This is a genomic window from Corynebacterium glyciniphilum AJ 3170 (assembly GCF_007673095.1).
GTDB lineage: Bacteria > Actinomycetota > Actinomycetes > Mycobacteriales > Mycobacteriaceae > Corynebacterium.
The window spans coordinates 172,147-221,293 of the sequence record NZ_VDYZ01000005.1 but is presented as its reverse complement, the minus strand read 5'-3'; the positions used below and the strand labels follow the sequence as shown (position 1 = coordinate 221,293).

General features: G+C 66.2%; 46 protein-coding genes, 3 tRNA genes, 1 other RNA gene, 1 pseudogene and 1 riboswitch (1 of these 52 cut by a window edge). Of the genes and pseudogenes, 16 read left to right on the top strand and 35 right to left on the bottom strand.

From position 1 onward, the window contains the following. Nucleotides 1-145: 145 nt before the first annotated feature. Both FS507_RS06865 and FS507_RS06860 read right to left on the bottom strand, forming a co-directional pair. A complete protein-coding gene (locus FS507_RS06865; RefSeq protein ID WP_145942039.1) occupies nucleotides 146-1,300 on the bottom strand; it encodes an acyl-CoA dehydrogenase family protein in 1,155 nt (384 codons plus the stop codon). A 12-nt stretch (nucleotides 1,301-1,312) separates the two neighbouring features. Further along, the gene (locus FS507_RS06860; RefSeq protein WP_145942038.1) at nucleotides 1,313-2,470 is read right to left on the bottom strand and encodes an acyl-CoA dehydrogenase family protein; all 1,158 of its coding nucleotides are present in this window, start codon (nucleotides 2,468-2,470) and stop codon (nucleotides 1,313-1,315) included. 183 nt (nucleotides 2,471-2,653) lie between these two features. Between FS507_RS06860 and FS507_RS06855 the strand changes: the two genes are divergently transcribed. After that, nucleotides 2,654-3,316: an NAD(P)H-binding protein gene (locus FS507_RS06855; RefSeq protein WP_145942037.1), complete on the top strand. Its 663-nt coding sequence runs from the start codon at nucleotides 2,654-2,656 to the stop codon at nucleotides 3,314-3,316. Here the strand turns inward: FS507_RS06855 and thiE are convergent. Next, the gene (thiE, locus tag FS507_RS06850; protein ID WP_145942036.1) at nucleotides 3,303-4,043 is read right to left on the bottom strand and encodes a thiamine phosphate synthase; all 741 of its coding nucleotides are present in this window, start codon (nucleotides 4,041-4,043) and stop codon (nucleotides 3,303-3,305) included. The genes FS507_RS06855 and thiE overlap by 14 nt on opposite strands. Nucleotides 4,044-4,062: 19 nt before the next feature. After that, nucleotides 4,063-4,175, top strand: a riboswitch (TPP riboswitch). Between thiE and thiO the strand changes: the two genes are divergently transcribed. The 4 genes from thiO to moeB all read left to right on the top strand — a co-directional run bounded on the left by thiO (nucleotide 4,168) and on the right by moeB (nucleotide 7,560). Further along, nucleotides 4,168-5,325, top strand: coding sequence for a glycine oxidase ThiO (gene thiO, locus FS507_RS06845; RefSeq protein WP_145942035.1), 1,158 nt, complete (start codon nucleotides 4,168-4,170; stop codon nucleotides 5,323-5,325). (Overlaps the previous riboswitch by 8 nt.) A gap of 2 nt (nucleotides 5,326-5,327) precedes the next feature. Beyond that, nucleotides 5,328-5,564, top strand: a complete 237-nt coding sequence (thiS, locus tag FS507_RS06840; protein WP_145942034.1) for a sulfur carrier protein ThiS — start codon at nucleotides 5,328-5,330, stop codon at nucleotides 5,562-5,564. Nucleotides 5,565-5,569: 5 nt separating this feature from the next. After that, entirely contained in the window at nucleotides 5,570-6,391 is an 822-nt protein-coding gene (locus FS507_RS06835; RefSeq protein ID WP_145942033.1) for a thiazole synthase, read from the top strand. Then, entirely contained in the window at nucleotides 6,388-7,560 is a 1,173-nt protein-coding gene (gene moeB / locus FS507_RS06830; protein WP_145942032.1) for a molybdopterin-synthase adenylyltransferase MoeB, read from the top strand. The genes FS507_RS06835 and moeB overlap by 4 nt, the downstream gene beginning before the upstream one ends. Here the strand turns inward: moeB and FS507_RS06825 are convergent. From FS507_RS06825 to FS507_RS06815, 3 genes are read right to left on the bottom strand one after another with little or no spacing between them, the layout of a single operon-like run. Beyond that, on the bottom strand, nucleotides 7,546-7,815 hold the full coding sequence (locus FS507_RS06825; RefSeq protein WP_145942031.1) for a hypothetical protein: 270 nt from the start codon (nucleotides 7,813-7,815) through the stop codon (nucleotides 7,546-7,548). The genes moeB and FS507_RS06825 overlap by 15 nt on opposite strands. A 14-nt stretch (nucleotides 7,816-7,829) precedes the next feature. Continuing rightward, nucleotides 7,830-9,134, bottom strand: coding sequence for an MFS transporter (locus tag FS507_RS06820; RefSeq protein WP_313958073.1), 1,305 nt, complete (start codon nucleotides 9,132-9,134; stop codon nucleotides 7,830-7,832). 49 nt (nucleotides 9,135-9,183) lie between these two features. After that, complete coding sequence (locus FS507_RS06815) at nucleotides 9,184-9,927, bottom strand: sulfite exporter TauE/SafE family protein (RefSeq protein ID WP_145942030.1); 744 nt, start codon at nucleotides 9,925-9,927, stop codon at nucleotides 9,184-9,186. 84 nt (nucleotides 9,928-10,011) lie between these two features. On the opposite strand from FS507_RS06815, the gene FS507_RS06810 reads away from it, so the two are divergent. Further along, nucleotides 10,012-11,325 (top strand): glycosyltransferase 87 family protein, encoded by a 1,314-nt coding sequence (locus FS507_RS06810; RefSeq protein WP_260853201.1) that lies wholly within the window; start codon nucleotides 10,012-10,014, stop codon nucleotides 11,323-11,325. Here the strand turns inward: FS507_RS06810 and FS507_RS06805 are convergent. The 9 genes from FS507_RS06805 to FS507_RS06765 all read right to left on the bottom strand — a co-directional run bounded on the left by FS507_RS06805 (nucleotide 11,264) and on the right by FS507_RS06765 (nucleotide 22,425). After that, nucleotides 11,264-12,706 carry a PH domain-containing protein gene (locus tag FS507_RS06805; RefSeq protein WP_260853200.1) on the bottom strand — a complete coding sequence of 481 codons (1,443 nt, stop codon included), beginning with the start codon at nucleotides 12,704-12,706 and terminating at the stop codon, nucleotides 11,264-11,266. The two genes, FS507_RS06810 and FS507_RS06805, sit on opposite strands and share 62 nt — an antisense overlap. Further along, nucleotides 12,703-13,212 carry a PH domain-containing protein gene (locus FS507_RS06800; RefSeq protein ID WP_440130340.1) on the bottom strand — a complete coding sequence of 170 codons (510 nt, stop codon included), beginning with the start codon at nucleotides 13,210-13,212 and terminating at the stop codon, nucleotides 12,703-12,705. Before FS507_RS06800 ends, FS507_RS06805 begins: the two co-directional genes overlap by 4 nt. Nucleotides 13,213-13,232: 20 nt before the next feature. Next, entirely contained in the window at nucleotides 13,233-14,423 is a 1,191-nt protein-coding gene (locus FS507_RS06795) for a fructosamine kinase family protein (RefSeq protein ID WP_145942028.1), read from the bottom strand. 2 nt (nucleotides 14,424-14,425) lie between these two features. After that, complete coding sequence (locus FS507_RS06790) at nucleotides 14,426-15,130, bottom strand: hypothetical protein (protein ID WP_145942027.1); 705 nt, start codon at nucleotides 15,128-15,130, stop codon at nucleotides 14,426-14,428. Nucleotides 15,131-15,198: 68 nt separating this feature from the next. Continuing rightward, entirely contained in the window at nucleotides 15,199-15,861 is a 663-nt protein-coding gene (locus FS507_RS06785; RefSeq protein ID WP_145942058.1) for a heme oxygenase (biliverdin-producing), read from the bottom strand. 102 nt (nucleotides 15,862-15,963) lie between these two features. Next, nucleotides 15,964-16,782 (bottom strand): heme ABC transporter ATP-binding protein, encoded by an 819-nt coding sequence (locus FS507_RS06780; protein WP_145942026.1) that lies wholly within the window; start codon nucleotides 16,780-16,782, stop codon nucleotides 15,964-15,966. Then, entirely contained in the window at nucleotides 16,779-17,837 is a 1,059-nt protein-coding gene (locus FS507_RS06775) for a FecCD family ABC transporter permease (RefSeq protein ID WP_145942025.1), read from the bottom strand. The genes FS507_RS06780 and FS507_RS06775 overlap by 4 nt, the downstream gene beginning before the upstream one ends. A 4-nt stretch (nucleotides 17,838-17,841) precedes the next feature. Continuing rightward, nucleotides 17,842-20,979 (bottom strand): bifunctional [glutamine synthetase] adenylyltransferase/[glutamine synthetase]-adenylyl-L-tyrosine phosphorylase, encoded by a 3,138-nt coding sequence (locus FS507_RS06770; protein ID WP_145942024.1) that lies wholly within the window; start codon nucleotides 20,977-20,979, stop codon nucleotides 17,842-17,844. A gap of 99 nt (nucleotides 20,980-21,078) precedes the next feature. After that, the gene (locus FS507_RS06765) at nucleotides 21,079-22,425 is read right to left on the bottom strand and encodes a glutamine synthetase family protein (RefSeq protein WP_145942023.1); all 1,347 of its coding nucleotides are present in this window, start codon (nucleotides 22,423-22,425) and stop codon (nucleotides 21,079-21,081) included. Nucleotides 22,426-22,536: 111 nt separating this feature from the next. On the opposite strand from FS507_RS06765, the gene panB reads away from it, so the two are divergent. Continuing rightward, nucleotides 22,537-23,373 (top strand): 3-methyl-2-oxobutanoate hydroxymethyltransferase, encoded by an 837-nt coding sequence (gene panB / locus FS507_RS06760; protein ID WP_145942022.1) that lies wholly within the window; start codon nucleotides 22,537-22,539, stop codon nucleotides 23,371-23,373. Nucleotides 23,374-23,384: 11 nt separating this feature from the next. On the opposite strand, the gene FS507_RS06755 is transcribed toward panB, so the two are convergent. From FS507_RS06755 to FS507_RS06735, 5 genes are all read right to left on the bottom strand, one after another. Continuing rightward, nucleotides 23,385-23,555 (bottom strand): SPOR domain-containing protein, encoded by a 171-nt coding sequence (locus FS507_RS06755; RefSeq protein ID WP_145942021.1) that lies wholly within the window; start codon nucleotides 23,553-23,555, stop codon nucleotides 23,385-23,387. A gap of 62 nt (nucleotides 23,556-23,617) precedes the next feature. After that, nucleotides 23,618-24,079: RNase P RNA component class A (gene rnpB / locus FS507_RS06750), an RNA gene on the bottom strand. Between the two features lie 37 nt (nucleotides 24,080-24,116). Further along, nucleotides 24,117-24,722, bottom strand: a complete 606-nt coding sequence (locus FS507_RS06745) for a histidine phosphatase family protein (RefSeq protein WP_260853198.1) — start codon at nucleotides 24,720-24,722, stop codon at nucleotides 24,117-24,119. Nucleotides 24,723-24,775: 53 nt separating this feature from the next. Further along, nucleotides 24,776-25,573, bottom strand: coding sequence for a zinc ribbon domain-containing protein (locus FS507_RS06740; protein WP_145942020.1), 798 nt, complete (start codon nucleotides 25,571-25,573; stop codon nucleotides 24,776-24,778). Next, a complete protein-coding gene (locus FS507_RS06735; RefSeq protein WP_145942019.1) occupies nucleotides 25,566-26,810 on the bottom strand; it encodes a Nif3-like dinuclear metal center hexameric protein in 1,245 nt (414 codons plus the stop codon). Before FS507_RS06735 ends, FS507_RS06740 begins: the two co-directional genes overlap by 8 nt. Before the next feature lie 119 nt (nucleotides 26,811-26,929). On the opposite strand from FS507_RS06735, the gene FS507_RS06730 reads away from it, so the two are divergent. Then, on the top strand, nucleotides 26,930-28,117 hold the full coding sequence (locus FS507_RS06730; protein WP_145942018.1) for an arsenate reductase/protein-tyrosine-phosphatase family protein: 1,188 nt from the start codon (nucleotides 26,930-26,932) through the stop codon (nucleotides 28,115-28,117). A 14-nt stretch (nucleotides 28,118-28,131) separates the two neighbouring features. Here the strand turns inward: FS507_RS06730 and bsaP are convergent, their stop codons facing one another. The 5 genes from bsaP to map form a co-directional block, all read right to left on the bottom strand. After that, complete coding sequence (gene bsaP, locus FS507_RS06725) at nucleotides 28,132-28,353, bottom strand: biotin synthase auxiliary protein BsaP (protein ID WP_145942017.1); 222 nt, start codon at nucleotides 28,351-28,353, stop codon at nucleotides 28,132-28,134. Continuing rightward, nucleotides 28,346-29,344, bottom strand: a complete 999-nt coding sequence (gene bioB / locus FS507_RS06720) for a biotin synthase BioB (RefSeq protein WP_145942016.1) — start codon at nucleotides 29,342-29,344, stop codon at nucleotides 28,346-28,348. The genes bsaP and bioB overlap by 8 nt, the downstream gene beginning before the upstream one ends. A gap of 87 nt (nucleotides 29,345-29,431) precedes the next feature. Further along, nucleotides 29,432-30,466, bottom strand: coding sequence for an SURF1 family cytochrome oxidase biogenesis protein (locus FS507_RS06715; RefSeq protein WP_145942015.1), 1,035 nt, complete (start codon nucleotides 30,464-30,466; stop codon nucleotides 29,432-29,434). Nucleotides 30,467-30,532: 66 nt separating this feature from the next. Next, nucleotides 30,533-31,540: an HtaA domain-containing protein gene (locus tag FS507_RS06710; RefSeq protein WP_186314589.1), complete on the bottom strand. Its 1,008-nt coding sequence runs from the start codon at nucleotides 31,538-31,540 to the stop codon at nucleotides 30,533-30,535. Nucleotides 31,541-31,657: 117 nt separating this feature from the next. Continuing rightward, entirely contained in the window at nucleotides 31,658-32,419 is a 762-nt protein-coding gene (gene map, locus FS507_RS06705; RefSeq protein WP_145942013.1) for a type I methionyl aminopeptidase, read from the bottom strand. 40 nt (nucleotides 32,420-32,459) lie between these two features. Here map and FS507_RS06700 point away from each other — a divergent pair, with 40 nt between their 5' ends. Continuing rightward, on the top strand, nucleotides 32,460-32,735 hold the full coding sequence (locus FS507_RS06700) for a helix-turn-helix domain-containing protein (protein WP_145942012.1): 276 nt from the start codon (nucleotides 32,460-32,462) through the stop codon (nucleotides 32,733-32,735). Between the two features lie 114 nt (nucleotides 32,736-32,849). Here FS507_RS06700 and FS507_RS06695 read toward each other — a convergent pair. After that, nucleotides 32,850-32,922, bottom strand: a tRNA-Val gene (locus FS507_RS06695). Nucleotides 32,923-32,973: 51 nt separating this feature from the next. Further along, a complete protein-coding gene (locus FS507_RS06690) occupies nucleotides 32,974-33,402 on the bottom strand; it encodes a DUF3052 domain-containing protein (protein ID WP_186314588.1) in 429 nt (142 codons plus the stop codon). A gap of 352 nt (nucleotides 33,403-33,754) precedes the next feature. Between FS507_RS06690 and aceE the strand changes: the two genes are divergently transcribed. From aceE to FS507_RS06675, 3 genes are all read left to right on the top strand, one after another. Then, nucleotides 33,755-36,568: a pyruvate dehydrogenase (acetyl-transferring), homodimeric type gene (aceE, locus tag FS507_RS06685; protein WP_145942010.1), complete on the top strand. Its 2,814-nt coding sequence runs from the start codon at nucleotides 33,755-33,757 to the stop codon at nucleotides 36,566-36,568. A gap of 78 nt (nucleotides 36,569-36,646) precedes the next feature. Then, nucleotides 36,647-37,024, top strand: a complete 378-nt coding sequence (locus tag FS507_RS06680; protein ID WP_186314587.1) for an acyl carrier protein — start codon at nucleotides 36,647-36,649, stop codon at nucleotides 37,022-37,024. Nucleotides 37,025-37,028: 4 nt separating this feature from the next. Continuing rightward, nucleotides 37,029-37,892 (top strand): serine hydrolase domain-containing protein, encoded by an 864-nt coding sequence (locus FS507_RS06675; RefSeq protein WP_145942008.1) that lies wholly within the window; start codon nucleotides 37,029-37,031, stop codon nucleotides 37,890-37,892. Here the strand turns inward: FS507_RS06675 and FS507_RS06670 are convergent. Both FS507_RS06670 and FS507_RS06665 read right to left on the bottom strand, forming a co-directional pair. Further along, a complete protein-coding gene (locus FS507_RS06670; protein ID WP_145942007.1) occupies nucleotides 37,877-38,878 on the bottom strand; it encodes an SRPBCC family protein in 1,002 nt (333 codons plus the stop codon). The two genes, FS507_RS06675 and FS507_RS06670, sit on opposite strands and share 16 nt — an antisense overlap. A 528-nt stretch (nucleotides 38,879-39,406) precedes the next feature. Beyond that, a tRNA-Asn gene (locus FS507_RS06665) sits at nucleotides 39,407-39,478 on the bottom strand. A gap of 207 nt (nucleotides 39,479-39,685) precedes the next feature. Here FS507_RS06665 and FS507_RS06660 point away from each other — a divergent pair. After that, nucleotides 39,686-39,762, top strand: a tRNA-Ile gene (locus FS507_RS06660). Between the two features lie 164 nt (nucleotides 39,763-39,926). Here the strand turns inward: FS507_RS06660 and FS507_RS06655 are convergent. Together FS507_RS06655 and FS507_RS06650 are read right to left on the bottom strand one after the other, a co-directional pair. Further along, entirely contained in the window at nucleotides 39,927-40,271 is a 345-nt protein-coding gene (locus tag FS507_RS06655; protein WP_145942006.1) for a hypothetical protein, read from the bottom strand. A gap of 504 nt (nucleotides 40,272-40,775) precedes the next feature. Then, nucleotides 40,776-41,072, bottom strand: a complete 297-nt coding sequence (locus FS507_RS06650; RefSeq protein ID WP_145942005.1) for a hypothetical protein — start codon at nucleotides 41,070-41,072, stop codon at nucleotides 40,776-40,778. Nucleotides 41,073-41,499: 427 nt separating this feature from the next. Between FS507_RS06650 and FS507_RS17565 the strand changes: the two genes are divergently transcribed. Further along, nucleotides 41,500-42,429: a hypothetical protein gene (locus FS507_RS17565; RefSeq protein WP_186314586.1), complete on the top strand. Its 930-nt coding sequence runs from the start codon at nucleotides 41,500-41,502 to the stop codon at nucleotides 42,427-42,429. A 16-nt stretch (nucleotides 42,430-42,445) separates the two neighbouring features. Here FS507_RS17565 and FS507_RS06640 read toward each other — a convergent pair whose 3' ends face one another. The 3 genes from FS507_RS06640 to FS507_RS06630 all read right to left on the bottom strand — a co-directional run bounded on the left by FS507_RS06640 (nucleotide 42,446) and on the right by FS507_RS06630 (nucleotide 44,656). Then, on the bottom strand, nucleotides 42,446-42,817 hold the full coding sequence (locus FS507_RS06640; protein WP_260853197.1) for a metal-sensitive transcriptional regulator: 372 nt from the start codon (nucleotides 42,815-42,817) through the stop codon (nucleotides 42,446-42,448). Nucleotides 42,818-42,878: 61 nt separating this feature from the next. Continuing rightward, the gene (locus tag FS507_RS06635) at nucleotides 42,879-43,526 is read right to left on the bottom strand and encodes an MBL fold metallo-hydrolase (protein WP_145942056.1); all 648 of its coding nucleotides are present in this window, start codon (nucleotides 43,524-43,526) and stop codon (nucleotides 42,879-42,881) included. 11 nt (nucleotides 43,527-43,537) lie between these two features. After that, complete coding sequence (locus FS507_RS06630) at nucleotides 43,538-44,656, bottom strand: S-(hydroxymethyl)mycothiol dehydrogenase (RefSeq protein WP_145942003.1); 1,119 nt, start codon at nucleotides 44,654-44,656, stop codon at nucleotides 43,538-43,540. A gap of 165 nt (nucleotides 44,657-44,821) precedes the next feature. On the opposite strand from FS507_RS06630, the pseudogene FS507_RS18440 reads away from it, so the two are divergent. Then, nucleotides 44,822-45,064: pseudogene (locus FS507_RS18440) on the top strand (hypothetical protein); the annotation flags it as partial. A 165-nt stretch (nucleotides 45,065-45,229) separates the two neighbouring features. On the opposite strand, the gene dnaG reads toward FS507_RS18440, so the two are convergent. Continuing rightward, entirely contained in the window at nucleotides 45,230-47,215 is a 1,986-nt protein-coding gene (gene dnaG, locus FS507_RS06620) for a DNA primase (RefSeq protein WP_186314585.1), read from the bottom strand. 165 nt (nucleotides 47,216-47,380) lie between these two features. Here dnaG and FS507_RS06615 point away from each other — a divergent pair, with 165 nt between their 5' ends. Next, nucleotides 47,381-49,147 carry the 5' portion of an FAD-dependent oxidoreductase gene (locus FS507_RS06615; RefSeq protein ID WP_145942055.1) on the top strand. Its footprint extends 48 nt past the window's final position, so only the first 1,767 of its 1,815 coding nucleotides appear in the window; its start codon is at nucleotides 47,381-47,383; its stop codon lies off the right edge, out of view.

Genomic DNA, 49,147 nt, shown 5'->3' with positions numbered 1-49,147 from the left:
CCCACACCGCTATCGGAGGTTTGACTCCCTCAGCGCGTGTTCACAACCTCACGGGGAACTACAGCTAGTTCCCCCGCTCCGGCTCCGCCGACAGAACAACCCCCGCCTCCTCATCGGTGGCGGGGGTTGTTCGTTGCGCGGAACCTCAGCTGTAGACGTGCAGCTCGTTGTGCATCAAGGCGCTCGGGGTCTCTTCGAGAGTGCCGGACGCGACACCGGCACCCCGTGCCTCCAGCACACCTCCGTAGAGCTGTTGGAAGCCGGTCAGGGCTGCGGCGTAGTGGCTGACAGCGGTCTCGTAGGTCACGCCGATGCCCCCGTGGAGCTGGACCGACTCCTCAGCCACCACACGTGCCTGGCGGGCCAGGAACACGTAGGCGTCGAGTGACGCCGCCTCCAGCTCCTCCAGCGTCAGCTCCTCCGTCTGCGCCATCGCAGCGGCCCACAGCGCGGTGGAACGGGCGAGCTCGACATCCGCATAGAGCTGCGCGGCACGGTGATTCAGCACCTGGAAGTTGTTCAGGGTCACCCCGAACTGTTTGCGGACCTTGAGGTAGTCCACCGTCTGGTTCATGGCGGTGCCCATCAGCCCCACCGCGCGTCCACCCTGCACCACACGTGCGAGGGACACGGCGCGACGCAGCGCGCGGTCGGTGTCTTCGGCGCTCCCGCCGAGTCGCTCCGCCGGAGCCTCCTGGAAGGAGACGCGCCCGGTGGGCGCCCATTCTGCATCGCGGTGCACGGTTACCTCGACCCCGTCCCCCGGGGTGACGAGGTACACACCGGGCGCACCGTCCTCGACGGCGGTGACGAGGAAGGCGTCGACGTCGCCGGGAGCGACGACTGCGCGCTTCTCCCCTGTCAGCCGTCCACCGGTGACGGTCGTGGTGCGGGCGTCCGCCCATCCCGTGGTCGGTTCAGCATGGGCGAGCGTCACGAGACGCTCTCCCGCAGCCAGCGGCGGCAGCCAGGTGGACTTCTGGTCGTCGGACCCGAGGTCCTGGAGCAGCCACGCCGGGACGTAGGCAAGGTCAGTGACCTGTTCGGGGGCGGCGAGCTCGCCCAGGGCCTCCGCTGCGGCATAGGCTTCCCCGACCCCGGCACCGGCACCGTCATATTCTTCGTCGATGACCAGGGCGGTCACACCGAGTTCGGCGGCCTGACGCCAGAGATCACGGCGGAAGTCCAGGGCTACCTCGGGCGCGTCCGCGCCGGCGGTGGGATCTCCGTCGGCACCGGAGAAAACGCTCCGGACGGAGTCAGCGAGCATACGCTGTTCATCTGTCAGGGAAAGATCCATGTCGTGGTGCTCCTAAAGTCCGAGAATGCCCTTGGCGATGACGTTCGCCTGGACCTCATTGGTGCCTCCGTAGATGGAGACCTTGCGGTTGTTCAGGTATTCGACGACCGGGTCACCGTAGACGCCGGAGTCATCGACGGTGATCTCGACGGCATCGCTACCGAGAGCTTCCACCGCCAGTTCGTTGAGTTCCTGGAGGATCCGGCTCCCCTCGATCTTCAGCATCGAGGACAGCGGGCTCGGCTTACCGTCCGCACTGGCGGCGGTGACCCTCAGCTGTGTCGACTCGACCGCCTTCAGCCGTAGCTTGACGTCGTAGAGGCGGTTGCGGAAGATCGGGTCGTCGAGCACGCGCCGGCCACCGTGGGTGCGGGCGGCGGCCATCTCCACGAGGTCTGCGTAGTGCCGCTGGCTGGTACCGACCTGGGTGATGCCGTTGCGCTCGTTTCCCAGCAGGAACTTCGCGTAGGTCCAGCCCTTGTTCTCTTCCCCGACAAGGTTCTCGGCGGGGATCCTGACGTCGGTGAAGAAGAACTCGTTGACTTCCACCGAGCCGTCGATGAGCCGGATCGGCCGGTGTTCGATGCCGGGGGTGTCCAGGTCGACCAGCAGGAAAGAGATGCCCTGCTGCGGCTTGGGAGCGTCCGGATCGGTGCGTACCAGCAGGAACATCCACTCGCCGTACTGACCGAGTGTGGTCCAGGTCTTCTGACCGTTGACGATGTAGTGGTCGCCGTCCCGGACTGCCGTGGTCTTCAACCCCGCAAGGTCCGATCCCGCGCCCGGCTCCGAGAATCCCTGCGACCACCAGATGTCCAGGTTCGCCGTCTTGGCCAGGAAACGGTCCTTGATGGCGTCGCTTCCGAATGCCGCGATGACAGGCCCCACCATGCCGGTGTTGAACGCCAACGGCTCCGGGATGCCGGCCCGCTGCAGCTCGTTGGTGAAGATGTGCCGCTGGATGGGTGTCCAGTCCTGGCCCCCGTACTCCACCGGCCAGTGCGGGACCGCGACACCGTGCTTGTTGAGGACGCGCTGGGAATCGATGATGTCCTCGCGGGTGACGTGGCCGGCGCGCGTGCGCGCGCGAATTTCTGCAGGTACTTCAGCAAAAATACTGCGGAGTTTGTCGCGGAAGGCGACATCCTCCTCGGAAAGCTCGAGATTCACGGGCACTACTCCTCAATTATGTCTTGAATCACCGTTCAACATGGACGTGACCCACATTACTACTTCTGGCGCCACTTGGGGAGTCGGCCCGTGACGTCGCCGTCGTGTACGGGAATAGACGGAGCTGTCCACCTGTTGTGGACACCAGACAGAGCCCGAACCAATCTGCACAGGAGGAAGATCATGACGAACGTTCTCATCATCGGAGGGCACGGCAAGGTAGGTCTTCTCGCCACCCCGAAACTGGTCGACCGTGGCTTCTCGGTGACGTCCCTGATCCGCAACCCGGACCAGGTCACCGAGATCGAATCCCTGGGTGCCACCGCACTGCTCAAGGACGTCACCGAGGTAGCCGCGGACGAATGGGACAGTATCCTGGCGCGTTTCGACGTGGTCGTCTGGACGGCCGGGAACGGAGGTCGCGGCGGCCCCGAGGTGACCTACGCCGTCGACCGCGCCGCCGCTCTCGCCGTCGTCGACTCCCTGGAGAGGCTCCGCGATTCGGGGACCACGCCGCGGTACCTCAATGTGTCCTACGCCGGGGCACGGAACCACACCGTCCCCGAGACCGACAGCTTCTTCCCGTACGCGGACTCGAAGAAGACGGTGGACGACCGTCTGGTCGCGACGGAGGGTCTGGACTACGTGATTCTCGGGCCCGCGACGCTCACGGAGGATCCCGCCGAAGGAGCAGCCCCCGTCACCGACGACCTCGACAGGTCAGACGCACACACCGCGCGTGAACTCGTCGCCGACGTGATCGTCGAGTTCGCCGGCCGGGAAGACCTGTCCGGGCAGCGCACGGTCGAATTCGTGGACGGCACCTCACCCGTCAGCGACCTCTGACACGACGGACTTCCGGCACCCTTCTCGTCAGTTGCGCTTTCAGCTCTGAGGCGGCCTGGCGCGGATCGTCCGCCTCGGTGATCGCCCGTACGACGACCGCACGCCGGGCGCCGGCCGAGAGGACGTCCGGCAGGGTGCGCCGGTTGACCCCGCCGATCGCAAACCACGGCGTCGCACCGCCAGGCTCCCCTCCCCCGCCGCCGACCATCTCGGCGGTCCGGGCCACAAGCCCCAGCCCCGTCGCTGCACGACCGGGCTTCGTCGGTGTCTCCCACACCGGTCCGGTGCAGAAGTAGTCCAGGTCGGGATCACGGAACGCCGCCTCCGCCTGGCCGGATGAATGGGTGGACAGCCCGAGGACGACGTCCGGTCCCAGCAACCTACGGGCCTGGGCCACGCTCAGGTCGTCCTGCCCGACGTGCAGCACGTCAGCCCCCACCAGGGCGGCGATGTCCGCCCTGTCATTTACCGCGAACAGCGTGCCGTGTTCCGCGGCGACCTCGGCGAGGATCTCGATCGCGGCCACTTCGTCACTGGTGTCGAGCGTCTTGTCCCGCAACTGGATGACGTCGACACCCCCGTCGTAGGCGGCATGCAGGAAGTCCCGGAGATCCCCCTGCTCCCGGCGCGCCGGTGTGCAGAGGTAGAGCGACGCCTCCTGCAGGAGTTCCCTGCGTCGTCTCCCTGCCGCGGTTTCGGGGGCACCCGTGCACTGATGTAGGTCCATGTGGTGAGATGGTAGCCGTTACGCGAACTACGGGAGCCCCCGACGCCGGGGCTGAGAGGACCGGGAGCCACCGGTCGACCGTCGACACCTGATGCGGATCATGCCGCCGGAGGAAAGAACGCACATGCCTGAGACACTCGTCGTCGGCGCCGGGATCGCCGGGCTCAGTTCGGCCTGGTATCTGCGGCGGGCCGGCCATACCGTCACCGTCATCGACCCTGACCCCGGCAACGGCGCCAGCCACGCCGCTGCCGGCATGGTCGCGCCGGTCAGCGAAGTTGTCCACCAGCACGACGCCATCCGGCCACTCATGCTCGCCTCTGCCGGGGAGTACCCGCAGTTCATCGCGGACCTTGAGCGGACCGTCGGACATCCCGTCGGTTACCTGCAGACCGCGACACTGGGCGTGGGAGCCACCCCCGGTGATGTCGCGGCCTTCCGGGACCTGTCCGACGTCCAACGTGCTGCCGGCATGGCGGTGGAGCAGCTGACCGCCCGCCGGGCACGCCGGTTGGAACCGTCCCTGGCGCCCGGCGTCTCAGGCGCTTTTCTCGTTGCCGATGACCACCAGGTAAATCCACGGACGTTGCTCGAGGCCCTCGCTGAAGCGGTGTACGCCCCGTCCGGGGCAGGAGGCCCGCAAGGGCGTCTGGTCCGGGAGCGGGTGGTTGCTGTCCTGCGCGAGGGTGGCACCGCCACCGGCGTCCGCCTGGCCGACGGCAGGGAGGTGCGTGCTGAAGCGACCGTCCTGTGCCCCGGGGTGTCTTTCCCTGCTATCGACGGCCTCCCCGAGGCCCAGGCCGTCCGGCTGCGCCCGGTGCACGGGGACATCCTCCGGGCGCAGGTGAAGCCGGGCCGCCCTGCGCTGCTGGAACGCACCGTGCGCGGCCTGGTCGACGGCAGACCCGTCTATCTCGTCCCCCGTGCCGACGGCGAGATCGTCATCGGGGCGACGGAACGGGAGGACGGTTTCGACGGCGTGTCACTGGAAGGCGTCCACCAACTGCTCCGGGATGCGCAGATCCTCGTGCCGGGTGCGGCGGACCTGGAACTCACCGAGATCCTGGCGCGTGCCCGGCCCGGCACCCCGGACGATCTGCCGTACCTGGGCGGCGTCCCCGGTGTGGACGGTGTCACCGTCTCCACCGGATACTCCCGCCACGGTGTACTGCTCGCGCCGCTCTGCGCCAGGCTCGCCGCCACGCTGGCGTCAGGTAAGGCTCCTCCCATCCCGCACGACACCAGACTTCTCACCACCACCTCCCTGGAAAGGACATCGTGAACATGCCGGACAACAACACCAGCGTCGCCGTCACGGTCAACGGGACAGAGCGTTCCGTGACCTCGACAACCACCGTCGGCGACATCGTCTTCGACATCACCGGACAAGATCCGGATACCGACGCACTGGGGCTCGCCGTTGCATTGGATTCGGCCATCGTGCCCCGTAGCCGCTGGGCCTCGGCAGTGGTCCGCGACGGCGCCGAGATCGAGATCATCACCGCCATGCAGGGAGGATAGTCACCATGACCGCTCACCAGTCGCAGTCGACACAGCTCACCATCGGCAGTTCGTCCCTCACGTCCCGGTTGATCATGGGAACTGGTGGAGCGACGTCCCTGGAGGTGCTGGAACAGGCACTCGTCGCGTCGGGGACGTCACTGACCACGGTGGCGCTGCGCCGGTTCAACCCCGCTACAGGTACCTCACTGTTCGGTCTGCTCGACCGCCTCGGAATCGATGTCCTCCCGAACACCGCTGGCTGCTACACGGCCCGCGACGCGCTGCTGACCGCACGGCTGGGCCGTGAAGCGCTCGGCACGAACCGGGTGAAGCTGGAGATCCTCGCCGACGACCGGACACTGCTACCGGACGTGATCGAACTGGTCGACGCGACCGAGGAACTCACCGCAGACGGTTTCGAGGTCTTCGCCTACACCTCTGACGATCCTGCGACGGCCCGGCACCTCGAGGCCGCCGGCGCGGTGGCGGTGATGCCACTGGGGTCGCCCATCGGAACCGGCCTGGGAATCCTCAACCCCCACAACATCGAGTTGATCTGCGACAGGGCGACTGTCCCGGTGATCCTCGACGCCGGCGTCGGTACCGCCTCGGACGCGGCACAGGCGATGGAACTCGGTTGTGACGGCGTACTTCTGGCCAGTGCGGTCACCCGTGCCCAGGATCCGGCGTCCATGGCGACGGCGATGCGGCATGCCGTCGAGGCCGGACGTCTCGCGCGGGGCGCCGGACGCATCCCCCGCCGCCCCTGGACGCAGGGCGCCCTGGCGTCGTCCACTCCGGACGGCTTGATCGACAGTAGGTCGGCGAGCGGATCGGCACTGTGACCGGCCCACTCACATTCCCGCTGGTCGAACCCGGGGCGGAGCTCACCACCGAAGAGCTGTCCCGCTACGCCCGACATCTGACGCTCGACCAGGTGGGGATGACCGGTCAGCGTCGGTTGAAGAATGCCCGGGTTCTGGTCATCGGTGCCGGCGGGCTGGGGTCTCCGGCGCTCCAGTACCTCGCCGCCGCCGGGGTCGGTACGCTCGGCATCGTCGATGATGACGTGGTGGAGGTGACGAATCTGCAACGCCAGGTCGTCCACGGTGTCGATTCACTCGGTGCACGGAAGGTCGATTCCGCTGCCGCGGCCGTCGCCCGGATCAACCCTCTGGTGACTGTCGAACGCCACGCCGTGCGGCTGGACGCCGACAACGTCACCGAGATCGTCAACGACTACGACCTCGTCCTCGACGGGGCCGACAACTTCGCCACGCGCTACCTCGTCTCCGACGCCTGCACGTTGACCTCCACGCCCTGTGTCTGGGGCTCGATCCTCCGCTTTGAAGGGCGGGTCTCGGTCTTCTGCTCCGGGCCGTCCCATGACGGAGTGACCTACCGTGACCTGCATCCGGACCTCCCTCCCCCGGGATCCGTCCCCAGCTGCGCCGCCGGTGGCGTCATCGGCTCGCTACCGGGGGCCGTAGGCTCACTGATGAGTACGGAGGCGGTGAAGCTGATCACCGGGTGCGGGGAGCCGTTGTACGGGCGTCTCCTCCTCCACGACGGTCTGTCGATGAGCTTCCGCGAACTACGTGTCACCGTCGACACTGACGCTCCTCCGGTGACGGCCGTGCAGGACGTGGAGGACATGGTCCAGGTGTGCACGACCGATCCTCACCCGACGGTTTCTCCTGAGGACCTGGAGGACCGGATGCGGGCGGGCGCTGTCCTCGTGGACGTCCGTGACGCCTGGGAACGTGACGTGGTCAGCATCCCGGGTTCCGTCCCCGTCCATCTGTCTGCGGTGGAGGAACGCGGTGCCGCCGCCCTGCCGACGGCACTGCGCAACCGTGACATCATCTTCCACTGCAAGTCCGGCACCCGGTCGGCCCGTGCGGTGGACGCCGTGGCATCCCATTTCGCCCGGCGCGAGGAGAACGTCGGCCACCTGGAGGGTGGCGTCCTGGCGTGGGTCGAGCAGATGCAACCGGGGTTACCGATCTACTGACCGCGCGATGAGCTCCCGCACCGGGATATTGAGCACCGCGCCCTGGGCACCCACCGACAGGATCGAGAACGACGAGCCGACCGACGCCACGGACATGAACGACCCCAGCGACACCGCCGAGAACGACGAGCCGACGCTGGCGAAGGACGCGAAGCAGCCCGCCGAGAGTGCGGACAACGCGGAAAGTGCCGAGCGCCAGCTCAGTGCACTCAACAAGGAACGGTCAGAACGAAAACTCGGGGTAGAGGGTGCCACGGCAGTCTCCTATGTCACGGGTCGGCCCGGTTGTCCTCGACCATACGCCACCGCTGCATTTTCACCCTGCTGACCAACAGTCCGATGAACCCGAAGACCCAGACCACCCCGAGCGCGCACCACGCGACCCGGAAATCGGCCCAGGTGTAGTCGCCTCCGTCAGACACGGCGTCGAGCACGAAACCGGCCGCCTGCGCTGCGACCATCGCCGCGAGGAAACCTCCCATGTTGGACAGGCCAGTCGCCGTGGCGGTGAAGCGACGGTCGACTTCCTCACGGACGGTGTCGAATCCGTAGTTCGCGGCAGGGGCCAGCGCCGGCACGATGACATTGATGACCGCCACGGCCGCGAAACTGCGGGGATCCGGCGATATGAAGAACACCACCCAGGATGCCGCGACGATGAGCGTCGCCACCATCACGACTTCGGGACGCCGTCGGCCCGCCCGTGCCGACACGACCCCCATCAGCGGCCCGACGAGAACGCTGACGACCATGTTCACCACCAGGATCGCCGAGGCCTGCGACTCGGTGAGGCCCATTCCCAGGGTCATCAACGGCACTCCCCACAACAGTGTGAAGACCACCTGGCTCATCAGCGTGAAGTGTATGAAGAACCCCAGCCAGCAGGCCGGCTGGCGGACGACGAAGAACAACGTCGCACCGATACCGCTCCGGGGCTCCGCAGGTCTTCCGGAGGACGCCGCAGGAGTCGGGTCGGGTGAGTCGGCGACGACAATCCAGGTGAACAGTGCCACCAGGACGCTGCCCGCCCCCAACGAGATGAATGCCGTCGCCCACCCCTGGGAATGCAGCAGCATTGAGAACGGCACGGCGGACATGAACTGTCCGACGTAGCCCAGTCCCCCGGTCAGCTGGGTGAAGACCGGCGTCTTACGGATCGGTATCCAGGCGGGCAGGATACGCATGACCGACAGAAACGCCGTCGCGTCCGCCGTCCCGACAATCACCCGGGCCAGGATCGCCACGGGGAACGAGGACGTCACGCCGAGCAGTACCTGACCGGTCCCCATCATCAGTGCCCCGACGACGAGCATCCGTCGCGCACCGAACCGGTCGATGAGCATGCCCATCGGTATCTGGGCACAGGCGTAGACACCGACCTGGACGGAGGTGAAGACCGCGAGCCGCGACGCGTCGATCTGGAAATGGTCCATGGCCTCGACCCCGGCGACACCCATCGACGTCCGCCCGGTGATCGCCAGGATGTAGGCGATGACACCGGCGAACCACACCATCAACGCGCGGCGGCTGAGGCGGTCAGAAGGAGCAGGTACTTTCGCAGTGGAGTCGGGCACGTATGCCCACCTTAGACCCCGGTACCTCCTGCAATGCCTCCCGCCCCGGTCACAGGAGTGACAGAATCCCCCGCACCAGTACCGTCACTCCTCCCAGCGCTGCCATCGCCACGGCGAGCACCCGTGCCTTCTCCCGCTCAATCCGGCGGCTGAACACCATTCCCGCGGCGATGCCGATAACCATCGCCACCATCGCCGCCGGCCAGATACCCCAGGGTTCGCTGGAGATGTCGCCCGCCCCCGTGAAGTACTTGATGGCGAAACTGACCAGCCCGGAGACGATGAACAGGGGCTGCAGCGTCGCGGCGAAGGTCCGCTGGTCCCAGCGCGAGGCCTGGGCGTACACCGTGATCACCGGTCCCGCCACACCGGCCAAGGTGTTGCTGAATCCTCCGATCACACCCGACACCGCCGCCGGAAGTTTTCCCGAGACAGCGGGGATGTACCGTTTGCCGAAACTGGTGACCCCGAGGGCGATCAACAGCAGTGCCCCGACGACAATCTGCAGCACCGCAGGCGACATCACGTGGATCAGCCAGGTGCCGGGAACCGCCCCCAGCACCATCACGGAACCGATCAGGGCGAATTTCCCCCAGTCGACGTCCCTGCGCACGGTCATCGTGGACATCGCGGCGTTGATCGCCGCGAGCACGTTGATCACCATGATGCCTTCGACCGGGCCGATGGCGATGCTGAGCACCGGGCCACCGATCAGCCCGACCCCCATACCGGAGACCCGCTGCATGCAGGACCCGATGAGGATCGTGACGAAGACCAGCAGTATAAGTTCCATTCACAACAACTTATACGCCACGGGCGTGTCGCCGGACGGCCGGGGGCACCGGGGCACATGTCGTCTCCGATAGGATTCGAGTCTGTGACATCCACGAGCTCAGCGGCCGCAGCCCTTCCGACCCCCCGGCGGCGGTGGTCGACCCACCCCGCCGTCGTCGCGGTCGGCTGGCTCATCGCCCACCTGGTTCCCGTCGCATGGATTCTCTCGGCGGGGACCTCCACCGGCGACATCCGCTACTACTTCAGGGGACTCACCGGGATCGATGCCGGTGCCATGGACGAGTATCCCGAGGTCGGCACCTGGCCCGCACGTCTCGTCGAGCGGGTCTCCACACTCGGCGGACAGCGTGCCGACACCGGCACGGAGGACGCGTTCGTGGTCGGCTTCATCAGTCTGTCCGTGCTGCTCTCCGCTCTCTTCACCTGGTATCTGTGGCGGTCGGGCACGGGGGAGGACGCCTGGCCCGCCTGGTTCTGGATCCTTTTCGCCGGTCTGTCCGGGCCGATCTTCCTCACCCGCCTGGATATCTTCCCGGGCCTGCTCGTCGCCGGTTTCGCAGCGCTGCTGCTGGCCGGATCCCGCCGGTCACGCCTGGCGACGGTGCTGCTGGCCGCAGCGACGATGATGAAGCTGTGGCCCGGTGTACTCGGAGCTGCCCTGGTCGGCGGAATCCGCCGGGCGTCGACGTGGGCGCGGGTGTGCTGGTTCTTCGGTTCGCTGGCGGTGCTGTGCCTGGTCGTCGTACTCGTCGGCGGTGTCGACCGTCTCATCTCTCCACTGACCTACCAGGGGGACCGGGGCCTGCAGGTCGAATCCATCGCCGCGACACCGTGGATCCTCGCCTCGGCGCTGGCACGCGGAGACGGTGGCACGCCCTGGTCCATCAGCTACGCGGCTTCCAAGAGTTATGAGATCGCCGGGCCCGGCATCGACGTCACCCTGACGGTGATGACCCTGCTGACGGCGGCGACGATCGTCACCGCCGTGGTCTGGGCCGTGGCACGACTGTGGCGGGACGACTGGACACCGGTGCGTGCGGTGTCATTCAGTGTGGCCCTGATCATGCTGATCATCGTGACCAACAAGGTCTTCTCGCCGCAGTACCTGGCATGGGTGGCCCCGGTCGTGGCTGTCGCTCTGCTGACGTCCCGCCGACGTGTCGTCACCGTGATTGCGGTGGAGATTCTGCTCTCGGCGGTGCTGACTACGCTGGTCTACCCCGTCTTCTACGACTGGCTGATCTTCAACCCGCCGTACCTGGTCGCCGCGGTTGCACTGCTGCTGCGCAATGTGGCGGTCGTCATTCTGGCCGCCACCTGCGTCTGGTGGGCCTTCACTCCGGACGGACGGCGGGAGTCTCCGGTTCGGGAAGACGCCGGGCACGCAGCCGGGTGACGAGGTCGACCGCGTCCGCGGTCGTGAGATCGCGCCCCGACATCGACACCGGCCCCGGTACGAGGTCGAAGCGCACCCCCGCGAGACCCAGCGCTTTCTGCACCGGTCCCCGCCGGTAGCTGAGTTCCTGGATATGTGCCGGGGAGATCACGGACACGGCGCGGCGGAACAACCCGTGGTGGGAGACGACCGCCGTCAGCTGGCCGCCACCCCCGGGATCCGAGACCAGGGTGGTGCCTTGGCGTGTGCGGTCCACGGGCGACACCCAGCGGGCATTCCGTGGGCTCAGGTAGGTGTGTGCGGTCGGGAAGCCGTCGCGGGCGCGTCCCTCCGGATGCGCCACTGCGGCAATGGCCGGGCTGTCGAGCGGCGTGAGTGTCTCGAGAACATGGAGGGCAAGGGACAGGTCACCGACCGGGAGAACGGTGCTCGTCGAGCCGTCCGACGAAGACTCCGCACCGTATCCTGCCACGTCAACCCGGACTTTCCACCAGCCGAGCAGCCGCCAGGCCACGGGCTGCGACACCTCCACCGCGTGAACCCGTGCCAGAGGGACGGATTGCCGGCGTCGTTCCGTCAGGCCGAAGGTGATTCCCAGGACTTCCCCGTCCAGGGTGGCGGTGAACCGCCAACTGGTGTTCAGCACTCCCCAGACCCAGGGCACGGCACCCGCCAGGACCGGCAGGAGGACCGCCAGTCCGGCGGGGGTCGCGAGAGCGACGGCAGCGCCCGCCACCACCAGCACGGTGGCACCGGACAGCGCCGCCGCCACGAGGGAGCGGGTGATCGGGATCATGGGGACGACGGCACTGCCGTGGTCCTCCGTCGCATCATCCCCGTGGTCCGACTGTCCGGGAACGCCGTGGACCAGGCTGAGCAGGTGGGACCGCAGGTCCTCAGCATCCTGGCGCGGGAGGTACTCGACCGCGACTGAGCTCCCGGAGCCTCCGGCTGTCTCCACTTTGACCCCCGCCAGGCGGAACAGGCGGGGTGCGAGCGGCTCGACCAGGTCGACGGCGTGGACGCGGTCGAAGCGCGCGGTCCGTAGCTGTCGGGAGACCACTCCCCGTCGGACAGCGATCTCCTCCCCGTCGATCCGGTAACCGGCGGCCCTCCACCACGGCAGTGAGACGACCCAGCCGATGAGGAAGACGACCGGAATCGCCACGAGGACCGCCACGACGACCAGCCCCGTGGGCAGCGGGGAATCCTCCAGCAGGTCGCGTAGTCTCCCCAGGGTCTCCGCCTGCTGGGCGGCGATGACGGCGACGATACCGACGAGGACCGCCCACATGCGCAGCAGTGGGCTCAGCGGGTGGACACGACGCCACTGGCCGTCGGCGATGTCATCGGTCACGTCACCGGTCATGTCACCGGTCACAGCCCGCTCATCCTCTCCCGCGCGGCGACGGCCAGGCGGTCACGCAGGGCGTCGGCGTCGGCGGCAGCGAGTCCCACCACCGTCGAATCACTCGTCGAGGAGGCGGTGTGCAACTTGACCTGTTTGATCCCGAAGGCCCGTTCCACGGGGCCGGAGGTGACGTCGACATACTGGATCCTCCCGTAGGGAACCACGGTGAAGGTCCACCACAGCCGTCCTTTGGTGATCAGCAGCTCGTCCTCGGTCTCCACCCACCGCTTCCGGGAGGCCTGGGCGGGGATGAGCCAGATCTGCCAGATGAGCAGCACCATGAGTACCGCGGCCACGGCCCAGAGAATCGTGGAGACGAGACCGGGTACGAGCAGTGCGGCGACCACCGCTGCGATCACGGGGACGATGGTCCACGGCAGGTCCGACACGTAGCGGGCCGGCACGTACCTCCCGGACACCCGGTGCATCGAATCAAGCCGGGCCAGCGAAGAAACCTCGGAGGTCTGATCGGTCATGGCCCCAGTGTCGCATATCCCTAGAGTGACAGTACGTGCCGGACGGTCGAGGCAGCCTCCTCGACGTATCCCCCACCGAACACGGCCGCGTGGAGGTAGAGCACGTGGAGCCTGTGCAGGGGCAGCAGCTCACGCCATCCGGTGGGCAGTTCGGCGGCCTCCGCGTAGGCGTCGAAGATCCGGTCACGGTGCGGGGCGCCGAACATGCTGAGGAACCCGAGGTCGGTCAGCCCGTGTCCACCGTGGGACGACGGGTCGATGAGGACCGCCCCCTGAGGCGACCACATGAGGTTTCCCGACCACAGGTCGCCGTGCAGCCGGGCCGGCGGACGTCCGTCATCGAAGTCACCCGCGGCGAGTCTCTCGAGCAGTGTGTCCGTCCCCCGGATCCCGCCGGGAACACGACGTGCCAGCGGTGCCAGCACCACGTCGGCGTAGTAGGACCCCCACGTCGGGTGCGGGGCGAGCGGCAGTTCCAGCAGGCTGTCATTCGGCCCCTGGTACCCGGGCCCGCGCCAGCCGGCAGGGCCCGCCCCGAACGAGCCTGCCCCGCTCGCATGGGTCACGGCCAGCCGACGTCCGAACTCTTCGGCGGCCGGTGCGGCGGGCGGGACGGACGTGACCCGGCGTAGCAGGAAGTCTCCGTCGTCCGTCCGCGCCCGCACCCCGGCGACAGCTACGCCACCGTGTCCGGCGGCGTCCCCGAGCCAGTTCAGGCAGGACTGTTCCCAGTCGCCGGGCCGTCCCGGATTGTGCTTCGTGAACGTCGTCGCCTCGACCAGAGAGGGAAAAGTCCTGAACATCAGCGGTGCCAGCGGATGATCCGGGTCGTCAGGTGTGTGGTCCGGTGTCCCCACCGGCACCCACCGGGCATCGGCGATCTCGGCGGCGACGACCGGGGTGACGTCCGCATCGCCGGAATGGACGAAGAGGTCGGCCGTGACTTCCCTGCCCTCCTCGTTGGCGGCCGGGGCTGTGAAGGCCCCGATGAAGTCGAGAGAGGACGGCGGGACGTCGATCCCGGTTTCCTCACCGACTTCGCGGACCGCCGTGGCGCTGGCACGTTCACCGGGCTCGGGTTTCCCACCGGGGTACTGGTACAGACGGGTGCCGTGTTTGCGGACGGTCAGGACCTCACATCCGCCTACGGCATCAGGCGCGTCGCGGAGGAATGCGACAGCGCTGACCCGGATTCCGTCGTCGGCCGTCACGCTCACCGCAGGGCACGGCGAATCGTCGACACCGTCACAGCGCAGCTGCTGTCTGCATCTCTCTCCTGGTAGCCGCGGCAGACGTCCGCCCCGTGCTGCATCAGCAGCAGCAACGCCACACTGAGTTCCTCGGAGAGGAGCTCCAGGGACTCCTCGTCCCGCACCACGGCAGCGACAGCACTCTGCAACTCCTCCGGTTCACGCCCGGCGACCCCGGGTGCGGGGCAGGCCCTTGAGACAAGCAACCGCAGGTAGGTGTGAGCGACCAGACCGATCACGTCCCCGCTGTCCTGCAGCTCGGCGATATGCCGACGGAACTGCAGCATCGACGGCATGGTGACGTGCCGGTCACGCCACCGGGCGGTGGCGTGCGCCCGGTCCAGCGCCCCGGAGAACTGTTCGATGGCCCCGGACAGCGCTGAACACAGGGAGGCACGTGAGACCGCGTCCACCGCGTCGGCAGGGAGCCCGGCGGTCGACAACGCGGAATGCAGGATCCGCAACCCTTCCCAGTGCTGTTCAAGGTAGGCGGCCCGTCCGGCGAACGGCAGTGTGCCGTCCCCCATACGCCGGAATACGGTCGACCGGCGTACACAGTTCAGCGCGGAGTCCCCCGCAGCATCCAGGAGGGTGCCGACCCGGACAGCGTCGAGTGGAGGTAGCCCGTCATGGATACCGACGTGGGCACTGGAAGTCTGCTGCTGCAAGTCAATCACCGTCCTCGGGTCCCGGGTTGCACCGCTGTGTTGCCTGACATATATTTCGTGAGCCTACCCTAATGGAGCATCGTGGGCCAACGGTGCTCCAGTACCCTGCGAAGCCCCTCGAAGACCCCGGAGTTGTAGGCGAACGCGGCTCGGGCGGCCGCGAGAAGACGGTGCCGCTCCCCGTCATCGAGCTCCATCGCGTCCAGGGCACCGCGGTAGGCGTCCCGGTAGCGCTTGGGCTTGTCGATGTGCGGGAAACGGTAGAAGGCCGTGCCCGACTCCGCCACGCCGTAGTGGCGTGTCATGAGCCGGCCGATGACCTGGCCGCCCGCCAGGTCACCCAGATACCGGGTGTAGTGGTGGGCGACGAGTGCCGGGACGTCACGTTCCCGGCCGATGCGCTGCAGTTCGGCGACATACGCAGCCGTCTCCGGAAGTGGAGCGGCGCCCACGGTGCCTCCGAGCGCCCGGAGATCCTCCTGCAGCACCGCACGGCGGTCCAGCAGACGGTCCGCGACCGCGCCCAGACGGGAGTCACCCGTGCAGGCGTCGACCGCATCCTCCAGAGCCGAGTAGAACAGGTACGCCTGTTCCTGGAACGCGACGAACGCCGAGGCGTCCAGACTTCCGTCCAGCAGACGCTCCATGAACACGGAGTGTTCCGCATTCTCATGGGCCTGCCGGGTCTCCTCCCGGAGCTGCTCGGAAAGCAGGGTGGTCGCTGTCGCCATCGTCGCTTCTGTTCCTGTCCTCGGTTGTTCGCGTTCGATCAACATCGTGTACAGGCCATGCTAACAATGGAGACCCTTACCCGGGATCATCCGAAAGTTGGATCAGCTGTCCGCCGGGGTCGGTCGGATCCAGAGTTCACCGTGCATCTCATCCACGCTCACCGGCCACTCGTAGACCCGGGACAACCTCTCGGCGGTACAGACCTCGGCCGGCGAGCCGACCGCCTCGATCCGCCCGGCGCCGAGCAGCGCCAGCCGGTCGCAGTACTGTGCGGCCAGATTCAGGTCGTGGAGAACCACGATGACGCCGACTCCCCCGGCAGCGACACGGCGCACCGACCGCATGGTGCGTTCCTGGTGCCCGATGTCCATGGCCGCGGTCGGCTCGTCCAGCAAGGTGCACCGCGCCTGCTGCGCCATCACCCGGGCGAAGGCCACCCGCGCACGTTCACCACCCGACAGCGTGGTCACGTCACGATCCTGCATCTCCAGCATGCCGACGTCGTCCAGACAGGCGTCGACCAACGCGCGGTCCGTCCCGCGGTCGTCACGTTCCGTCGACCCGCGACTTCCCACCCACGCCGACCGGCCCATCTCCACGACGTCCCGGACCAGGTGGGAGAATGACACACGCGAGTCCTGCAGCATCACCGACCTGGTTCTGGCAGCCTCCCGGACGCCGTACTCCCGGTAGGGCCGTCCCGCCAGGAGGACCTCACCGGACACAGGTTCGGTGTCGCCGGAAAGGGCCCCCAGCAGGGTCGACTTACCCGCACCGTTCGGCCCGATCAGCCCCAGAACCTCTCCTTCACGCAGGTCGAGGTCGACACCGTGGAGGATCTCGGTGCCGTGCCGCCCGTTCCGCGAACCACCGACCGTGACGACCACCCGGCGCGCGGAAAGAACCACCCCGTCACTCATCCGACGACACCGCCCTTCTTCAGCATGCGGCGCAGCAGGATGAAGAAGGTGGGCCCGCCGACGAGCGCGGTGAAGATCCCGATCGGCAGATCCGCGAAGGCAATCAGCGTGCGCGACGCCAGGTCGGCGAGCAACAGCAGTACCGCGCCGCCCAGGGCCGACAGCGGCACTAGCCAGCGGTTCGCCGGTCCGGTGAGTTGCCGGAGGATATGGGGCACGATCAGACCGACGAAACCGATGATGCCGGCGAAGCTGACGGCCAGTGCGGCCAACGCCGTCGAGAGCCCGATGATCGCGACGCGCATCACCGCGACATTCACCCCGGCATGCCCCGCCGCACGCTCCCCGAGACTGAGGACATCCAACCGTCCTGCGATGGCCACCGATCCGAGCAGGCACAGGACCACGGGTAGGGCAACGATCGCGACCTGGTTCCACTGGGCACCGTTCAGCGAGCCCATCTGCCAGAAGATCACCTGCTCACGTGACGAGGTCGGGGCGAGGAAGACCAGGAAGGAGATCGCCGCACCGGCCACCGCATTGACCGCGATGCCAGTGAGTATCAGGGTGAGCACCCTGACCTCCCCGTTGATCGACGCCAGGCGGTACACCGCGACTGTGGTCAGTACGCCGGCGAGGAACGCCAGCACCGGCACTGTCGCCGTACCCAGCACGGTGATGTTCAGGACGATCGCGGCCGCGGCCCCCACGCCGGCCCCGGAGGTGACGCCGATGACGCTGGGTTCAGCCAGCGGATTGCCGAACAGCCCCTGCAGGAGTGTTCCGGCGACCGCCAGGGCGGCCCCCACCAGCAGGCACAGCATGATCCGGGGAAGACGGATCTGCCAGAGGACGTTCGCGGCCCTGGCCGCTTCCCCCGTAGTTTCCGCGTCGCCCCGACCGGGGCCGTGGACCAGGGCCGACCAGACCTCTGCCGGTGACAGGGTGAACTGGCCGAGGACGAGATTGATGCCGACCGCCGTGACCAGCAGAGCCACCAGCACCGCAAGGGTCGCGAGCCGCGTCGTCCGGCGCCGTGTGAGGGTGTCCGTCATTCCCTCAGTCCCCGAACTCCGCGTCCGTGACCTCTTCACCCCAGAACACCCGGTCCACCACCCGGCGCGCACGACGGGTGGTTTTCAGGTAGTCGTCGAAGAACCCCTGCGAATCCTCCGGATCCCAGTTCGCCGCCGCCGCGATGTTGACCAGCTGCGGGCCGGGCCCGGGGAGTTGGTCGCGTCGCTTGGCGTCGGCGAGGATGATCGCGTTGCGGGCACGGGTGGCCACGATCCAGGCGGCCCGGAGCGTGTCGACATCGGCCTCAGACAACAGTCCGGCGATCCGGATCTCCTCGAGGACCTGCAGCGTGGAGGTGTTGTGCAGGTTGGCGATGCGGTGGCAGTTCTGCATGGTGAGCAGCTGGACCGTCCACTCGATGTCGGTGAGACCACCGCGCCCGAGTTTGGTGTGGGTGTACCGGTCCGCGCCGCGTGGCAGACGTTCCCCGTCGACGCGTGCCTTCATCCGGCGCACCTGCTGCACGGTCGCACGGTCGACACCGCCTTCGGGGTACCGGAACTCGTCGATGGTCCGCAGGAAGCGGATTCCGAGGTCCTTGTCGCCGGCGATCCACGTCGCGCGCAGCAGCGCCTGGTACTCCCAGGTCTCCCCCCACCGTTCGTAGTAGGCGCGGTAGGACTCCAGGGTCCGTACCGTCGGACCACTGCGTCCCTCGGGCCGCAGATTCAGGTCCACTTCCAGGGGCGGGTCCTGCGACGGGCGCGACAGTCGGGTCCGGAGCCGTTTGGCGATTCCACTCGCCCAGGTCACCGCGTCCTGGTCGGTCCCCGCCTCCCCGTCGCCGTCTTCGTCGACGGCGTCGTCTCCCTCCATTTCCTCCGGGACGGGTTCACAGACGAACATCACGTCGGCGTCGGAACCGTAGCTCAGTTCCGCCCCGCCGAGTCTCCCCATACCGATCACACTGATCAGGGCGGGGGCGTTGCGGTGGTTCTCGTCCTCCCACGCGCGGATCTCCGCACGCAGTGCCGCCTCGAGAACAGCGTCCCAGATCAAGGACAGGGACCGGCACACCTCCGGCGTGTCGATCAGTCCCAGCAGGTCCGCCGAGGCGATCTTCGCGAGTTCGGTCCGACGCAGCGAGCGTGCCACGGCGATGGCCGCGTCCGGGTCGCGGTGGCGTCCCGCCGCGGCGACGAGAGAGTGGCTGCGGACAGAGGCGTCGTGCTCCAGCAGTTTCGGGCCGTTGGCCCCGTCCGAGAGCATGCGCACCGCCTCCGGCGAGGCGATGAACAGGTTGGCGATGTACGGCGAGGTGCCGAGGATCCGCATCAGGCGTTTGCCCACGATGTTCTCGTCGCGCAGCAACCGCAGGAACCACGAACGGTCGAACGCCGCCTCCGACAGTTTCCGGTAGGCCAACAGGCCTGCGTCCGGGTCGACGGTGTCGGACAACCACTCCATCAACGACGGCAGGATCATCGCCTGGATGCGGTCCTTGCGGGTCGTCCCCGAGGCCAACGCCGAGAGGTGGTCCATGGCACGCGACGGGTGCAGGTACCCCAGTGCTGCGAGCTGACGCTTCGCGGCCTCCGGGGTGAGCCGGAGCGCGTCGACCGGCATGTTGACCACCGACGACAACAGCGGCCGGTAGAACAGTTTGTTGTGCAGCTGGCGGATCTGGTTGCTGACCTTGCGCACCTTGGCCGACAGCGCTGTGTCCGCGCTTTCCTGGCCTTCTCCCCGCACACCGGCGGTGCGTGCCAGGCGGAGCCGCCCTGCCTCGTCATCCTGTTCAGGAAGGGCATGGGTGCGCCGGAGGTGCTGCAGCTGCAACCGGTGCTCCAGCAGTCGCATGTACTCGTAGCAGGAGATCAGGATCTGTCCGTCCTCACGGCCGACGTAGCCGCCGTCCACCAGGGCGGTGAGTGCCTGGACCGTGGAGCGTACCCGCAGCGACTCGTCGACACGGCCGTGCACCATCTGGAGCAACTGGATGGCGAACTCCACGTCCCGCAGTCCGCCGGGGCCCAGTTTCAGTTCCAGGGGGAGCAGGTTGTCCGGGACGTTGTCGATCACCCGACGACGCATCGCCTGCACATCGGGCACGAAGTCCTCCCGCTCCGCGGCGCTCCACACCATCGGTGCGAGCTGTTCGACGTAGTCGCGGCCCAGGTCCAGGTCACCGGTCATGGGGCGTGCCTTCAGCAGCGCCTGGAACTCCCAGGTCGACGCCCAGCGCCGGTAGTAGGTGAGGTGGGACTCCAGGGTGCGTACGAGGGCGCCGTGGCGTCCCTCGGGCCGGAGCGCCGCGTCGACCTCGAAGAACACCCGGCACCCGATGTTGATGAATTCACCGGCCAACCGGGTGGTCTGGGCGTCCGCCGGCTCGGCGACGAAGATGACGTCCACGTCCGAGATGTAGTTGAGTTCACGCGCGCCGCACTTGCCCATCGCGACCACCGACAGCTTCGCCGGGACGGGACCGGACGGGTAGACCGTGGCTGTGGCCACCGCCAGCGCCGCGGTGAGGGCCGCGTCTGCGGCGTCGGCCAGTCGCTCGGTGAGAACCTCGAACGGCAGTGGCGCGCCCGTCGGCTCGCTACCCCCGAACGTGTCGGCCAGGTCGATCGCCGCAATCCTGGCCAGAACCGTGCGGTAGGCCGTACGCATCGCCCGGTCGGCGTCCACACCGGTCACCGTGGCGCGGAAGAGCAGGGAATCGTCGTCATGTCCCTCGACACGTTCCGCCCCGACCGCGGTCGTGAGTGCCTCCATGATCTCGTCCCTGCCGGGCAGCTCGCCGGCAAGTTCCGGCCAGATCTCGGGATTCGCCACCACATGGTCCCCCAGCAGGGTGGAACCACCGAACAGCGCGAGCAGTCGCACGCGGAACGCCGCGTCCCCGTCGATCTTCTCCAGCAGTGCCGTCGAGGACGTGTCGTTGCCGCCGTCGTCACTGCCGGGGCTGTCCCGTCCGTCGAGCGTCTCGACCAGTCGGACCACCGCATTCAGCGCACGGTCGGGGTCACCGGTAGACGCCAGGACGCTGAGCACCGGCCGGTGCTCCTCGTCGTCCCACCCGAGTTTTGCGAGGTCATCGGCCGCGGATGGCCTGGTCAACCCCAGCGACACCGGGGACGGAACTCGACGACGGGTGGTTCGCGGCTGATTCACCGGGGGCTCATCTCCTGGGCTGTGGCATCGTGGTGGCGCACTGGGCTCCGTACCATCGTAGTGGATGCCCGACCGCCGGTCCTGAAGCCGCCCCAGGAGCTAGAACTCCAGGTTGTGTGCGAGCTCCCACGGTGTGACCTGGGACTGGTAGGACTTCCACTCCTCCCACTTGTTGCGCAGGAAGTACTCGAAGACGTGCTCGCCGAGAGCGTCGGCGACCAGTTCGGACTTCTCCATCTCGCGCAGAGCCAGGTCCAGGTCCGTGGGAAGGTCCTTGTACCCCATCGCCATACGTTCCCGCCGGGTCATGCCCGCCACGTCCTCCTCCACCGGAGGGTGCAGCTCATAACCCTCCCGGATGCCCTTCAGACCGGCCGCGATCAGCACGGCGTAGGTGAGGTAGGGGTTGGCCCCGGAATCGGGGGTCCGGATCTCGACCCGGCGCGACGAGGGCTTGTGCACGGTGTACATCGGCACGCGGATCATCGCAGAACGGTTCGAGGCACCCCACGTTGCCGCGGTGGGTGCCTCGGCCCCACTGGTCAGCCGCTTGTAGGAGTTCACCCACTGGTTCGTCACCGCGGAGATCTCCGGGGCATGTTCCAGGATCCCGGCGATGAACGACTTGGCCGTCCCCGAGAGGTAGAACTGGTCGTCCGGGTCGTGGAAGGCGTTGTTCTCGCCCTCGAACAACGACATGTGGGTGTGCATGGCCGAGCCGGGGTGCTCGTGGAACGGTTTCGGCATGAACGTCGCGCGGACGTCGTTACGGGTGGCGACCTGCTTGACCATGTAGCGGAAGCTCATCACGTTGTCCGCCATCGACAGGGCGTCGGCGAACCTCAGGTCGATCTCCTGCTGTCCTGGACCGGCCTCGTGGTGCGAGAACTCCACGGAGATGCCCATCGACTCCAGGGCCGAGATCGCGTCCTGACGGAACAACGGGGCGGCATCGGTGACCGCCTGGTCGAAGTATCCCCCGGTGTCCGCCGGAACCGGCCGCCCGTCGGGACCGTTGCCGTTCTTCAACAGGAAGAACTCGATCTCCGGGTGGACATAGCAGGAGAACCCCTCGTCCGCGGCGTTGTTCAGCTGACGTCGCAGGACCTGGCGGGGGTCCGCCCAGCTGGGTTCCCCGTCGGGCATCGCGATATCGCAGAACATCCGTGCCGTGAGCACCTGGTTGTCGCCACCGGCCGTGTCCAGCGGGAGGATCTGGAACGTCGACGGGTCCGGCTTGGCGATCGTGTCGGACTCGACGACGCGCGAGAAACCCTCGATGGAGGAACCGTCGAATCCGATTCCTTCGGCGAACGCGCCCTCGAGTTCCGCAGGGGCGACGGCGACCGACTTCAGGTATCCCTGGATGTCCGTGAACCACAGACGGACGAAGCGAATGTCCCGTTCCTCGAGCGTGCGGAGGACGTATTCCTGTTGGCGACTCATGGCCACCATGGTAACGCCCGCCCCGACGGACAGCCCCTTTTTCCGGGCCCGGTGGACGGGTTGTTACACATCGTTAACACCTGCCCGTCTGACGTGGCACAATGTCGTGACATGGCTGACAAGAAAGAGACCACCGGATACCTCGCCCCCACCCGTCAGGTCCGCATCGGCGACCTGCGTAAGCGTAAGGGATCAGGCGACAAGTGGGCGATGCTCACCGCCTACGACTACTCCACCGCACGGGCGTTCTCTGATGCCGGCGTCGAGTGTCTCCTGGTGGGTGATTCGGCGGCGAACGTGGTCTTCGGCTACCCCCAGACCCAGCAGATCAGTCTCGACGAGATGATCTACATCGCCGCCGCCGTGGTCCGGGGCGCAGGCAACGCCCTGGTTATCGCCGACCTCCCGTTCGGCACGTACGAAGCGTCCGACGAGCAGGCGGTCCGGTCCGCTGCGGAGATGATGCGACGCTCCGGTGCCGCCATGGTCAAGATCGAAGGCGGGGTGCGCATCGCCCCCCGCATCAGGGCACTGGTTGCCGCAGGCATCCCGGTCTGCGCCCACATCGGTTTCACCCCCCAGTCGGTCAACGCACTCTCCGGGTTCAAGGTCCAGGGCCGCGGGGACGCCGCCGAGCAGCTGCTCGCCGACACCCGTGCCGTGGCCGACGCCGGGGCCGACTTCGTCGTCCTGGAGATGGTCCCGGCAGACGTGGCAGCCCGCGCCAGCGAGTCCGTCGACATCCCGACCGTGGGCATCGGCGCCGGCCCGGACACCGACGCCCAGGTCCTCGTCTGGCACGACATGGCGGCCCTGCCGGCAGACGGGCACCGCCCGAAATTCGCCAAGCAGTGGGCGCAGGTCGGGGCGGAGCTCACCGCCGCTGCCGCGTCCTACAAGCGGGAGGTCACCGAGGGGACCTTCCCCGGCGCGGAACACTGCTTCTAGTTCAGGTACTACTAGTCCTCGTCCCACTCGTCGGCGGCCCTGGTCCGCTCTCTGGCGATCTGGAGGGCGTGCTCGGCTTCGTCGCGGGATGAGTACGGGCCCATGCGGTTGTCCCACCCTGAGGTTTTTCCCTGGGTGACCTCACCGCTGGACGTGTCGAAGTACCACTGTTGATCGCTCATGTCTCCACAGTGTAACCGCGTCGGACGGGGTGCGTGCGAGGTCCGTACGGCGGGGGGAAAGGGCGCCGAGAGGGCCTGTGAGCCGGATTCTGTCCCGCGCCCGGCGTGCGGGGCACACCGTGCGCGGCGGCGATCATCCATCTGGGTCAGCCGTCACCGACTGCCTCAAGCGGTCTACCTGCCCCTTCACCGGCGAGCAGCCGACGGGGCACGGCCGCACCGTGGTCCTCCGCGAGGAGGTACGGTCGCGGCCACTTGACCTTGCTCCCGGTGGGGTTTACCAAGCTGCACCGGTTACCCGGCACACTGGTGCGCTCTTACCGCACCGTTTCACCCTTACCCTGGTCCCCGGACGAACCGGTCGGCCAGGGCGGTCTGTTTTCTGTGGCACTTGCCCGCGGGTCACCCCGGGTTGCCGTTAACAACCACCGTGCTCTGTGGAGTCCGGACTTTCCTCGACGCCGGGCGGACGCCGCCACACAGGCAGGCGCAGTCCCCGGCACCGCGATCACCCGGCCCTCTCGACGGGTACAACACTAGCACCCGCCGGGGCCGCGGCCCTCACCTCAGGTAGTGGGTGTCGTTGACCTCCCGCACCATCGAGTGACCCGGGTAGAACTCGACGACGGACAACCCCGCCAGGTCCAGGTGCAGGGTCGAGTACATCGTGGAAGGAACCTGCAACGCGTCCCGCAGAATCGCCTTGATCGGCGACACATGGCTGACCAGCAGGACGGTACCGGCACCGTCGAGGCCACCCACCAGGGTGCTGCACCGTTGTTCGACCTGGCTCATGCTCTCCCCGCCGAGCGTGGGTACACAGGTGTCGGCGACCCAGGCGGCGTGTTCCTCGGGCCACCGCCGGTGGACCTCGTCGAAGGTGAGCCCTTCCCACTGTCCGAAGTCAGTTTCGATGAGATTCCCGTCGGTCTCGACGTCCAGCCCCAGCTTCTGCGCCGCGGCGTCGGCGGTCTGCCGGGTGCGGGTCAGCGGTGAACTGATGATGCGGTCGATCCCCTCGCCCGCGTCCTGACGTGAGGCCAGGTAGGACGCCGCGCGCCGGACCTGCTCCTGCCCCAGGTCCGTGAGCTCCGGGTCACTACGGCCCGAGAACACCCCTGCTGCGGACATCGCGGTCTGCCCGTGCCGCAGAAGGAGAATACGCACCGGCTCTCCCCTGTCGCCGATCCACCCCGGCTTCGTCCGACTGTTCACCGCGATCAGCTCGCCGGGTGGGTCTGGTCGACGAAGTCGGTGTACGACCCCGCGTCCGGCAGCAGCATCGTGTCACATTCCGGGCAGGACGCCGGGCTGTCCTCCGGCGCCCGCAGAATCTCCGCCAGTGAGGCCCGGTCAAGGCTCATGAAGCAGGCCCGGCAGACCGAACCGGTCAACGTCGCTGCCCCGACGCCGTTCTCCTTCTCGCTGCGCTCGTAGCGGCGCAGAAGATCCTGCGGCAGCTCGGCACGTAGCGCCGAGGAATGCTCTTTCAGTGATTCACACTGACCGGAAAGCTCGCGCTCCCGGACGTCCTGACTGCGACGTGACTCCTCGAGCGCCGCGACGGCGACCTCCAGGGCCCGGGCGCGGTCAGCGTCGGCTCCAGTGCGGCGGGCCTGCTCCTCGGCGGTGATCGCCTCCTCCACCTCCTGCAGACGCCGCTCCGCGACAGCCAGGTCATGGGTGAGGTCGCGGCGACGCTCACCGTCGACCGCCGCCCCCAGGGACTTGATGTCGTCACGGCGACGGGCACGCAGTTTCGCCGCGTCCTGACGCATGCGCTGCAGCCGCAGCTCATCGTCACCGGCCGCCTGGTCTGCGGTGACCTTGGCGCGTCGTTGATCGGCCACCTCCTGTTCGAGTCGTCGGACCTCGTCGGAATCGTGCACGTCGGCGAGTTCTCTACTCAGCGCACGCCACCTGTTGTCGACGTTCATCAGGTCGTTCACCACGATGTGTGCGGCGCGCCCGCGGGAGGCGTGGGAACCGGTCGGAAAATCAGGCAAGGGATCAGACAAGGGGATGTCCTCCAGACTGTGGTGACGGTGCGTGGACGGTCCACGGGTCGGTGCGCAGGTCGATCACGTCCGCGGACAGCCCGGGTTCTGCCGCGGCGATGAGGTCGGCGGCCTGTGAGCACCAGGGGAACTCACTGGCCCAGTGCGCCGTGTCAACGACCGCGCACCCGCCGGCACGCAGATGCTCGTCCACCGGATGGTGCCGCAGGTCAGAGGTCACGAAACAGTCGACATCCAGCTGTGCCACCGTCCCCAGGAAGCTGTCGCCGGCACCCGAGGAGACCGCTACCCTGCGGATGACGCGGTCGGGGTCGCCGGCGGCGCGTACACCCCACCGGGTCGCCGGCAGACGGTCGGCGACGCGGGCGGTGAACTCGCGCAGCGTCATCGGGGTGTCCAGGTCCCCGACTCGACCGATACCGAAAGCGACCTCCGGATCCGGTGCCACACCGACGGTCTCGGTGATGTCGTAGGCAGGTTCCTCGTACGGGTGTGCGTCCAGGAGAGCGGACAGCACCGCTGCACGCCTGGACCGTGGTGCCACGAACTCCACACGCTGCTCCTCCACGTGTTCGAGCCCACCGGGGTGTCCGATGTACGGTGAAGCGGCGTCACCGGGCCGGAACTGCCCGGAGACCGGCGACTCGAAGCAGCATTCGGTGTAGCGGTCCCCCGTCGTGCCCCCTCCCGCGGTGAAGACCGCTGACTTCACGGTTTCGGTGTCCGCGACGGGGACGGTGACGCCCCATTTGTCCAGCACCGGAGGGCTGGTTTCCCCGCGCGCCGCGCGTGCTGCCGCGGTCGCCGCCGCCGACGACGGACCCAGCGGGGCTCCCGGGGTGACCCCCAGCAGTTCCGCCAGCCGGTCGTTGACTCCGGGGCGTGCGGCGTCGGCACTGGTGTGCGCCGAATACAGTGCGATCCCCTCACGGATCAGCCGGTGGACGATCCGCCCCTTCGGGTGGTCGGCGGGCACCCCGGTGACCCCGCGCATCAGCAGAGGGTGGTGCACCAGGAGGAAGTCCGCCCCACGGGCGACCGCCTCCTCGACGACCGCGTCGGTGCAGTCCAGCGCGACCACCACCCGATGCACCGGTGCATCGGGGTCGCCGCAGACCAGCCCGCAGGCGTCCCACGATTCCGCGAGCTGCGGCGGGTAGGCGTCCTCGATGACCGACACGACCCTGGCGACCGTGGCGACTGCTTCACTTGACTGTTCACGTGCTCGTTGACTCACACCGACAACGATACGTGCCCGGCCACCCCTGTCACCTCCCCTGTCTTGTCCGGGACACGATCAAGGGTAATCGACCCCGGTCGTAGCCTGCGGCACGGGATTCTGGCACCCTGGAATCCGTGACGGACGCACATGAGCAAGCAGGTAACGGCAGCAGGACTCTACTTGTCGACGTTGACGGGACCCTCGTCGACTCCTATCCCGGCATTCGGTCGAGTTTCCTGCACGCCCTCGAGGACAACGATGTTCCGGCACCCGGGGAGGACCTGCTCCGCCTGATCGCCGGTCCGCCGATGGTCGACACCCTGCGCAACCTGGGTCTCGAGGGGGAACAGCTCGAGGCGACCGTGGCCAGCTACCGCAGCCACTACGACGGCGGCGGATGGCTCGAAGCCGCGCCCTTCGACGGTGTCGAGGAACTGCTGCGCTCATGGAAGGAACAGGGCTACACGTTGTCGACGGCCACGTCGAAGTCCCTGAGCTCGGCGACGCGACTGCTCAAGCACTTCGGCCTCTACGACTACTTCGACGTCATCGCCACCGCCTCCGACGACGGTGAGCGACGTGCCAAGGACGCCGTCGTCGCCTACGGACTGGAACAGCTCGGCGCCCCCGGCGGCCCGGTGACCCCGGCCGCCGAGGGCGGCCCGTCCCACCGGGACAACCTGCTGATGATCGGCGACCGTATCCACGATGTCGACGGGGCCCGGGCGTACGGCGTCCGTACCGTCCTCGTGGACTGGGGCTACGGTGTACGGGAGGAGCACAAGAAGGCCGACTACTCCGTCGCCGACGCCGCTGAACTCGGTCGCCTGGTGGAGGAATGGTCGGACGAACGCCCACACATCTGCGTGGTGTGCACCGGCAATATCTGCCGGTCCCCGATGGCCGAGATCATGCTGCGACAGGCTCTCCGGGAGGCCGGACTCGCCGAGGACATCCGCCTGAACTCCTGCGGGACCGACGGTTGGCATGTCGGTGAGGCCGCGGACCCGCGGGCGGTGGCACGCCTGCGGCAGGACGGATTCAACGGTTCCGGGCACCGGGCCGCCCAGTTCGGCCCCGAGCACCGGGACGCCGACCTCTTTCTGGTGATGACCGGCGCCCACCGTAAGACCCTGGTCAAGCAGGGGGTGCCGGAGGACCGGATCGCCCTGTTCCGCAGCTTCGGGCCCGCCGGGGAGAAGGAGGTCGAAGACCCGTACTACGGGGACAAGGACGGCTTCGCTGAAGTCTCGCGCCAGCTCGCCGAAGCGATCCCGGGGGTCGTGGAGTGGGCACGCGACCGGGTCACCGTCAGAGGCTGACCGGCACCCACCGCTCAGCGCAGTTCGAACTCCGTGGAGTCGAGCGTGCCGTGCCGCGAGCACGTCGCCGTCCATCCGTGCGGGGTGACCTGCGCGACGGTCCGCCGTCCACACACCCCGCAGTACCGGGGTACGTCCAGTCCTGCTTTCTGCGCCGGGGAATAGTCGATGACCTCCCCACGACCGATGTCGGCGCCCGTGTACGGGTCGAAGGGGCCGGTACCGCGGTCAGACACTGCGACTCAGGACCTTGATCGGGAGGTTCAGTCGACCGACCATGTCCATGTCCTGCTCGGCCGGGCGTCCGAGCGTGGTCAGGTAGTTGCCCACGATGACACCGTTGATTCCACCGGTCAGCCCCTGCTCCACGCCCAGGTCACCGAGAGTGAGCTCGCGACCTCCGGCGAACCGCAGTGTCGTCCCTGGCATCGCCAGGCGGAACATGCCGACCGCGCGGAGTGCGTCTTTCCCGTCCATGACGGGCATGTCGGAGAAGGGGGTGCCGGGACGGGGGTCCAGGAAGTTCAGGGGAACTTCGTGGGGGTCGAGTTCGGCCAGCTGGACGGCGAACTCGGCACGCTGCTCCAGCGACTCCCCCATCCCGATGATCCCCCCACAGCAGACCTCGATCCCCGCGTCCTTGATGAGCAGCATCGTCTCACGCCGCTCCTCCCAGGAGTGGGTCGTGACGACTTTCGGGAAGTAGCTGCGGGCCGTCTCGAGATTGTGGTTGTAGCGGTGCACGCCGACCGCCTTGAGACGGTCAACCTGGTCCTGGGTGAGGATGCCCACGGAGACCGCGACATCGATGCCCTCGACGTTGGCGTAGATCTCCTCGACCGCCTGCTCGAGTTGGTTCATGAGCCTCTCGTCCGGGCCTTTGACGGCGGCGACGATGCAGAACTCCGTGGCGCCGGTCTTCGCCGTCTGGCGCGCCTGCTCGATGAGTTGTGCGATGTCGAGCTTCGTGGAGCGGACCGGGGACTCGAAGAGACCCGACTGCGAGCAGAAATGGCAGTCCTCCGGGCAGCCACCGGTCTTCAGGCTGACGATGCCTTCCATCTCGACCTCCTCCCCGCACCACCTCACACGGACTTCATGTGCCAGGGCCAGCAGGTCCGGGATGCTCTCGTCGGGGAGGTTGAGGATGCGGATGAGATCGTCGTAGTCGAGCCCGCGGCCTTCGTCAAGAACCTGGGCGCGTGCGGCAGTGAGGATGTTGTCCATGGACACACCCTAACTTGAACACCGTACAAGTTCCACCAAAAAAGTAGTATCCGGGCACAAATCCCAGGTAGAACCGTTCAGAACCGTTCAGAACCGTTCCTGGTCCCGCGCGTTCCTCTTCTCATGGAACCGGGTCCGCGATCCTCCGTAACGTGCCTCAAGTTTGCCGGCACGCGACTGCGCCGCCGGAGCGTCGTCGTCCCGCGCTGAAGTGGTCTTCTCAGCATCTGCCCCGGCGTCCGTCACCACCTCTGTGGTCCCGGACCCCGCGGCCACAACCTCATCCCGCCGACGTCGACGTTCACGCACCTCCGCCCACACGAAGTACACCAGCCCCAGGGGCACCATCACCCCGAAAGCGATCCACTGGAGCCCGTAGGACAGGTACGGTCCCGAGTCAAGGTTCGGCAGATCCAGTGCCGACAACTCGCCGCTGGTGTCCGCCACCGGCACCGACGCCTCGTCGAGCTGGACGTAGTCCGTCGCGAGGTCGAGCCCCACCGCATCCCCCACCATGGACGTGTTCATGCTGTAGACCTGCAGCCGACCATCGGAGGTCATCGGTTGGTTGGTAGGCGGGGCCTCGGACATCCTCACGAAACCCGTCACTGTCACCGGCGTCGACACCGCCTGGGGGACGTTCGGGGCAGCGGTACCCTCAACCGGACGCGCCCACCCCCGATTGACGAGGACGGTCGGCCCACCGTCCAGCCGGAACGGTGTCAGCGCATGGTAGGCCGGCTGACCGTCGACCGGACGGTTCCGCAACAAAACCTCGTCATCGACGAGGAACCGCCCCTGCATCTCGACACTGGTCCATTCCTTCTCCACTCCGGCGCTGGAGCCGTCTCCCGGCAGAACATCCGAGGCCGGGACCGGGTCCGCCTCCAGTCCGGCGCGGAGCCGGTCATTGAATTCATTGGTGTCATGGTTCTTACCCAGCTGCCACGGCGCGAGCACCGTGAAAGCCACATAGGCGAACGCCACCACCACGACAGCAGTGATCACCCACCCCGGGGTCAGGAACGACCGCCATCCGGTCCGCCGTCGCTGTGCTGCCCCGGCAGACGGAGAACGACCGGACGGGGAGGCAGACTCACACTCAGGAACTGGCTCAGACACCTTTCCGAGTCTAGTACCGTGGGCAGCCCCGGGACAGTCGACAGAATCTTCCGCCTGTACCTACCGTCAGTCGCGCCCTCCGGCCCCCCGACGCCGAATGCCGAACCAGGCCCCGAGCACCACCACGAGTACCACCACAGCCGTCGGTATCGCCGTGGACGGGGTCGTCAGGAACGCGACCACGGGGTTCTCATCGTCCTCCCCTGCGTCCTGCCCTCCGTCGGAATCTCGGTTGTCATCGCGGATGGTGACTTCACCGTCGGCCTGATCCTCGCCCGACGTCCCGTCGCCTTCGTCCTCCGGCATTGCCCCGAGATCGGGTCCGTCGTCCTCACACCCGTCGGCGAGCGCCGCCCGGAACGTCAACGGATCCATCTCCGCACCGGCCTCATAGAACTCCCCCATCGCCTCCGACCCCTCCGGCGTCAACGTCGCGGAGGCACCACCATCGACGATGCCGTCGGTGACGCTGTTCCGGGAGTCGCCTCCGGAGAATGACAGGGCCGCGACATCGATACGCCCGTAGCTGTGGGGAGCGCCGTCGGTGTCATTCGACGTGACGTCGGCGACGAGGGTCCCGTCGCCACCCGAGACACGGATCTCCGGATTCGCGACGGTCATGTCGAGGACACCGTCATGACCGGTGAAGTTCACCGAACCGGCGAACGACAGTGCCGCATCGGCCACTGCCCCGTCCACCACAGAGACGACTCCGTCCTCCCCATCGAAGACAAACTCGCCGTCGCTGAACACCGCGCCATTATCCGAGGTCCAACCGCCGTTGGCGATGCTGGAGGTGATGTAGCTCCTGAATGATTCGCGCACACCCCACCCCATCCGGGCGTCGACGACCTTGTTCGCGGTGGGGTCCTGCGGGTCACAGGATGTATCGGTCCCGTTCGACGGGGAAGGCTGCGCAGCAACGTGTGCCGGAGCCAGGACCACCGCGGCACCGGCGAGGGACACCAGGGTGGCTGCCACGCCGGCGGAGAAACTCCTCGCGACCTGATTGTGCGGGGAACGGAGACCGGAACGGGGCGAGACGGGATTCACTGGTGACACATTCCTCGGCATGTCGGAGATCATCTACATTCAGTTAGGTAAGGCTACATCGCGGCGCCTGGAGCGGCCAACCGGGAAATCCCCAGCCGGCAGCCACCGGGGTTGCCTCGCCGGGGCAGTCTCTAGCGTTCAGACCGCCGTCAGGATCTCCCCACCACCGGGACGGATGACCACCGTGTGCTCGGAGTGTGCGGCACGTGACCCGTCTACGGTGACAACGGTCCACCCATCGTCCCCGACATCCACCCGGCTCGTGCCGGCGAACCACGGTTCGATGGCGAACGTCATACCCTCCTGCAGCTTCAAGCCGCGGTGCGCCTTACCCACGTTCGGGATAACCAGGTCACCGTGCATATGCCGTCCGATATCATGGCCGCCGTACTCAGCGTTCGGCCGGATGCCGTAGTCCTTCGCGACCGTGCTGATGGCGTGAGAGATGTCGCCGAGCCGGTTTCCGACCTTCGCGGCGGCGATACCGGCGTCCAAGGCAACCCGGGTCGCCTCAATCAGCCGTTCATCCTCCTCACGGGGCGTGCCGGCAATGACAGAGACCGCACTGTCGCCACACCAACCATCGAGGCTGAGCGCAAGGTCGATGCTCAGTAGATCCCCGTCGGTGAGAACGGTGGAGTGCGGCAGTCCGTGGAGGGCACCGTCATTGAGCGACAGGCAGACTGTGTTGCGGAACGGACCGTCACCGAAGTCAGGGTCGTAGTCCCAGTAACAGGACTCCGCACCGGCATCCTTGATCATCTGGCGGCAACGGTACTCCAGGTCCATGAGGTTGACGCCAGGCGCCACCATGCCGCTGAGGTCATTGAGGATCGTGGCGACCAGGCGCCCGGCTTCACGCATTTTCGCGATCTCTGTCGCAGTCTTGATTTCCACCATGAACGGTACAATAATACCGGCAGAGGAAAAAGGAGCAACTGTGGTCAGAAATCCACTCACAGAGTCAGAGATCGAAGCAGGGCGGCGCATCGGCCAGATCCTGCGGGATGCCCGGAACCGGGCCGACCGGACGCTCACTGCGGTCGCGGAGGAAGCTGGCATCTCTGCTGAGACGCTTCGTAAGATCGAGACCGGGAGACTGCCCTCCCCTGCTTTCGGCACCGTGGTGCGTCTGTGTAGAGCTCTTGAACTCGACATCCGCTCCATGGCGGATGTCTGGGAGCACTGCACGGCAGGCGTTGTTCCAGTGGCGTAATCCGCCGCCCGCAGAGATCAGATCGGCGCGACGCGTAGTCAAAATGTAGTCACGGAGGCCGTTTCCGGCGGGGACCAGGTGCCCGACGTCATCTCGTTGCCCGGTCAGTAGCGGTGCGCACTGACGGGTTCGAACCGCCGACCTGCTGGGTGTAAACCAGCTGCTCTTCCAACTGAGCTAAATGCGCGTCATCCCCGTACGGTCGGAACACGACCACTCAACGGGAACCTCTAGAACTCTAGCGCTTTGTGCCGCCGGGTACCAGACAGGCCCCCTGCCAGCTGCCGAGCCGCGTCGATGTCGTCTGAACCAGACCCGCGACCTGAGCGGATTCGGCGATCTCACCGGGCTCCACCGTCCCGGGAGTACCCGCGGCCGGAGTCAGCAACCAGATCCGACCGGAATCCCCGAGATTCCTGGTCGCGTCGACGAGCCCGTCGACGAGGTCACCGTCGTCGTGACGCCACCACAGCAGGACAACGTCGACCATCTCGTCGGTCTCTTCGTCCAGAAGAGCTTCGCCGATGACCTCCTCGAGGCCTTCACTGATCGAGCTGTCAGCATCTTCGTCCCAACCGAGCTCCTGCACGATCTGGCCGTTGGTCACATCCAACATCTCTGCCCAGTCCTGTCCTTCGTGCACTGCTGCGCCGGAGGCGTCTCCCACTTGCGGTTCCCTGACCTTTCGTCTGATATTTCTGGTGCCATTACTTGTTGCACCCTCTGTGAGGGTACTTCGCATAGATCTTCCGAGTGGCATATTTCACCATTCGTCCGGGGCCCCGACACTGCACGAGACGCGAAGAACGCGACACCCGCAGTTCAAGGCACCGATCTCCCCTGCATAGTAGGGGAAGTATCTGGTCATGGCTAGACGACGAGCCAACTTCGCCGCCCTCGCACTGGAATTACCCGTCAGGGTCTTCCGTAGTATCGGACAGTGACAGACCGTCGACAGGCGCCGCAGTCGTAATCCTGAACTGCGGGGCACGTCCTTTCCCGTACCCAGGAGGAGCGTCATGACAACTGCATCCAGCAGGTCACCCAAGTCCGACTCGTCGGACAGCAATTTCAGCAGCATCCGCGACGGCGTCGCGTCATATCTCCGGGATTCCGACCCCGAGGAAACCAGGGAGTGGATGGATTCGCTCGACGGGCTCCTCGGGGACGCCGGCCCCGAACGCGCCAGGTACCTGATGCTGCGCCTGCTGGAACGTGCCTCCGCCAAACGCGTCCCGATGCCCCCGTTGCTCTCGACGGACTACGTGAACACCATCCCCACGACGATGGAACCGGAGTTCCCCGGCGACGAGGACATGGAGAAGCGCTACCGTCGCTGGATCCGCTGGAACGCCGCGGTGATGGTCCACCGCGCCCAGCGTCCCGGCATCGGCGTCGGCGGTCACATCTCGTCCTACGCCTCCGCCGCCGCCCTCTACGAGGTCGGTTTCAACCACTTCTTCCGCGGTAAGGACCACCCCGGCGGCGGCGACCACGTCTACTTCCAGGGACACGCCTCCCCTGGTGTGTACGCCCGCGCCTTCCTCGAGGGACGCCTGTCCGAGGAAGAGATGGACGCCTTCCGTCAGGAGAAGAGCAAGCCCGGAAAAGGAATGCCCAGCTACCCGCACCCGCACGGCATGCCTGAGTTCTGGGAGTTCCCCACGGTCTCCATGGGTCTCGGCCCCATGAACGCGATCTACCAGGCACGGTTCGACCGCTACCTGCACGACCGCGGCATCAAGGACACCTCCGACCAGCACACCTGGGCCTTCCTCGGTGACGGTGAAATGGATGAGCCGGAATCCCGTGGTCTCATCCAGCAGGCCGCACTGTACAACCTGGACAACCTGACCTTCGTGGTCAACTGCAACCTCCAGCGTCTCGACGGCCCTGTCCGCGGCAACACCAAGATCATCCAGGAACTCGAGAGTTTCTTCCGGGGCGCCGGCTGGAACGTCATCAAGGTCGTCTGGGCGCGCGAGTGGGACGACCTTCTCGCCAAGGACAAGGACGGCGACCTCGTCAACGTCATGAACACCACGCCGGACGGCGACTACCAGACTTTCAAGGCCAAGGACGGCGCCTACGTCCGCAAGTACTTCTTCGAGAAGAACCCGGAGACGGCGAAGCTTGTCGAGGACATGACCGACGAGGAGATCTTCGCTCTCCGCCGGGGCGGGCACGACTACCGCAAGATCTACGCGGCCTACAAGCGGGCCCTGGAAACCAAGGACCAGCCGACGGTGATCCTCGCCCACACCATCAAGGGGTACGGACTCGGCCACAACTTCGAGGGCCGTAACGCCACCCACCAGATGAAGAAGCTGGCGCTGGAGGACCTCAAGCAGTTCCGTACCAAGCAGGAGATCCCGATCTCCGACGAGGAACTCGAGAAGGACCCCTACCTGCCCCCGTACTTCAACCCGGGGCCCGACTCACCCGAGGTGCGCTACATGCTCGAACGCCGCAAGGAGCTCGGTGGTGCCGTCCCGGAGCGCCGGAACTCCTACACGCCGCTGCAGGTCCCGGAGGTCAAGGATGTCGCCAAGAGCGTGCTGAAGGGGTCCGGCAACCAGGAGGTCGCCACGACCATGGCGCTGGTGCGTGCGCTCAAGGACCTGATGCGCGACCCCGAGATCAAGAAGCGACTCGTCCCGATCATTCCCGACGAGGCCCGCACGTTCGGTATGGACGCCTGGTTCCCGACGCTCAAGATCTACAACAACCACGGCCAGAACTACACGCCGGTGGACGCCGACCTCATGCTCTCCTACAAGGAGGCCACCACCGGCCAGATCCTGCACGAGGGCATCAACGAGGCCGGCTCCGTCGCGTCCTTCACCGCCGCTGCGACGTCCTACGCGACCCACGGCGAGCCGATGATCCCGCTGTACATCTTCTACGCGATGTTCGGCTTCCAGCGCACCGGCGACGGCATCTGGGCCGCCGCCGACCAGATGGCCCGCGGTTTCCTCATCGGAGCCACCGCCGGACGCACCACGCTGACCGGTGAGGGTCTCCAGCACATGGACGGTCACTCACTGCTGCTCGCGGCCACCAACCCGGCCGTCGTCGCATGGGACCCGGCCTTCGGCTACGAGATCGCCTACATCCTGCGGGACGGCATCCAGCGCATGTACGGTGACGGTTCCGGTGAGGACAACCAGGGCGAGAACGTCATCTACTACCTCACCGCCTACAACGAGCCGGTCCATCAGCCGGCCGCACCGGACGACCTGGACGTCGAGGGGCTGCTCAAGGGCATCTACCTCTACTCCCCCGCCGACCGGCTGATCGGCACCGGGGCGAACTCCGCCGGCGACGCCGGTGCCGCCCCGGAGACCGACCTGCAGGCCAATATCCTGGCGTCCGGTGTCGGGGTCACCGAGGCCATCCGTGCCAAGGAGATGCTGCGTGAGAACTACGACGTGAACGTCTCCCTGTACTCGGTCACGTCCTGGACCGAACTCGCCCGCGAAGGCGCCGCGCTGTCGCGGGACGCCCTGCGCCACCCGAGCGCTGAAGCCAGGACCCCGTATGTCACCGAGGTGCTGGGCAAGGCCTCGGGCCCGTTCGTCGGTGTGTCGGACTTCGCCACGGACCTGCCCGAGCAGATCCGCGCCTACGTGCCCGGTGACTACTCGACACTGGGCTGCGACGGCTTCGGCTTCGCCGACACCCGTGCCGCGGCACGGCGGTTCTTCAACTCCGACGCCGAGTCGATCGTCGTGGCTGTGCTCTCCGCCCTCGCGCGCGAAGGCAAGGTCAGCTGGGACGATGTCAACGACGCCGCCGACGAGCTGAACCTGACGGACCCGACGAAGGCGTAGCACCGGCTCCCGGACCGTCTGTTGGTAATGTGGTGCCCGACAGGTACGGGACCACAGAACCCAGAAAGGTCGATGTCCGTGGAGATCTCATCGGATGCCCGAGACAAGCTCGCCGAGAAACTCGGCGGTGAACCCGCCGCGGCAGAGGGCGGGGCAGCCAAGGGGACGCGTCCGTCCCGCAACGCCCGCAGCGCCTCAGTCGACCCGGTGACACGGATCTCGATGATCATCGAGGACGCCACCGGCGTCGACGTCGAAGAGATCAGCGCTGACAGCGACCTGACCGACGACCTCCACATCGACTCGGTCTCTCGCATCGACATCGCCATCCGCATCGAAGATGCCTTCGGCGTACGGGTCGAGGAAGAGGACCTGGACGCCGCACGTACCGTCCGGGACATCGTGCGGTTCGTCGAATCCCGTACCCCCGGTACCACGCAGACGGAAAACTCCTAGCTGCATGTCCGTGCAGGATGCGCTCAGCGACGTCGGTACCTGGCCGGTGGACACGGTGGCCGCGGGGGCCCTCAGCGGCGCGGGAACATCGGTGTACGGGGACACCGGAAGACTGTTCCCTCTGGCCAGCGTCAGCAAACTGATCACGGCCTACAGCGTCCTCATCGCCGTCGAGGAAGGCGCATTCGACCTCGACGACACCGTCGCCGACATCGGTTCGGAGTACGACTCCCCCGTCGAGGGGCCTGCGGACGCCACGGTGCGTGAGCTGCTCAGTCACGCCTCCGGTGTCGGTATGCAGTCACGGCAGCGGGAGAAGCCCGCCCGGTCGCGGCGCATCTACTCCTCCGCTGGCTACGAGATTCTCGCCGATCTTGTGTCTGCCACCGGTATCCCGTTCACCGAGTACACGCGCGCAGCAGTGTGTGAGCCGCTGGGAATATCAGCGGACACGGTGGATCTCTCCGGCTCAGCCGGGCATGGTTTCAGCGCCTCCGTCGACGTCCTTCTCATCCTCGCCGCGGAGTTTCTCTCCCCCACGCTGGTCTCCACGCAGACGTGGGACGATGCCCTGTCCATCCAGTACAAGGACCTCGACGGCATCGTCCCGGGCTACGGACGCCAGACCCCCTGCCCCTGGGGGCTTGGTGCCGAGGCCCACGGCACCAAGTCTCCCCATTGGATGGGGCGGACGATGCCGCAGGACGTCACCGGCCACTTCGGTCAGTCGGGGACGTTCCTGTGGTTCCACCGCCCCACCGGCCGGGCAGCCGTCGTCCTGACTGACCGTGATTTCGGCCCGTGGGCGAAAGAACGCTGGGACGGGTTCAACGACCGACTCTGGGCTGAGCTTCAGCCGAGCAGCTGATCCAGTCTCGCATAGCTCATCTCCATCCCGTCCACCATGCCGGTGCCGAGGATCATGTCCCGGGCGGCCAGTCCCGGATACGTGACGACCAACGTCAACAACGTTCCGTCCGCCACCGGGGAGAATGTCAGCTCGTTGCGGGTCTCCGGTCCGTCCTCCACCGGTGTGCCCGCACCGTCTGTCATCATCTCCGTGGTGACGATGCGGTACGGTTCCTCGCACTCCAGAACTGTACCGGTGAAGCCGAACGCGTCAGCGTCCTGGCCGTCCGCGGCCACATCCTGGACCCAACCGAACCGATAGTTTTCCCCGACCGTCGTGGTCACGTCGCACACCGGCATCGACCAGCCGTCCGGGCCGAGCTGCCAGCGCCGCAGCACCTCAGCATCATGGTGTGCCCTCCACACCCCCTCGACGTCCCCGGGAAGCACACGGTTGATCCTGACGAGCGTGTCCCCGAGGATCGTCAGCCGCGTCTTCGCACCGGGAGCGGCCGTGTCAGGGGCCGCCAGCACGGCGTCGAGTTGGCTCAGAGCCGCCTCCATCCCCTCGGCCATGCCCATCTCGGTCATGTCCTGCATCTCCGAGTCACTGGCGAAGGATGTCACCATGGTAATCGTCGACCCCTGGTCGGTGTCATCGAATCGGAATGCCATTGTCATCTCAGGGGTCTGCGGGTTCGGTGTGCCGGACTCATCGGCGAACCCGTCCCGCATCGTGAACGAGTGCGGCGCGTTGACCTCGGTGAAGACCCAGTAGCCTGCGGACCTGTCACCCTCCGGGCCTGTCATGAAGTAGTGGGAACGGCCACCGACGGCGACGTCATGACGGGGGAAAGTTGCTGTATAGGTCGGTGGCCCCCAGAAACGCTCGAGCTGATTCGGGTCGGCGTATGCGTTCCAGAGCCTCCTCGCGGAGACGGGGTAGTCGGCGATGATCTCGATGGACGAGTCACCGGTGTTCTTGTTGACAGTGTGCACAGGCATGGCTGGTGCTCCTTCAGCGGGAGATCCAGTATATGCACAGCGCACAGGATCAGGGTAGGACTTTTCCGGGTGCGCGGTGCAATGCGGCGTCTGGGTGATGAGTGTGGGTGATGCATGCACCCGTACCCGAATCACGGTTTCGCTGCCACGGTTCGGCGGATTTCGGTACGCTTGCACTGCCATTGACCCGGCAAGGGTGTGACAACTGGACGGTGTCGAGGCGGCACGGGTCGTCATCGAACCGATCATGAAGCCATCACTGCACAGCTCCCCCTCCTCAGGTCCTGATGACGGGCTCGCCGAGAGTGAGTTCCCCGATGTACGAGCGGACTACCGAGGAAAGGTATAGGCACTGACGTCGTTCAGCGACCGGCAACTGAAGCTTCGGCACATGGAAGCGATTCGTGTCACGGAGGATCCACCGAGATTTCTTGGGCACTTTACGGTCACCTGCCGTGTTATCCAGGTCGAGCGGGGTGAGACACGCGAAAACCCCCGACCATTGGAGCTGGTCAGGGGGTTGTTATGCTCCTCCAGCTGGACTCGAACCAGCAACCCTTCGATTAACAGTCGAATGCTCTGCCATTGAGCTATGGAGGAATACTGCGACCGGGACATGCTCTCCCCGGCAACGGAATGGAACTTTACAGAGCGCGACGCGCAGGATCAAATCATGCCCTTTAGCTGCAGCGACAGCAGCAGTCACCGAGCGCCGGAAGTTGCGGGCCCCAGGGGCCTGAAGGCACGTCCGCTGATCGAGGGACACCCGGCGGGAGCGCTACCAGCCGTGTGCTTAAATGTCCTCACGGGGCTATAGCTCAGTTGGTTAGAGCCGCGGACTCATAATCCGCTGGTCGCGGGTTCAAGCCCCGCTGGCCCCACCAAACTTAAGAACACATGGTCGTCACCGACTGGAGGTTCTGCTTGTCCTGGAGGGCCGCCAGGTTCACGTTTCTCGGTTCTACCAGGATGTTCACCCGAACGGCAGAGGTTATTTCCACTCATGACCCCATTTCTCTTCTAACGACGCGGACTCCGCCGCGAAGATTCAGGTGATCCCCTTGTTTGCGAGCCTCTCGGCGATAATGCTCAGCGTCCACCCGATGCCGGAAAGGACGACGCCAACGAACCCGGCACTGAATACCGCGATGTTGTATACGATGTCGTCCGCGGACGCCGCGGTAGACTCTGTAGTATTGGTGAACACGGCGACACCGCCCCCAATGAGCATGACGAAGCTGCAGAGAAACGCCAGCATGAACACGATGTACCGGAACGTGAGGAGCGGGCCGATCTTCGATGGTCGCAGCTGAATGACTACTGCGCCCTGGGGTCGCCCCGGGAGATCTCCCTGAGGCCCGGCGCGGGACACGGGAGGGTTGTTCTCCTTCATCGCATTACTCCCAGTCAACGTTGTTGGCGAAGACTGCCTCGATTGCGTCGCAATACTCAGGGTCGTCAATCTGCCCCTCCTGGCATGTGCCGCCCCTGGGTCTCACCCGAGGAAGGATTGGGGTTTCCGAGCGCATTATTTCTGTAATCACACACGGCGGCTGCACAGGTGCCCCCGTCAGCGAAAGGAATCGTCGCCGAATCTTGCCAGGATGTCTCACACTGCGCGGGATCACTGACGTAGTGGTCTGTCTGGGGACACCGATAGTCACGCCCTTCAGTGGCGTCGTCGAAACAAACCTGAGAGGATGCGGCAGTTCCATCCGACCAGAGAGCGGGCCCCGGCGCACCAAAAAGGCATTCGACAACGTACGGGTCCTTCGTTGGTTGCTCGATGTCAACAATTGGCAACTCTTCCTCGCTCATCTCCTCACCAGTGTGTGCTTCGCCACCGAGTGCCTCCGCCAGCCGTGGAGCTAATGCCAGGGAGTCACCCTTCCCCTCTTCAGAGTTCGGGGAGACGGCCGGCATACCGAAAGTCACCGAGCCCGTCGAACACCTCCTGCCAAGCTGCGATCTCCTCGGGTTCCGCAAACAGGTTGATCCCTGCACCGTGCCCGACGATGTCCAGCGAGAAAGATCGGTGGGTGCCAGACAGATCCTCCGGATCCTCGTCCTCCTCCGGCTCGGCGTACTCCGCGTCGAGTTGGTCGAGCGCGCCGAGGACGCGGTTGACGTCTTCCGGCAATTCCGCCGACTTCGTGGCAGCAGATGGCGTCGCAGCATCTGTCGAGCTGGACACCCCTAGGAGAGTCTTCCCCAACACACGCGGAGAGCACCGACGGGATCGCGAAGGCGGTGGCAGCAATGGAACGACGTAAGACCATAGAGCACTCTTCTCTGAAAAATGTGGCACTCTCACTGAGCACAGAGATTTCATATATTAAAGGCGCAAAAGTATCGTCACGCTAGCCCTGCCTGACCGCCACTCCCTCGGGGTCTACTTCACCCACCCACCCCGAGCCACCTGCGAAGTTTCCAGCGACCAGTTCGCCCGGCCCCAACGCTCGACACCGCCCCTTCCGATGCCACCACAACGCCGCACCGTCGTTCGAACACTCCGGAGCCCCAGAGGAACCTGTGTCCGACATTCAGGCTATGTTATCTCCTGACAGTTTCATTTACCACCGGTAGTACCCGGTGGTCATCTGCAGAGGAGAGTCCCACCCATGCCCTTCCAACCACACCTTCGCCGGCGTGCACGGCTGGTCGTCACACTCGCCGCCACAACCGCCCTGACCCTTGCCGGATGCGCCGGCAACTCCAGCGATTCAGGCGCAGAGACGTCCTCCGCCACTACCTCGCAGGCCAGCACCCCGGGCATGGGCGTCGCGGCGGAAGGAAACGGTGCAACAGTAACAGTGAACAACGCCTACGAGACCGATGTCATCCAGACCTACACGGACGGCAGCTGGAACACCGGAGAAGAGCGCCCCACCGAGGAACAGACTGCCCGGGACGGAGGCAAGTACGTGGTCGTCGAGACTACCGTCGTCAATGACACCACCGGCGACATGGACCTCACCTGCCGGTCCACCGGGGGCTGGGTGAGGGCCGCAATGCAGGTCAGGGACAGTTCCCTCTACCAGCCGATCGACGCACTCTACGACATTCCAGGCAACCCCGAATGCAACACCAACCTCGGTTCCGGATTCGACGCCGACATGACCTGGGTCTTCCTCATTCCCTCCGATCGTGAGCCTCTGACCTTCAAGTTCAAGGCAGATTCTGCGCCCGAGGGTGAGGCACCGACTGTGATCCACCTCGACAAGCTGGGAGAAGCACCCGTACCCGAGGGATCCGATCCGGAGCCTACCCAGGGTACGACCGGCAATGCCGACGAAACTGCCGCGGAGCCCGCCGCGGAACACGCCCCCGCAAATGAACCCGCCGCACCCGCGGCAGCGTCTGTGCCCGAGGCGCCCGCGGATGATCCTGTCATCGGCTTCACCGGTGCCCCGGGAGTAGATCACCCCCGGGTTCTGGATAAGCAGATCGCCAGCTGCGGCGACCCCCAGCTCCATGAGACGGGAACGTCCTTCTTCACGGACGGAACCTCGGGGTGGACGGAGCAGTGCTCCGCCGAGATGATGCAGTAGGCGCGGCAGCCCTCCTCTACTTCAGCAGCCGCCCGACGGCCGCGGAGACCTCATCGAGTTTCTCCATGGCCTCGTCCTCGCCCTGCTGTGCCGAGTGCAGCACACAGTGCTGCATGTGGTCGTCCAGCAGTGCGAGAGCGACGCCCTTGAGTGCGGACTGAACCGCAGACACCTGGGTGAGCACATCGATACAGTAGGTGTCCTCGTCGACCATGCGGTGCAGACCACGGACCTGTCCCTCGATGCGCTTCAGGCGGGCTAGGTAACGCTTCTTGTCCGCACTGTAACCGTGGGTCTCATCGTCGTCGCCGGACGTCCCCGCATGCGCGTCGCAGCCACAACCGGTGGCCTCCGTCGAGACGTCCTCGGCGAGTAGATTCTCGGGCACGTTCACTCCTTCGTTCAGCCCCATTCAGTGGAGCACACTGTACCCCTACGGGGTATGGCGATCAATAGCCTCGGGCGATCCACTCCTCCAAATGCGGAGCCTCATCACCAATCGACGTCGCATCACCATGCCCGGTGTACACCTCCGTCTCCCCCGGCAACACCAACACCTTCGACCGCAACGACTCAATAATCGTGTCGAAATCACTGAACGACCGACCCGTCGCACCCGGACCACCGGCAAACATCGTGTCCCCACTGAGCAACACCTTCGCCTCCGGCAGATACAGACAACACGACCCCGGCGAATGCCCCGGCGTATTGATCACCCGCAACCTGGTCCCGGCAACATCAAACACCTGCCCGTCCGCCAGATCCTCATGCTCCACACCCGGATGCGTCTGATTCCACAACATCTGATCACCCGGATGAACATGAATCCGGGTGTCCAACCGCTCAGCCAACTCCGGCGCGACAGTGATGTGGTCATTGTGGGCGTGGGTACAGATCACCGACCGCACCCTCCTATCCCCCACCGCCGAGACAATCGCATCAGCGTCATGGGCAGCATCAACCACAATCACCTCGTCATCATCACCGATGACCCAGATGTTGTTGTCGACCTCCCACTGACCACCATCCAAGGCGAACACCCCGTGGGTGACCACCCGGTCGATACGCAGACCACTGGACGCAGCCCCGGCCGTCATCTCCGACTCAGTCACAGTTCCACCACCGAACGCAGCACCGACCCCTGCTTCATCTTCGCGAACGCCGACTCCACCGCATCAATACCGACCCGTTCATCGACAAACTCACCCAACGGGAACCGTCCCTGCAAATACAACTCGGTGTACATCGGGAAATCCCGCTCCGGCAGACAGTCGCCGTACCACGACGACTTCACCGCACCACCGCGGGAGAAGATGTCCAAAAACGGCAACTCCACAGTCATCTCCGGGGTCGGCACCCCCACCAGCACCACCCGCCCGGCCAGATCACGCATGTAGAACGCCTGGGTGAACGTCGCCGGCAACCCGACGGCGTCCACGACAACATCAGCACCGACACCCCCGAGGATCTCGTGGACGGCCCGCACCACCGGCTGATCCTCACCACTCGCCCCAGCATCACCGTCCAACGACGACGGATTGATCGTGTGCGTCGCACCGAAGTCACGTGCCCGCTCCAACTTGGCGTCCGACAGGTCCACCGCGATGACCGACGTCGCACCGGCCAACTTCGCCCCGGCGATCGCCGCCATACCAACCCCGCCACAGCCGATCACCGCCACGGTCTCACCACGTTTAATCTCACCGGTGTTGACCGCCGCACCCAGACCGGCCATCACCCCGCAGCCCAACAGCCCCACCGCTGCGGGATCAGCATCCGGATTCACCTTCGTGCACTGGCCCTCATGCACCAACGTCTTCTCGGCGAACGCGCCGATACCCAACGCCGCCTCCAACTCCGTACCGTCGGGCAGGGTCATCTTCTGCGAGGCGTTGAACGTGTCGAAGCAGTACTTCAGCTCCCCCTTCTTGCACGCCCGGCACTGCCCGCACACCGCACGCCAGTTCAAAACCACGAAGTCACCCTCAGCGACATGGGTGACCTGGTCACCGACAGACTCCACCACCCCAGCGGCCTCATGGCCCAGAAGGAACGGGTAATCGTCGCTGATGCCGCCGTCACGGTAGGCCAGGTCGGTGTGGCACACCCCGCAGGACTGCACCCGCACCACCACATCATTGGCCCCCGGATCCGGCACCACGATATCCGTCAGCTCGACCTCGGCACCTCTACCACGGGCGATAACACCCTTCACCGTTGTAGCCATGTGTTGACTCTTCCTCTCATCCTGCAGGCATTCGTTCTCCCGTTTCAGGATACGGATGATTTCCGTCGGGCGCGGTCGGGTGTCAGGGTAGGGTGGTCCCCAGAGCGAACCCAGAGTGAGTCAAGCCGACATCTGTCTCGTTGAGTCCCCAGGAGAGTATTTTTCATGATCCAGCTGGTCATCGGAGCTGCCGCCGGTTACGTTTTCGGCACCAAGGCCGGGCGACGCCGGTACGAGCAGATCCGGCGCGGCTACGAGGCTGCGGTCAATTCCCCCGCCACCCGGCGCGCGGTACAGGCCGGACGTAAGGCCCTGGCTGACCGTCTCGACCCCGACCCACGCATGCGGGAGCTCCGCGATCTCCGTGGTGCAGACGACCTGCACGGTGACGCCGTCCTGGAGAATGACGCCGTCGACCACGAAGAGGACATCTACGTCGAGGGCGAGCAGGCTCGCATGCGTGACGGCAAGGGCCGCCGCGTCAGCGAGCAGGACGGCGCAGGGGGACCCGTCCAGAAGCGGTTCGACCGGTTTACCCGGCGCCGCCCCTGAGCCCCTGAGCTCCGGGTCCGGTCAGCCGCGCAGATCGCCGTAGTTCTGCGCCTGTTCCTGAAGGGTGCGACGGTACTTCTCCAACGCCATCAGGTCAGCGAAGGTGTTGTTGTACTCCTGCTTCTTACTCCCGCCCTGGTCGGGACGCATACGCTGCATCCGTGACTTCAGCTCGGCGATCTCCATCCCGACCCACCGTTCCTCCATCCGGGCGACCACCGCGCCAGCGTAGAACTCCAGCCGGTCTCGCTGGCACCGTGGTTCCTCCACCGCCAACTCACTGATCACCGCGCGACACATCACGTCATCCGTGGCCGAACTGACAGCGTCCAACCACGCTGCCCCAGCGGCGTGCCCGTCCTCGGAACCGACCGAACCGACGCCGCCCGCCGCCGCGATCGCCGTCGCCACCGCGACATAGGTCGGATGCTCGAAGGAGTCAGGCAACAAGCCGTCCGCGTCTGCCCCGACCATCTCCGGCTCCTGCAGCATCAGCTTGAGCACCTCACGCGCAGGCTCCAGGTGGATGTCAGCAGGATCAGGACGACTGAGCATCGAGGTGACATTCGACCCGGAGGCTCCACCTGCCTTCTCCGCCTCTGCGGAACGCCGCGCCAGGCGTGCCACACCCTCCTTGAGCTCCGGCCCCTGGCTACCCCGCCGACCCTTCGCTGCCTCGGCCCGGACCTGGCTTACCACCTCGGTGGGGTCAGGCCAGCTCAACCATCCGGCGGCCTGGCGTGCGTACTCGTCACGCAGGGCGTCGTCCCTGATACCGGCGAGCACCGGGACGATCCGGCGCATCGCTTCCACACGCCCGTCGATATGGTGGGTGTCATAGCCGCGGATGACGGTCCGGATCACAAACTCGAACATCGGGATACGGTCGGCCACGATCTCCCGTACCGCGGCGTCACCCTTCTCCATCCGCACGTCACAGGGGTCCATCCCGTCCGGGGCGACGGAGACGTAACTGCGACCGGTGAACTTCTGGTCCCCCTCGAAGGCACGCAGTGCGGCCTTCTGACCAGCTTCGTCACCGTCGAAGGTGTAGATGATCTCGCCGCGGAAGAACTGGTCGTCCACCATGAACCGGCGCAGCATCTGCAGGTGGTCCTCGCCGAAGGCGGTCCCGCAGGCCGCCACGGCGGTCGGCACCCCCGCCGCATGCATCGCCATGACGTCCGTGTAGCCCTCGACCACCACCGCCTGGTGGTCCGATGCGATGGACTTCTTTGCCAGATCGATCCCGAACAGCACCTTCGACTTCTTGTAAAGCAGCGTCTCGGGGGTGTTCATGTACTTGCCGAGGTTGTCGTCCTCGAAGAGTTTGCGCGCACCGAACCCGATGACGTCGCCCGCCACCGAACGGATCGGCCACAGGAGACGACGGTGGAACCGGTCGATCGGCCCCCGGTTCCCCATCCTGCTCAGGCCGGCGTCCTCGAGCTCCTTGAACTCGAAGCCACGACGCAGCAGGTGCTTGGTCAGGGTGTCCCACCCGGCGGGGGCGTACCCGCACCCGAACGTGTCGACGATCTCGCCTTCGAACCCCCGGTCACGGAGAAAGGCCCTCGCCGTCTCCGCACCGGCGTCCTCCGGATCGCGTAGGCGCTCCATGTAGAACTCGTGTGCGGCGCGGTTCGCCGCCACGAGCCGCTGCCGTGTCCCCGGCTCGACCCGGTTGACCGGTCCACCGCCCTCGTAGTTGATACGGAATCCGATACGCTCGGCGCACTGCTCCACCGCCTCAGGGAAGCTGACGTGTTCCATCTTCATCAGGAAGCTGAAGACGTCCCCGCCCTCGCCGGTGGCGAAACAGTGGAAGTAGCCCTTGTTCGGCCGTACGTGGAAGGACGGGGTCTTCTCGTCCTTGAACGGGCTGAGCCCTTTCATCGAGTCCACTCCACCCGGCGTGAGCTGGACATACTCGCCGACCACCTCCTCGATCGGGGTCTGCTCCCTGATCGCGGCGATGTCGGTGTCCGGAATCCGCCCTCGTGCCATGTCGACCATGATAGCCACCGTCCCGACGAAGTCCCCGATTCGCCTGAACTCGCCGTCACCGCGTCCTAGGATGTCTCCTATCTGTTGCAAAACAGTATCGACGACGACCGCACGCCGTTCCGGAGTGACTACCGGGCCGCGGCGTGGAGAGAAGAGCAGTGCACCATGAGTAACACCCACTATGACGTCCTGATCGTCGGGTCCGGGTTCGGCGGATCCGTGACCGCCCTGCGTCTGACCGAGAAGGGCTACAAGGTCGGCATCATCGAGGCTGGTCGCCGTTTCGCCGACCACGAGTTCGCCAAGAACAGCTGGCATCTCAAGGAATTCCTCTGGGCACCGAAGCTCGGCCTCTACGGCATCCAGCGGGTCCACCTGCTGAAGGACGCCATGATCCTCGCAGGTGCCGGTGTCGGCGGCGGTTCACTGAACTACGCCAACACCCTCTACAAACCTGGTGATGACTACTTCCACAGCTCTGCCTGGGACCACATCACCGACTGGGAAGACGAGCTCTCCCCCTACTACGACCAGGCCCGGCGGATGCTCGGAGTGGTGACGAACCCGACGGTCACCCCGGCCGACCGCCTGTCGAAGAAGGTCGCCGACGAGATGGGGGTCGGTGACACATTCCGGATGACCCCGGTCGGGGTCTTCTTCGGCAAGAAGGTCGGACTGGAGGGCGACGAAGGCGAAACCGTCGCAGACCCCTACTTCGGCGGAGTCGGGCCGGACCGTACCGCGTGCACTGAGTGCGGGGAGTGCATGACCGGTTGCCGGCACGGCGCAAAGAACACGCTGTTGAAGAACTACCTCTATCTCGCTGAACAGGCAGGCGCGACGGTCCACGACCGGTCCACCGTCACCGGCATCACCAAGGTCGGTGCGGACGAGGACACGGGTTGGACGGTCACCACCGAAACCACCGCACCGTTCTTCGGCAGGAAGAAGCGTCGGACATTCACCAGCGACTACGTGGTCATGGCGGCAGGCACCTGGGGCACGCAGAACCTGCTGCACCGTGGGAAGGAGGACGGCACCCTGCCCATGATCTCCGATCATCTCGGACAACTCACCCGGACCAACTCGGAGGCGCTCCTCGGCGTCGGGTTGGACAGGCCCGACCCCGACCACGACTTCTCCCGCGGTGTGGCGATCACCTCGAGTTACTGGCCTGCCCCGGACACCCACATCGAGCCCGTACGGTACGGCAAGGGCTCCAATGCGATGGGCCTGCTCCAGACACTGGTGACCGACGGCGACACGAAATGGCCACGGTGGGTCGAGTTCCTCCGCCAGCTGGCGAAGAACCCGTCGGCGGTCAAACTGGTCCTGGACCTGCGCGGCTGGTCGGAGCGGACGATGATCAACCTGGTCATGCAGGCGCGGGACAACTCCCTGACGACGAGTCTGAAATCCTTCGGCCCCCTCCGGTTCCTCACCAGCAGGCAGGGGGAAGGCGATCCGAACCCGACCTGGATTCCCGAGGGTAATGACGCCACCCGCCGTGGCGCGGCGCACTTCCCCAAGGCCGTGGCCGGTGGCGTGTGGTCAGAGGTCTTCAACATCCCCCTGACCGCGCACTTCCTCGGCGGCTGCACCATCGCCGACTCACCTGAACACGGTGTCGTCGACCCCTACCACCGGGTGTGGGGGTACCCGTCGATGTTCGTCACCGACGGGGCGTCGGTCACGGCGAACCCGGGGGTCAATCCGTCACTGTCGATCTCGGCGAATGCCGAGCGGGCGGCGGCGCTCTGGCCCAACAAGGGCGACAGTGATCCCCGCCCGGCACAGCGGGAGTCGGTGAAGTCCTACCAGCGTGTCGCACCGGTCCGCCCCGACCAGCCTGTCGTCCCGGACAACGCCCCCGCCGCGCTGCGGCTGCCGATCACCCCGGTATCCTCCAGCCGGTCGAACACGGTGCCGAGG

Excerpts from the sequence above, each read along its gene's own strand:
- map (WP_145942013.1), bottom strand. The coding sequence starts at position 32,419 with ATGGTGGAAATCAAGACTGCGACAGAGATCGCGAAAATGCGTGAAGCC.
- FS507_RS06635 (WP_145942056.1), bottom strand. The coding sequence starts at position 43,526 with ATGACGGCCGGGGCTGCGTCCAGTGGTCTGCGTATCGACCGGGTGGTC.
- FS507_RS06855 (WP_145942037.1), top strand. The coding sequence starts at position 2,654 with ATGACGAACGTTCTCATCATCGGAGGGCACGGCAAGGTAGGTCTTCTC.
- FS507_RS06675 (WP_145942008.1), top strand. The coding sequence starts at position 37,029 with ATGTCCGTGCAGGATGCGCTCAGCGACGTCGGTACCTGGCCGGTGGAC.
- FS507_RS06670 (WP_145942007.1), bottom strand. The coding sequence starts at position 38,878 with ATGCCTGTGCACACTGTCAACAAGAACACCGGTGACTCGTCCATCGAG.
- thiS (WP_145942034.1), top strand. The coding sequence starts at position 5,328 with ATGCCGGACAACAACACCAGCGTCGCCGTCACGGTCAACGGGACAGAG.
- FS507_RS06865 (WP_145942039.1), bottom strand. The coding sequence starts at position 1,300 with ATGGATCTTTCCCTGACAGATGAACAGCGTATGCTCGCTGACTCCGTC.
- FS507_RS06780 (WP_145942026.1), bottom strand. The coding sequence starts at position 16,782 with ATGAGTGACGGGGTGGTTCTTTCCGCGCGCCGGGTGGTCGTCACGGTC.
- FS507_RS06765 (WP_145942023.1), bottom strand. The coding sequence starts at position 22,425 with ATGAGTCGCCAACAGGAATACGTCCTCCGCACGCTCGAGGAACGGGAC.
- dnaG (WP_186314585.1), bottom strand. The coding sequence starts at position 47,215 with ATGGCACGAGGGCGGATTCCGGACACCGACATCGCCGCGATCAGGGAG.
- FS507_RS06835 (WP_145942033.1), top strand. The coding sequence starts at position 5,570 with ATGACCGCTCACCAGTCGCAGTCGACACAGCTCACCATCGGCAGTTCG.
- FS507_RS06755 (WP_145942021.1), bottom strand. The coding sequence starts at position 23,555 with ATGAGCGATCAACAGTGGTACTTCGACACGTCCAGCGGTGAGGTCACC.
- aceE (WP_145942010.1), top strand. The coding sequence starts at position 33,755 with ATGACAACTGCATCCAGCAGGTCACCCAAGTCCGACTCGTCGGACAGC.
- FS507_RS06630 (WP_145942003.1), bottom strand. The coding sequence starts at position 44,656 with ATGGCTACAACGGTGAAGGGTGTTATCGCCCGTGGTAGAGGTGCCGAG.
- thiE (WP_145942036.1), bottom strand. The coding sequence starts at position 4,043 with ATGGACCTACATCAGTGCACGGGTGCCCCCGAAACCGCGGCAGGGAGA.
- FS507_RS06710 (WP_186314589.1), bottom strand. The coding sequence starts at position 31,540 with ATGCCGAGGAATGTGTCACCAGTGAATCCCGTCTCGCCCCGTTCCGGT.
- FS507_RS06815 (WP_145942030.1), bottom strand. The coding sequence starts at position 9,927 with ATGGAACTTATACTGCTGGTCTTCGTCACGATCCTCATCGGGTCCTGC.
- FS507_RS06785 (WP_145942058.1), bottom strand. The coding sequence starts at position 15,861 with ATGGCGACAGCGACCACCCTGCTTTCCGAGCAGCTCCGGGAGGAGACC.
- panB (WP_145942022.1), top strand. The coding sequence starts at position 22,537 with ATGGCTGACAAGAAAGAGACCACCGGATACCTCGCCCCCACCCGTCAG.
- FS507_RS06655 (WP_145942006.1), bottom strand. The coding sequence starts at position 40,271 with ATGAAGGAGAACAACCCTCCCGTGTCCCGCGCCGGGCCTCAGGGAGAT.
- thiO (WP_145942035.1), top strand. The coding sequence starts at position 4,168 with ATGCCTGAGACACTCGTCGTCGGCGCCGGGATCGCCGGGCTCAGTTCG.
- FS507_RS06800 (WP_440130340.1), bottom strand. The coding sequence starts at position 13,212 with ATGACCGATCAGACCTCCGAGGTTTCTTCGCTGGCCCGGCTTGATTCG.
- FS507_RS06775 (WP_145942025.1), bottom strand. The coding sequence starts at position 17,837 with ATGACGGACACCCTCACACGGCGCCGGACGACGCGGCTCGCGACCCTT.
- FS507_RS17565 (WP_186314586.1), top strand. The coding sequence starts at position 41,500 with ATGCCCTTCCAACCACACCTTCGCCGGCGTGCACGGCTGGTCGTCACA.
- bioB (WP_145942016.1), bottom strand. The coding sequence starts at position 29,344 with ATGGACAACATCCTCACTGCCGCACGCGCCCAGGTTCTTGACGAAGGC.